The sequence below is a fragment of the Amycolatopsis acididurans genome, assembly GCF_012328925.1.
Lineage (GTDB): Bacteria > Actinomycetota > Actinomycetes > Mycobacteriales > Pseudonocardiaceae > Amycolatopsis_E > Amycolatopsis_E acididurans.
On record NZ_JAAXLS010000001.1, the window covers coordinates 504083 to 561423 of the forward strand.

Annotated in this window: 50 protein-coding genes and 1 pseudogene (2 of these 51 running past the window's edge); 37 read left to right on the plus strand and 14 right to left on the minus strand. The window is 71.2% G+C overall.

All coding sequences use genetic code 11. From position 1 onward, the window contains the following. The 9 genes from HFP15_RS02530 to HFP15_RS02570 all read left to right on the plus strand — a co-directional run. A protein-coding gene (locus HFP15_RS02530) for an ABC transporter permease (RefSeq protein WP_168510899.1) crosses the window boundary here: on the plus strand, positions 1-324 show its end. It extends 696 nt beyond the left edge of the window; 324 of the gene's 1020 nt are visible here — the last part of the coding sequence; the start codon falls outside the window, past its left edge; the stop codon is at positions 322-324. A gap of 39 nt (positions 325-363) precedes the next feature. After that, complete coding sequence (locus HFP15_RS02535) at positions 364-1476, plus strand: NDMA-dependent alcohol dehydrogenase (RefSeq protein ID WP_168510901.1); 1113 nt, start codon at positions 364-366, stop codon at positions 1474-1476. 39 nt (positions 1477-1515) lie between these two features. Next, complete coding sequence (locus HFP15_RS02540) at positions 1516-2979, plus strand: aldehyde dehydrogenase family protein (protein WP_376768842.1); 1464 nt, start codon at positions 1516-1518, stop codon at positions 2977-2979. Beyond that, complete coding sequence (locus HFP15_RS02545; RefSeq protein WP_246271255.1) at positions 2972-4090, plus strand: alkene reductase; 1119 nt, start codon at positions 2972-2974, stop codon at positions 4088-4090. The genes HFP15_RS02540 and HFP15_RS02545 overlap by 8 nt, the downstream gene beginning before the upstream one ends. Continuing rightward, positions 4087-4827, plus strand: coding sequence for an SDR family NAD(P)-dependent oxidoreductase (locus HFP15_RS02550; protein WP_168510905.1), 741 nt, complete (start codon positions 4087-4089; stop codon positions 4825-4827). Before HFP15_RS02545 ends, HFP15_RS02550 begins: the two co-directional genes overlap by 4 nt. Next, positions 4824-5570 (plus strand): SDR family NAD(P)-dependent oxidoreductase, encoded by a 747-nt coding sequence (locus HFP15_RS02555; protein WP_168510907.1) that lies wholly within the window; start codon positions 4824-4826, stop codon positions 5568-5570. The genes HFP15_RS02550 and HFP15_RS02555 overlap by 4 nt, the downstream gene beginning before the upstream one ends. A 147-nt stretch (positions 5571-5717) precedes the next feature. Further along, positions 5718-6611 carry an isocitrate lyase/PEP mutase family protein gene (locus HFP15_RS02560; RefSeq protein ID WP_168510909.1) on the plus strand — a complete coding sequence of 298 codons (894 nt, stop codon included), beginning with the start codon at positions 5718-5720 and terminating at the stop codon, positions 6609-6611. Beyond that, entirely contained in the window at positions 6608-8023 is a 1416-nt protein-coding gene (locus HFP15_RS02565; RefSeq protein WP_168510911.1) for a dihydroorotase, read from the plus strand. Before HFP15_RS02560 ends, HFP15_RS02565 begins: the two co-directional genes overlap by 4 nt. After that, positions 8020-8724: an isochorismatase family protein gene (locus tag HFP15_RS02570; protein WP_168510913.1), complete on the plus strand. Its 705-nt coding sequence runs from the start codon at positions 8020-8022 to the stop codon at positions 8722-8724. The genes HFP15_RS02565 and HFP15_RS02570 overlap by 4 nt, the downstream gene beginning before the upstream one ends. Positions 8725-8768: 44 nt before the next feature. Here the strand turns inward: HFP15_RS02570 and HFP15_RS02575 are convergent, their stop codons facing one another. Beyond that, on the minus strand, positions 8769-9449 hold the full coding sequence (locus tag HFP15_RS02575) for a GntR family transcriptional regulator (protein ID WP_168510915.1): 681 nt from the start codon (positions 9447-9449) through the stop codon (positions 8769-8771). Between the two features lie 223 nt (positions 9450-9672). Between HFP15_RS02575 and HFP15_RS02580 the strand changes: the two genes are divergently transcribed. The 5 genes from HFP15_RS02580 to HFP15_RS02600 are packed head-to-tail and all read left to right on the plus strand — an operon-like array spanning position 9673 to position 16470. After that, entirely contained in the window at positions 9673-11037 is a 1365-nt protein-coding gene (locus HFP15_RS02580; RefSeq protein ID WP_210716622.1) for an MFS transporter, read from the plus strand. Positions 11038-11051: 14 nt separating this feature from the next. Continuing rightward, positions 11052-12431: an FAD-dependent oxidoreductase gene (locus HFP15_RS02585; protein ID WP_210716623.1), complete on the plus strand. Its 1380-nt coding sequence runs from the start codon at positions 11052-11054 to the stop codon at positions 12429-12431. Positions 12432-12462: 31 nt separating this feature from the next. Beyond that, on the plus strand, positions 12463-13782 hold the full coding sequence (locus HFP15_RS02590) for an MFS transporter (RefSeq protein ID WP_168510917.1): 1320 nt from the start codon (positions 12463-12465) through the stop codon (positions 13780-13782). After that, positions 13775-15121 (plus strand): MmgE/PrpD family protein, encoded by a 1347-nt coding sequence (locus HFP15_RS02595; RefSeq protein WP_168510919.1) that lies wholly within the window; start codon positions 13775-13777, stop codon positions 15119-15121. The genes HFP15_RS02590 and HFP15_RS02595 overlap by 8 nt, the downstream gene beginning before the upstream one ends. Next, positions 15118-16470, plus strand: a complete 1353-nt coding sequence (locus HFP15_RS02600) for an MmgE/PrpD family protein (protein ID WP_168510921.1) — start codon at positions 15118-15120, stop codon at positions 16468-16470. Before HFP15_RS02595 ends, HFP15_RS02600 begins: the two co-directional genes overlap by 4 nt. On the opposite strand, the gene HFP15_RS02605 is transcribed toward HFP15_RS02600, so the two are convergent. The 4 genes from HFP15_RS02605 to HFP15_RS02620 are packed head-to-tail and all read right to left on the minus strand — an operon-like array spanning position 16467 to position 19984. Beyond that, complete coding sequence (locus HFP15_RS02605) at positions 16467-17672, minus strand: acetyl-CoA C-acetyltransferase (RefSeq protein ID WP_168510923.1); 1206 nt, start codon at positions 17670-17672, stop codon at positions 16467-16469. The genes HFP15_RS02600 and HFP15_RS02605 overlap by 4 nt on opposite strands. 28 nt (positions 17673-17700) lie before the next feature. Beyond that, entirely contained in the window at positions 17701-18351 is a 651-nt protein-coding gene (locus HFP15_RS02610; RefSeq protein WP_168510925.1) for a GntR family transcriptional regulator, read from the minus strand. Positions 18352-18392: 41 nt separating this feature from the next. Further along, complete coding sequence (locus tag HFP15_RS02615) at positions 18393-19112, minus strand: enoyl-CoA hydratase/isomerase family protein (RefSeq protein ID WP_168510927.1); 720 nt, start codon at positions 19110-19112, stop codon at positions 18393-18395. Then, positions 19109-19984: a 3-hydroxyacyl-CoA dehydrogenase family protein gene (locus HFP15_RS02620; protein WP_168510929.1), complete on the minus strand. Its 876-nt coding sequence runs from the start codon at positions 19982-19984 to the stop codon at positions 19109-19111. Before HFP15_RS02620 ends, HFP15_RS02615 begins: the two co-directional genes overlap by 4 nt. 109 nt (positions 19985-20093) lie before the next feature. On the opposite strand from HFP15_RS02620, the gene HFP15_RS02625 reads away from it, so the two are divergent. From HFP15_RS02625 to HFP15_RS02660, 8 genes are all read left to right on the plus strand, one after another. Further along, a complete protein-coding gene (locus HFP15_RS02625; RefSeq protein ID WP_168510931.1) occupies positions 20094-21428 on the plus strand; it encodes an MmgE/PrpD family protein in 1335 nt (444 codons plus the stop codon). After that, positions 21428-22582, plus strand: a complete 1155-nt coding sequence (locus tag HFP15_RS02630; RefSeq protein ID WP_168510933.1) for an acyl-CoA dehydrogenase family protein — start codon at positions 21428-21430, stop codon at positions 22580-22582. Before HFP15_RS02625 ends, HFP15_RS02630 begins: the two co-directional genes overlap by 1 nt. Next, entirely contained in the window at positions 22582-23910 is a 1329-nt protein-coding gene (locus tag HFP15_RS02635; protein ID WP_168510935.1) for an MmgE/PrpD family protein, read from the plus strand. Before HFP15_RS02630 ends, HFP15_RS02635 begins: the two co-directional genes overlap by 1 nt. Continuing rightward, positions 23907-25088: a CoA transferase gene (locus tag HFP15_RS02640; protein WP_168510937.1), complete on the plus strand. Its 1182-nt coding sequence runs from the start codon at positions 23907-23909 to the stop codon at positions 25086-25088. Before HFP15_RS02635 ends, HFP15_RS02640 begins: the two co-directional genes overlap by 4 nt. After that, entirely contained in the window at positions 25085-27148 is a 2064-nt protein-coding gene (locus tag HFP15_RS02645) for an acetate--CoA ligase family protein (protein WP_168510939.1), read from the plus strand. The genes HFP15_RS02640 and HFP15_RS02645 overlap by 4 nt, the downstream gene beginning before the upstream one ends. 43 nt (positions 27149-27191) lie before the next feature. Beyond that, positions 27192-28577, plus strand: coding sequence for an MFS transporter (locus HFP15_RS02650; RefSeq protein WP_168510941.1), 1386 nt, complete (start codon positions 27192-27194; stop codon positions 28575-28577). Continuing rightward, entirely contained in the window at positions 28578-29765 is a 1188-nt protein-coding gene (locus tag HFP15_RS02655) for an acyl-CoA dehydrogenase family protein (protein WP_168510943.1), read from the plus strand. 335 nt (positions 29766-30100) lie between these two features. Next, complete coding sequence (locus HFP15_RS02660; RefSeq protein ID WP_246271258.1) at positions 30101-30778, plus strand: CE1 family esterase; 678 nt, start codon at positions 30101-30103, stop codon at positions 30776-30778. A 39-nt stretch (positions 30779-30817) separates the two neighbouring features. Here HFP15_RS02660 and HFP15_RS02665 read toward each other — a convergent pair whose 3' ends face one another. After that, on the minus strand, positions 30818-33148 hold the full coding sequence (locus tag HFP15_RS02665) for an acetyl-CoA acetyltransferase (RefSeq protein ID WP_168510945.1): 2331 nt from the start codon (positions 33146-33148) through the stop codon (positions 30818-30820). Between the two features lie 436 nt (positions 33149-33584). Here HFP15_RS02665 and HFP15_RS02670 point away from each other — a divergent pair. Next, a pseudogene (locus HFP15_RS02670) lies at positions 33585-34361 on the plus strand (NAD(P)H-dependent amine dehydrogenase family protein); the annotation flags it as partial. Positions 34362-34403: 42 nt separating this feature from the next. Here the strand turns inward: HFP15_RS02670 and HFP15_RS02675 are convergent. Continuing rightward, positions 34404-35138: a glucose 1-dehydrogenase gene (locus HFP15_RS02675; protein WP_168511293.1), complete on the minus strand. Its 735-nt coding sequence runs from the start codon at positions 35136-35138 to the stop codon at positions 34404-34406. A gap of 113 nt (positions 35139-35251) precedes the next feature. Between HFP15_RS02675 and HFP15_RS02680 the strand changes: the two genes are divergently transcribed. After that, complete coding sequence (locus HFP15_RS02680) at positions 35252-35695, plus strand: potassium channel family protein (protein WP_168510947.1); 444 nt, start codon at positions 35252-35254, stop codon at positions 35693-35695. Between the two features lie 43 nt (positions 35696-35738). Here HFP15_RS02680 and HFP15_RS02685 read toward each other — a convergent pair whose 3' ends face one another. Continuing rightward, complete coding sequence (locus tag HFP15_RS02685; RefSeq protein ID WP_168510949.1) at positions 35739-36344, minus strand: DoxX family membrane protein; 606 nt, start codon at positions 36342-36344, stop codon at positions 35739-35741. A 168-nt stretch (positions 36345-36512) separates the two neighbouring features. On the opposite strand from HFP15_RS02685, the gene HFP15_RS02690 reads away from it, so the two are divergent. The 5 genes from HFP15_RS02690 to HFP15_RS02710 all read left to right on the plus strand — a co-directional run bounded on the left by HFP15_RS02690 (position 36513) and on the right by HFP15_RS02710 (position 44548). Next, a complete protein-coding gene (locus tag HFP15_RS02690; RefSeq protein WP_312871411.1) occupies positions 36513-37397 on the plus strand; it encodes a universal stress protein in 885 nt (294 codons plus the stop codon). A 129-nt stretch (positions 37398-37526) separates the two neighbouring features. Then, positions 37527-38423: a universal stress protein gene (locus HFP15_RS02695; protein WP_168510951.1), complete on the plus strand. Its 897-nt coding sequence runs from the start codon at positions 37527-37529 to the stop codon at positions 38421-38423. Then, complete coding sequence (locus HFP15_RS02700) at positions 38384-40798, plus strand: phosphoketolase family protein (protein ID WP_168510953.1); 2415 nt, start codon at positions 38384-38386, stop codon at positions 40796-40798. The genes HFP15_RS02695 and HFP15_RS02700 overlap by 40 nt, the downstream gene beginning before the upstream one ends. Further along, positions 40785-43421 carry a bifunctional acetate--CoA ligase family protein/GNAT family N-acetyltransferase gene (locus HFP15_RS02705; protein ID WP_168510955.1) on the plus strand — a complete coding sequence of 879 codons (2637 nt, stop codon included), beginning with the start codon at positions 40785-40787 and terminating at the stop codon, positions 43419-43421. Before HFP15_RS02700 ends, HFP15_RS02705 begins: the two co-directional genes overlap by 14 nt. Positions 43422-43429: 8 nt before the next feature. Further along, complete coding sequence (locus tag HFP15_RS02710) at positions 43430-44548, plus strand: acetate/propionate family kinase (protein WP_168510957.1); 1119 nt, start codon at positions 43430-43432, stop codon at positions 44546-44548. On the opposite strand, the gene HFP15_RS02715 is transcribed toward HFP15_RS02710, so the two are convergent. Together HFP15_RS02715 and ftsH are read right to left on the minus strand one after the other, a co-directional pair. Next, on the minus strand, positions 44505-44924 hold the full coding sequence (locus HFP15_RS02715; protein ID WP_168510959.1) for a CBS domain-containing protein: 420 nt from the start codon (positions 44922-44924) through the stop codon (positions 44505-44507). The genes HFP15_RS02710 and HFP15_RS02715 overlap by 44 nt on opposite strands. 79 nt (positions 44925-45003) lie before the next feature. Then, complete coding sequence (ftsH, locus tag HFP15_RS02720) at positions 45004-46887, minus strand: ATP-dependent zinc metalloprotease FtsH (protein ID WP_168510961.1); 1884 nt, start codon at positions 46885-46887, stop codon at positions 45004-45006. Between the two features lie 160 nt (positions 46888-47047). On the opposite strand from ftsH, the gene HFP15_RS02725 reads away from it, so the two are divergent. Further along, entirely contained in the window at positions 47048-47704 is a 657-nt protein-coding gene (locus HFP15_RS02725) for a CBS domain-containing protein (protein WP_246271259.1), read from the plus strand. 52 nt (positions 47705-47756) lie between these two features. On the opposite strand, the gene HFP15_RS02730 is transcribed toward HFP15_RS02725, so the two are convergent. The 3 genes from HFP15_RS02730 to HFP15_RS02740 form a co-directional block, all read right to left on the minus strand. Further along, positions 47757-49238, minus strand: coding sequence for a bifunctional aminoglycoside phosphotransferase/ATP-binding protein (locus HFP15_RS02730; protein ID WP_210716625.1), 1482 nt, complete (start codon positions 49236-49238; stop codon positions 47757-47759). A gap of 46 nt (positions 49239-49284) precedes the next feature. Next, entirely contained in the window at positions 49285-49911 is a 627-nt protein-coding gene (locus tag HFP15_RS02735) for a response regulator (RefSeq protein ID WP_168510963.1), read from the minus strand. Between the two features lie 111 nt (positions 49912-50022). Beyond that, entirely contained in the window at positions 50023-51021 is a 999-nt protein-coding gene (locus HFP15_RS02740) for a zinc-binding alcohol dehydrogenase family protein (protein ID WP_168511301.1), read from the minus strand. 117 nt (positions 51022-51138) lie between these two features. On the opposite strand from HFP15_RS02740, the gene HFP15_RS02745 reads away from it, so the two are divergent. From HFP15_RS02745 to HFP15_RS02760, 4 genes are read left to right on the plus strand one after another with little or no spacing between them, the layout of a single operon-like run. Then, complete coding sequence (locus HFP15_RS02745) at positions 51139-51906, plus strand: hypothetical protein (protein WP_210716626.1); 768 nt, start codon at positions 51139-51141, stop codon at positions 51904-51906. Continuing rightward, complete coding sequence (locus HFP15_RS02750; RefSeq protein WP_168510965.1) at positions 51903-52799, plus strand: universal stress protein; 897 nt, start codon at positions 51903-51905, stop codon at positions 52797-52799. Before HFP15_RS02745 ends, HFP15_RS02750 begins: the two co-directional genes overlap by 4 nt. A 30-nt stretch (positions 52800-52829) precedes the next feature. Then, entirely contained in the window at positions 52830-53558 is a 729-nt protein-coding gene (locus tag HFP15_RS02755) for a sigma 54 modulation/S30EA ribosomal C-terminal domain-containing protein (RefSeq protein WP_168510967.1), read from the plus strand. Positions 53559-53563: 5 nt separating this feature from the next. Next, positions 53564-54154: an Rv1733c family protein gene (locus HFP15_RS02760; RefSeq protein WP_168510969.1), complete on the plus strand. Its 591-nt coding sequence runs from the start codon at positions 53564-53566 to the stop codon at positions 54152-54154. A 23-nt stretch (positions 54155-54177) separates the two neighbouring features. Here the strand turns inward: HFP15_RS02760 and HFP15_RS02765 are convergent, their stop codons facing one another. Continuing rightward, positions 54178-55233, minus strand: coding sequence for an NAD(P)-dependent alcohol dehydrogenase (locus HFP15_RS02765; protein WP_168510971.1), 1056 nt, complete (start codon positions 55231-55233; stop codon positions 54178-54180). 154 nt (positions 55234-55387) lie between these two features. Here HFP15_RS02765 and HFP15_RS02770 point away from each other — a divergent pair, with 154 nt between their 5' ends. The 3 genes from HFP15_RS02770 to ppsA form a co-directional block, all read left to right on the plus strand. Further along, positions 55388-56053 (plus strand): CBS domain-containing protein, encoded by a 666-nt coding sequence (locus HFP15_RS02770; protein ID WP_168510973.1) that lies wholly within the window; start codon positions 55388-55390, stop codon positions 56051-56053. A gap of 112 nt (positions 56054-56165) precedes the next feature. Continuing rightward, on the plus strand, positions 56166-56576 hold the full coding sequence (locus HFP15_RS02775; protein WP_168510975.1) for an Hsp20/alpha crystallin family protein: 411 nt from the start codon (positions 56166-56168) through the stop codon (positions 56574-56576). An 84-nt stretch (positions 56577-56660) separates the two neighbouring features. Then, positions 56661-57341, plus strand: partial view of a phosphoenolpyruvate synthase gene (gene ppsA, locus HFP15_RS02780; RefSeq protein ID WP_168510977.1) — the 5' portion only. Its footprint extends 1581 nt past the window's final position; only the first 681 of its 2262 coding nucleotides appear in the window; its start codon is at positions 56661-56663; its stop codon lies beyond the right edge, outside the window.

Sequence of the window (57341 nt, forward strand, 5' to 3'; positions counted from 1 at the left end):
GGCACCGCGGGGCTCGCGGGAGTCGTCTACGCCGGGACAACGGCAAGCGCCGATCCGGTGTCGGGTGCCTCGTTCCTGCTGCCCGCGTTCGCCGCGGCGTTCCTCGGCTCGACCGTGCTGCGCATCGGCCGGTTCAACCCGTGGGGCACGTTGATCGCCGTCTACTTCCTGGTCACCGGCATCACCGGCCTGCAGCTGCTCGGCGCCCAGCAGTACGTGCAGCAGCTGTTCTACGGCGGCGCGCTGGTCGTCGCGGTGATCGCCGCGAAGCTCGTGCGCACCCGCGGCGAGCGCAAACGCCGCGCCGAAGCCGCCGACGCCTGACCGGTTTCACCAATCCCGCCAACGACAAGGAGCCAGCCCATGAAGGCACGCGGAGCCGTCATCCACCAGATCGGCGCGAAATGGGAGGTGTGCGATCTCGAGGTCGACGAACCCGGCGACAGCGAGGTGCTGATCAAGGTCATGGCCAGCGGCCTGTGCCACTCCGACGACCACTTCGTCACCGGCGATCTCGCCGTCGACCTGCCCATGGTCGGCGGGCACGAGGGCGCGGGCATCGTGGAGCGCGTCGGGTCGAAGGTGACCAGGGTCAAGCCCGGTGACCACGTCGCGACGCTGTTCATCCCGGCGTGTGGCACGTGCCGTTACTGCGCACAGGGCAAGCAGTACATCTGCGACAACGGCGCCGGGATGGAGCACGGCCGCGCCATGGACGGCACCGCCCGGTTCCACGCCGCCGACGGCAGCGACGTCGGTGGCGTGACCCGGCTGGGCACGTTCGCGAACTACCTGGTCTGTCACGAATCGCAGGCCGTGAAGGTGCCCGACGACATCCCGTTCGAACTGGCCTGCCTGGTGTCCTGCGGTGTGGCCACCGGCTACGGCGCTGCGGTCAACGGCGGGCCCGTCCACGCGGGCGACGTCGTGCTCGTCTGCGGGCTCGGCGGCGTCGGCGCGAACGCCGTGCAGGGCGCCCGGCACGCGGGTGCCGACCACGTGATCGTCGTGGATCCCGTGGCGTACAAGCAGGAACGGGCCGCCGACTTCGGCGCCACCGCGGCGTTCGGCTCGATCGGGCAGGCCCGGCCGCTCATCGACAGCCTCACCAACGGGCAGGGCGTGGACGTCGCGATCGTGACCGTCGGGCGCGTCGACGGCGACATCATCGGCGAGGCGTTCGCCGCCGTCGGCAAGGCCGGGCGGTGCGTGCTGGTGTCGGTCGGTTCCTCCGATCTGCACCTGGCCGTGAGCCCGCAGGACCTCACCAACTTCGCCAAGTCCATCAAGGGCGTCATGTACGGCGACTGCAACCCGACCGCGGACATTCCCCGCCTGCTGGCGATGTACCGCAACGGCAGCATCAAGCTCGATGAACTGGTGACGCGGCGGTACTCGTTGGACGACATCAACCAGGCGGTCGAGGACATGCACGCCGGCCGCAACATCCGCGGCGTCCTCGTGCACCGCCACTGACGAATTTCCCCTTCACTCCAAGGAGATCCCTTGACCGCCGTGAACGAACGGACCCGGCCCGTCGAGCACACCCGCCTGCACATCGGCGGGCAGTGGCTCGACGCGGCCGACGGGGCAGAGCTGCCCAGCGTCGACCCCGCGACCGGCGAGGTCTTCGCCAGCGTCGCGTGCGGTGGCGCCGCCGACGTCGACCGCGCCGTGGCCGCCGCGCGGGCGGCCTTCGAAAACGGTCCGTGGCCGAGGATGAAACCGAACGAACGCGCGGCCGCGTTGTGGCGGCTCGGTGATCTGCTGCTGGCCGACGCCGCCGAGATGGCCCGGATCGAGACCCTCGACCAGGGCAAGCCGTACGCGATCGCGCAGGCGGCCGACGTGCCCTCGGCCGCCGGTCTCTTCCACTACATGTCCGGGTACGCGACGAAGATCGAGGGCGAGACCATCCCGATCTCGGCGCCCGGCCAGTACCACACCTACACGCGCCGGGAACCACTCGGCGTGGTCGGCCTCATCGTGCCGTGGAACTTCCCGCTGGTGATCACCGCGTGGAAGGTCGCGCCCGCGCTCGCGGCGGGCAACACCGTGGTGCTCAAACCCGCCGAAGCCACCCCGCTGTCGGCGCTGCGCCTGGCCCGGCTCGCGCTGGAAGCCGGCATCCCGCCCGGTGTGCTCAACGTCGTCACCGGCCACGGCTCCACCGCGGGTGCGGCGCTGGCCGCGCATCCCGGCGTGGACAAGATCTCCTTCACCGGATCCACCGCCACCGGACGCAAGATCCTCGACGCGGCAGGGGGAAACCTCAAGCGCGTGACGCTGGAACTCGGCGGCAAGAGCGCCAACATCGTGTTCCCGGACGCCGATCTGGACAAAGCGATCGCGGGCTCGTCGGATGCGATCTTCTTCAACGCCGGGCAGGCGTGCGCGGCCGGGTCCCGGCTGTATGTCCACGACAGCGTGTACGACGAGTTCGTCGCCGGGCTGGTCGAGCGGGCCAAGCGGATCCGGGTGGGCGACGGCTTCGATCCGGCGACCGAGATCGGCCCGCTGGCCAGCCGTGAACATCTCGACCGGGTCAGCGCCTATCTCGACGCGGGCCGGGCCGAAGGCACGATCGTGACCGGCGGCAACCGGATCGGCGAGGCCGGCTACTTCGTCGAGCCCACGGTGATCGCCGACGCCGGCCCCGGCGCGCGGGTCACCCGCGAGGAGATCTTCGGCCCGGTCGTCGTCGCGAACCGGTTCACGAGCGAAGACGAGGTCGTGGCCGCGGCCAACGACACCCGCTACGGGCTCGCGGCCGGCGTCTGGACGGGCCGTGTCGGCACCGCCCACCGGGTGGCGAACCGGCTGCGGGCGGGCACCGTGTGGGTCAACACCTACGGCGTGTTCGACCCGAGCATGCCCTTCGGCGGGATGAAGGAATCGGGCTGGGGCCGGGAGATGGGGCACGAGGTGCTGCACGACTACACCGACGTCAAAACGGTCTGCGTGGACATCGATGGCTGAGGGCACGATGACCACGACGGCCACCGTCTTCGATCCGGTGCGGCTGGGACCGTTCGAACTGGCCAACCGGGTCGTGATGGCGCCGATGACCCGCAACCGCGCGGATCCCGCCGGTGTGCTGCCGGATTCGGCCGCCGTGTACTACGCGCAGCGGGCCTGCGCCGGGCTCATCGTCACCGAGGGCACCCAGCCCAGCGCGGCGGCCAAGGGCTATCCCGGCACCCCGGGTATGCACGACGACCGGCAGGAACAAGCGTGGCGGAAGGTGGCCGACGCGGTGCACGACGCGGGCGGCCGGATTTTCTGCCAGCTCATGCACACCGGCCGCATCGGCCACCAGAGCCTGATCCCCGCCGACGCCCGGATCGTGGCACCCAGCGCGATACCGGCCCAGCTCGAGGTGGCGCGCGCGGACGGGGTGATGGTGCCCGCCCCGGTGCCCGAAGCACTGACCCGCGAAGGCATCGCGGTGGTGGTGCGCGACTTCGCGCAGGCGGCGGTGCGTGCCGTCCGCGCCGGTCTCGACGGCGTCGAACTGCACGCCGCCAACGGCTATCTGCTGCACCAGTTCCTCTCCCCGGGCACGAACCAGCGCGAGGACGCCTACGGGGGTTCGCCGAGCGCACGCGCCCGGTTCGTCGTCGAGGTCACCGAGGCAGTCGCGGCGGAGATCGGTGCCGAACGGATCGGCATCCGCATCTCGCCCGGTGGGCAGTTCAACGACATGCGGGACAAGGAAAACGAGGACACCTACCTCGCGCTGGCCGACGCGCTGGCCCCGCTGCGCCCGGCCTACCTGCACACCCTGCGCCGGCGATCCTCGCCGCTGCATCAGGAACTGCGGCGCCGCTGGCCGACGGCGTACGTGCTCAACACCGGCTACCAAGGCGCCAGTGAACTGGCGGACGTCTCGCCGCTCGTCGCCTCGGGCGCGGCCGATCTGGTCAGCGTGGGCCGCCTGTTCATCTCCAATCCCGATCTCGTCCGCCGCTGGCGGCACGGCCTGCCGCGGGCCGCATGGGACGAGTCGACCTTTTACACCGGCGGCGACCGCGGGTACACCGACTACCCGGACCACCCCGGCACGAACGAGCAGAGGAGCCAATCGTGAGCACAGCGGGACCATTGACCGGGCAGGTCGTGGTGGTGACCGGCGCCGCCTCGGGCATCGGCGAGGCCACCGCCAAGGTGTTCCGCGCGCAGGGCGCGGCCGTGGTGGGCTGGGATCTGTCCGGCACACCCGAATCGGATCCGGTGGACCTCACCGACGTGGCCTCGGTCCGCGCCGCCGCGGACGCGGTGCTCGCGCGGCACGGCCGGGTGGACGCGCTGGTCAACTGCGCGGGAATCATCACCGAGAACCTTCCCGTCGAGGACACCGATCCGGCGGATTTCCGGCGCAACTTCGACGTCAACGTCGGCGGGATCGTCAACGCGAGCCAGGCGCTGCACGCGGCGCTGGCGCAGTCGCGTGGCGCCGTGGTGAACGTCGCGTCGCAGGCCGCACTGGTGTGCCTGCCGCACCAGTCGGCGTATTCGGCGTCCAAGGGCGCCGTCGCCGCACTGACCCGTTCGATGGCGATCGACTGGGCGGCGACCGGTATCCGGGTCAACGCCGTGTGCCCCGGCTTCACCCTCACCCCGATGGCGGTCAAGCAGATGACGCCGGAACTCGACGCCGCGGTGTCGCGCCGGGTGCCGCTGGGGCGGATGTTCCAGCCCGAGGAAATCGGCGCGGTGATCGCGTTCCTGGCCTCGCCCGCGGCTTCGGCGGTGACGGGCGTGGTCATGCCGGTCGACGGTGGCTGGACCGCGGGCGAGCCCGCGCTGCCCATGGGGGCGGCATGATCGCCTACGTGACCGGGGCCAGTTCGGGCATCGGCCGCGGGGCCGCGGTCCGGCTCGCCGCGGACGGCGCGAAGGTGGTGCTGCTGGGCCGGGATCAGTCCCGTTTGGACAAGGCGGCCGCGGAATGCGGACCGGACGCGGTCACCGCCGCGTTCGACGTCACCGACGCGTCGACAGTGGACACCGTGCTGCCGGAGCTGCTCGCCCGCACCGGCCCGCCCGGGGTCGTGGTGCACGCGGCGGGCCAGACGGTCGTCGGCTCGCTGGATTCGCTCACCGCCGAACAGTGGCACCGGCAGCTCGACGTCAACCTGACCGGCATCCACACCCTCAACCGGCACCTGTGGCCCGCGATGCTGCCCGCCGGGGGAGCGATCGTGCTGGTGGCCTCGACGGCATCGTTCGCGGCGTTCCCGCAGGACGCCGCCTACGTCGCGTCGAAGGGTGCGGTGCTCGCGCTGACCAAGGCCATGGCGCTGGACGGCGCGCCCGCCGGCATCCGGGTCAACGCCGTGTGCCCCGGTTTCATCCGCACCCCGAACCTGGAAGGCTACTTCGACGCGCAGGACGATCCGGCGGCCGCGGCCGCCGGTGCCGCGGCCGCCGCGCCGCTGGGCCGGATGGGCACCCCCGCCGACGTCGCCGCCGCGATCGCGTTCCTGGCCTCGCCCGACGCCCGGTTCATCACCGGGGCCTCACTGCTGGTGGACGGCGGCCTGATGGCCAAGGTGCCGACCGCCTGACCCCGGTCCATGACGGGAAATCCACACCATGACAGAATCGCCAACTGTTGACAGTTGTCAGTTTCCGAGACCGAATGACAGAGTGGGGGAGCGAAAGGTGAACGTCTCGCGATCATCCACGGTTCCGATCGACCTCGAGGAGGCCTCATGACCACCCCGGCGCGAACACTGCGTGCCCTTCTCGGCGCGCAGGCTCGTCCGCTGCTGCTGCCCGGCGCGGCGAACGCCCTGACCGCGCGGGTGGTGGAGGACGCGGGGTTCGACGCCGTCTACGTCACCGGCGCGGGCGTGACCAACACCTACCTGGGGATGCCCGATCACGGGCTGCTGAGCCTGGACGAGCTGAGCGCGCACGTCGAGGCGATCTGTGACGTCGTGGGCATCCCGGTGATCGTGGACGCCGACACCGGATTCGGCAACGCGCTCAACGTGCAACGCTCCATCCGCAGGCTGGAACGCGCCGGTGCGGCGGGGGTGCAGATCGAGGACCAGGTCAGCCCCAAGAAATGCGGGCACTTCAGCGGCAAGGAAGTGGTGTCGGCGCAGGAGATGACCGGCAAGATCCAAGCCGCCGTCGACGCCCGCCACGACGACGACCTGGTCATCGTCGCCCGCACCGACGCGCGTGCGATCGAAGGGCTGGACGCCGCGTGCGAACGTGCCGCCGCCTATCTCGACGCCGGCGCCGACGTGATTTTCGTGGAAGCGCCGGAAAGCGTCGAGGAGATGCGCGAGATCACCCGTCGCGTGCCTGGTCTGCACGTCGCGAACATGGTGGAGGGCGGGCGGACCCCGATCCTGTCGCGCCAGGAACTGGGCGAGCTGGGTTTCGCCGTGGCTCTCTACGCCAACGCGACCATGCGCGGCGCGGTGGTCGGTATGCGCGAGGTGCTCCATCATCTGGGCAAGCACGGGGACACCCGCGAGGCGGCGGATTTGATGATCAGCTGGGAGGATCGGCAGGCGCTCGTGCGCAAGCCGGAGTTCGACCGGCTCGAGGAGCGGTACGCGGCTACCGCGGAACGGAGGCGCATCCGGTGAGCAACGACGGCATTCACGAGCTGAGGCTTCGCGGTGGCCGCGTCTTCCAGCACGGCGCGGGCCTGCAGGAGCTGGACATCCTGGTCACCGGCGGGATGATCAGCGGCCTGGTGGCACCCGGCACGCCGGTCAGTGCCGCCGAGGAGGTCGACGTGACCGGCAAGGTCGTGCTGCCCGGCGGCATCGACCCGCACGTCCATCTGGGCAAGGACATCCGGGTTCCGCGCGACCCCGACGACGCGTCGTGCGAGACCGCGTCCGCGGTGGCGGGCGGCATCACGACGATGCTCGTGTACCTGATGAGCGCCGATCCCTACGAGGGGGTCTTCGCCGCCTCCGACGCGGCGATGGCGGGCAACTCCCACACCGACTACGGATTCCACTTCGTGCTCGGCACCGACGAGCAGGTCGCGCAGATTCCGGCCTATGTCCGCGAACTCGGCGTGCCCAGCTTCAAGTTCTTCATGAACTTCCGTGGCGACGAGGGCAAATACCTCGGCCTGCCCGGCAATGACGACGCCTACATGTACGGACTGCTCGGGACGGCCGCCGACGCCGGGGCCGTGGTCAACCCGCACCCGGAGAACATCGAGCTGGTGTGGAAACTGCGCGACCAGCCGCGCGACGAGTCGCTGCCGCCACTGGAGGCGTGGTACCGCAGCAGGCCGCCGGTCGTCGAGGCCGAGGCGGTGCAGCGGGTCGCCTACTTCGCCAGCGCCACCGGGGCGTCGGTGTACGCGGTGCACACGAGCAGCAAGGCCGCGCTCGACGCGATGCGGATGCAGCAGAGCGCCTATCCGAACCTGTTCACCGAGACCTGCACCCAGTACCTCACGCTGACCACCGATTCCGGCTGCGGCACCTATGGCAAGGTCAACCCGCCGGTGCGGCACCGCGAGGACGTCGAGGCGCTGTGGGAGGGCCTGCGCACCGGTGCGGTGGACACGGTCGGCTCCGACCACAACGCCCGGCACCGCACCGCGAAGGAGAAGGACATCTGGTCCGCCTCGGCGGGCTTCCCCGGCACCGGCCTCGTGCTGCCGACGACCGTGGGGGAGGGGCTGCGCCGGGGCATCGAGCTGGAACGGCTCGTCGACGCCACCAGCACGCGGGCCGCTCAGCTGTTCGGGCTCTTTCCCCGCAAGGGAACCATCCGCGTCGGCTCCGACGCCGACCTCGCCGTGGTGGACCTGAACGCCACCACCACGGTGCGCGCCGAAACGCAGTACTCGGCGGCCGAGTACTCGCCGTGGGAGGGCACGGAAATCCCGCTGCGGGTCGTGCACACGATCGTCCGCGGCCACTTCGCGCTCCGCGACGGAAAGCTGTCGACCACCCCGAGGGGCACGTATCTCGCGCGCAGCCGCGGCGGCGCGGCCGCGCTGGCCCACCAACAGAAGGAGTTCGCATGACCGAGCAGGCCTGGACGGTGGGCGGCGCGGGAGTCATCGACGAAACCACGCTGCGGCACTACGAACTCGCCGGTTTCGGCAAGCCCGTCGGGCTGGGCACGCGACCGGCGCTGCTGATCATCGACGTGCAGTACCGGACCGTGGGCACCACGCCCCTGCCGTTCGAGTCCGCCGTCGAGGAGTTCCCGACCAGTTGCGGAGAGGTCGGCTGGGCCGCGGTCGGGCAGATCGCGCGGCTGGTGGAGACCTTCCGCGCGAAGGGCTGGCCGATCCTGTACCCGCACGTGGCGCCGAAGAAGTCCTACGACGCGGGCAGGCTCGGCGCGAAAGTGCCCGGCATCATGGACATTCCGGCCAAGGGCTACGAATTCGTCGCCGAGGTCGCGCCCGCCGAGGGCGACGTGCTGGTGCCGAAACGGCATCCCAGCGCCTTTTTCGGCACCCCGCTCGTGAGCTACCTGGTGGAGACCGGAGCGGATTCCCTTGTGGTGACCGGATGTACGACGTCGGGATGCGTGCGCTCCAGTGTCGCGGACGCGTTTTCCTACAACTTCCGGGTCAGCGTGCCCGCCGACGCGGTATACGACCGCAGTCCGGTGGTGCACGAGGTCAATCTCTTCGACATGGCCCAGAAGTACGCAGATGTGACCACGACGGACTCGTTGCTCACCGCGCTGTCCGGGCTGCCTGCCCGCGGCTAGCCGGCATCGGCGGCGGCTTGCGGGTTGCGCAAGCCGCCGCCTTTTCAGTCGTTTTCGTTGCTGCGCAAGACCGTCAAGGCGTTGTTCAGCGAGCTCACCAGGTGCGCTTCGAGCAGCGCCGCGGCGTGGTCGCCGTCCCGGGAGGCCAGCGCCGCGACGATCGCGCGGTGCTCGTCCAGTGCCGTGCGGGCGCGCCGCGGCTGGTGCGCGGAGCGGGCGCGGGCGAGCTGGATCTTCCTGCCGACTTCGGTCAGCGCGGTCACCAGCGGCGGTTTCGCCGCGAGCCCCGCCAACCGGGCGTGGAAATCCTGATCGGCGGGATAGGCGCCGGTCGCGTCGCCGCCCATGCTGCTCTCGGTCTTGTCGAGCAGTTCGGTGAGCTCGTCGATGCGTTGCTGTTGCGCGTGCCGGGCCGCGAGCCGCACCGCGTGCGTTTCGAGTGCGGTCCGCAGTTCGTAGAAGTCGGTCAGCTCGGTCGGGGAGAAGGAACGGACATAGACGCCGCGATGTGTCACCGCCTCGACGAGCCCTTCGCTGGCCAGCCGCTGGATGGCTTCGCGCAGCGGACCGCGGCTGATTCCGAGCGCCTGCGACAGATGTACTTCGTTGAGGCGTTCCCCGGGTGCCAGTGTGCCGTCGAGGATCATGTCCCGCAGCACCTCGAGACTGCGGCTGGAGAAAGTCGCCAGTCTGCCGAGCTTGGCGGGACGGGTCTGCTCGCTCACCAGGTCTCCTTTACACGGTCGCTTCGCCGTGCCGTGCGGATCGGGGCCGCGTCGCAGACCGTTGAAGCTGCCAACTGTTGAAGGGTAACGAAGCTCTTGCCCACTGTAGCGGCCGGTCCCGCAATAGAAAACTGTTGACAGTTGTCACTTTCTGGCGCAGGGTAGGGCAACAGCCGGACGCCGGGGTTTGTCACCGGCGGGTCAGAACCAGGAGGTCGTCACGGTGGAGGCGAACGGACGGATCGCGCGCACTGCCGGAAGCGAACCGGCCCCGCCCGCCGAGGCCACGGTAAGAGACCAGGAAACCGTTGTCCCGCAGGCGATCGATCCGCGGGTCGTGCCAGCCGGACTGATCGGCTCGATCGTCGAGTACTACGACTTCGGGATCTATGGCTACCTGGCCACGATCCTGTCGGTGGTGTTCTTCGCCGGCGGCACCGATCCTACGGGCGCGTTGCTGGCCACGTTCGCGACTTTCGCGGCGGCGTTCGTGCTGCGGCCGCTGGGCGGGCTGATCTTCGGCCACCTCGGGGACCGGTTCGGCCGCTCCCGGATCCTCGCCGCCACGATCCTGTCGATGTGCGCGGCCACCGTGGCGATCGGTGTCCTGCCCACCTACAGCGCGATCGGCGTGGGTGCGGCGTTCCTGCTCGTGGCGGCGCGGTGCGTGCAGGGTGTCGCGTCCGGCGGTGAGGTCGGCGGGGCCGCGGCCTACGTCGCGGAGAAGTCCCCGCCGTCGCGGCGCGGGTTCCTGTGCTCGACCGTCCAGCTCGGCGCCCTCGCGGGCGCGCTGCTGGCCTCGATCGCGGTGACGATCCTGACCTCGGTGCTGACGCATGCCGAGCTGGTCAGCTGGGGCTGGCGGATCCCGTTCCTGCTCAGTCTTCCGCTGGGCCTGGTGGGCCTGTGGATCCGGTTCCGGCTGGAGGATTCCGTTGCCGACGACGAGCTTGCCTCGGGCGGCGGGCTCGCCTCGGCACCGGCCGCCGAACTCGTCCGCGCGCATCTGCCCGGTCTGCTGCGCACCCTCGGACTATCCACTTTGCTCTTCGCGGGCTACTACGTGGTCTACGTCTACGCCTCGACGCACCTGCAGCGCACCGGCGGCTTCACGGCCAGCGCCGCGTTCTGGTCCACCACCACGACTTTGATCGTGTCGTGCCTGGCGATGCCGTTGTTCGGCCACCTCGCCGACAAGTGGGGGCGCAAGCCGCTGCTGTTCGGTGCCGCGATCGCGTTCGGTGTGCTGGCGGTGCCCGGTTTCGCGCTGATGAACCACCACGTGTACGCGCTGGCCCTGCTCGCGCAGGTGGTGCTGGGCCTGCCCGAGTCCGCGCTGATGGGCGTCGTGTTCGCGACCTTCGCGGAGATGTTCCCCTCCCGCGTGCGCTACACCGGCATCGCGCTCGGGTTCAACCTCGCGAGCATGGCCGTCGGCGGCACGGCGCCGCTGATCTGCCTGTGGCTGCTCGACATCACCGGCAACGCCCTGGCGCCCGCCTGGTTCCTCGTGGCCACAGCCGTGATCAGCGCCGGCACCGCACTGACCCTGACCGAGACGCGCGGCACCGCGCTGCGCGCCGGCTGAGCAGAGAGGACACCGTGGCAGAGCCGAAACGACCCGAGGTGGACGTCGACGTCGTGGTGGTCGGGGCCGGTGGCGGCGGTCTCGCCGCCGCACTCGCGGCAACCGATGGCGGTGCCACCGCCGTGGTGCTGGAGAAGGAAGAGCGCCCCGGAGGAAACACCGCCGCCTCGACCGGCTCGGTGCCCGGTGGTGGCAGCCGCTGGCAGGCCGAGGCGGGCATCGAGGACTCGCCCGCGCGGCTCGCGGCGGATCTGCTGCGCCAGTCCGGGCCGCACGAGGCGGAGGATCTCGTGCGCGTCCTCGCGGAGGCGAGCGCCCCTCTCGTGGAGTGGCTGGTCGACACCCACCAGGTGGACCTGCGGCTGATCACCGACTACAAACACGTGGGGCACAGCGTGCCGCGGCTGCACGCGCCGCCTTCACGCAAAGGACACGCGCTCGTCGCCGACCTGCTGCGAGCCGCCAAGGCCGCCGACGTCGAGGTGCTCACGCACACGCCGGTCGAACGGCTGCTGGTCGAGAACGGCGCGGTCCGGGGCGTGGTCGTGTCCGGCAACCGTTCCGGCACCTACACGTTGCGCAGTCACGCGGTCGTGCTGGCGGCCAACGGCTTCGGCGCCGACCCGGAGATGATCGCCCGCTTCGCCCCACAGGCCTCGGGCCTGGAGTACCTCGGTGCGCACGGCAGCACGGGCGAGGCGGTGCGATGGCTGCTCGATCTCGGCGCGACGATGGCCAACGAGTCCGCGTTCCAGGGCTACGCGGCGGTGGCGAGCCCGCACGGCTCGATCACCTCGTGGACCACTGTCGAGCACGGCGGGATCCTCATCGACGGAAACGGAGCGCGCATCGGCGACGAATCGGTGGGCTACTCGGGGTTCGCGGCCGAGGTGTCGCGTGTGCCGGGGCCCGTGCACGTCGTCTTCGACACCAGAATCCGCGACTCGGTCGCCGCGCACGAGGAGGAGTTCGCCGATCTGCTCGCGGCGGGTGGTGTGAAGGAAGCGGCGGATGTGAACGCCCTCGCCGCGGCCATCGGGGTCGACGGCACGCAACTGGCCCGGACGCTGGAGATCGCGCGCGCCGCGGCCGAGGGGTCGGCACCGGATCCGGCGGGCCGCACCGAATGGGGCTGGGGGCCGCTGCGCCGGCCCTACGCCGCGGTGCGCGCGATTCCCGCGCTTTTCCATACGCAGGGCGGAGTTCGCGTGGACGAGCACGCCCGCGTCCTCGGGCCGGACGGCCCGGTGCCGGGCGTGTACGCCGCCGGGGGCGTCGCGGCCGGGGTCAGCGGCCGCGAGGGCGGTTCGGGCTATTCCTCCGGCAACGGGCTGCTCGCCGCGCTCGGCCTCGGCATGCTCGCCGGCCGCCACGCCGCCGCGGTCCTCGGCTGAACGAACCCGACCAAACAGCAGGAGTACATCGTTGTCCTCGTCACCTCCCGCGCGCACCGGGCAGTCGCGCCGGGCCGCGATCGGCAGCCTCGTCGGCACGACCCTCGAGTGGTACGACTTCTTCATCTACGGCACCACGGCGTCGCTGGTCTTCGGGAAGGTGTTCTTCCCGGCCCAGCACGGCGTCGTCGGCACGCTGGCGGCGTTCGCGACCTTCGCCGTCGGATTCGGCGCCCGGCCGCTCGGCAGCATCCTCTTCGGACACTACGGCGACCGGCTCGGCAGGCGCACGGTACTGATCCTCACCCTGCTGATCATGGGTGGCGCGACCGTCCTCATCGGATGCATCCCCTCCTACGGCACGATCGGCGTCTGGGCGCCGATCCTGCTCGTCGTGTGCCGGATCGCGCAGGGGGTGGCGCTCGGGGGCGAATGGGGCGGCGCGGCACTGCTGTCGGTGGAGAACGCACCGGCCCGCCGGCGCGGCCTGTTCGGTTCCTCGACACAGATCGGCTCACCCGCCGGCCTGCTGCTGGCCAGCCTCGTCATCGCGGCCGCCTCGGCGATCAGCGGTGACGCGTTCGACGTCTGGGGCTGGCGGATCCCGTTCCTGTGCAGCGTGATCATCGTCGCGGTCGGCCTGGCGATCCGGCGCGGCCTCGCCGAATCACGGGACTTCGCCGAAACAGCGCAGACCGAAGGCGTCGCGGCCATGCCCGTGGTGCGGGTGCTGCGTGAGGACTGGCGTTCGGTGCTGATCGGCGCCGGCCTCGGCGCGGCCAACAACGCGCTGTACTACACCGTGGCCACCTACACCCTGGCCTACGTCACCGGCACCCTCGGGGTGCCCAAGGGCGAGACGATCAACCATCTCACCATCGTGTCGGTGTGCTATCTCGTGTCGATCCCGCTGTTCGGCTGGCTGTCGGACAAGGTGGGGCTGCGGCGGCAGGTCGCGGTGGCGGCGCTGGCGGCCGCGGCTTTCGCCTTCCCCTACTTCGCCATGATCGGCACCGGGAAGTCATGGGTCATCCTGCTCGGCATGATCCTCGGACTCGCCGTGGTGCAGTCCGCCGCGTACGCGCCGCAGCCCGCTGTCTACAGTGAACTCTTCCCCGCCAGGACGCGCTACACCGGCGCGTCGCTGAGCTACGCCCTGCCGACCACGATCGTCGGTGGCACGGCGCCGTTTCTCGCCACCTGGCTCTACAGCCTGACCGGCAGCAACACCGCGATGGCGTGGTATGTGGTCGCGCTGTCCCTGCTCGCGGCCGGCTGTGCGGCACTCGCGCACCGCAAGCACACCGCCGCGACCCGCGTGCCCGCGCCCATGGAGGTCACGGATGCCTGAGATTCACGACCTGCTCGACTGGGCGGCGCGCCAGGAAACCGCCGCGCTGCCCGATGACGTTCTGCGCACCGCCCTGACCATCGTCTGCGACGATCTCGCGGCCATGATCGCCGCGCACGCCGAGCCCGAGGTCCGGGCCGTGTCGGAGCGCGCGGCCGGGCCGGGTGAGTCCACCGTGGTCGGGATATCCGGGAAACGCGCCGGACGCCGCGCCGCCGCACTCGCCAACGCGGTCGCCGCGAACTGGACCGAACTCGACGGCGGCTACCGCCCGGCGACCTGCCACGGTTCGCTGTACACACTGCCCGTCGCGCTCGCCGAAACCGAGGCGGAGGGTGCGACCCTGGGCGATCTGCTCGGCGCGCTGGTGGTCGGCTACGAAGTCGTCACACGCATCGCCCGCGCCTACCGGCCACCGCTGCCGCTGGTGCTGCATCCCCATGCGACACTCTCGCCGATCGGGGCGGCCGCGGCGATCGCGTCCGCGCGCCGGTTGCCCGCGGACCGGTTCGCGCAGACGGTGCTCGGCGCCGCGTCGATGTCGCTCACCGGCCCGTTCGGGCACGCGACCGAAGGCGCCACCGTGCGCAACGCGTGGGCCGGGGCCGGCGCGCAGCTCGGTTTCCTCGCCGCCGAGGTCGCCGACGCGGGCCTGACCGCGAGCCCGGCCGTGCTGGACGAGGTGTTCGGACGGGTCGGCGGCGCCACGGCCCGGCCGCACGAGCTGACCGCCGGGCTGGGGGAGCGGTACGCCGTGGAAGACGGCTACCAGAAGCCCTACGCGTGCTGCCAGTATCTGCATTCGAGCGTCGAAGCGGCGGCCACGATCGCGCGGGAGGCCGAGCCCGCGTCGATCGCGGAGATCGCCGTGCGCGCGCATCCGCTCGCCGCCGCGCTACGCAACGCCGCACCGGAAACCAGCCTCGCCGGGCGGTTCTCGTTGCCGCACGCGGTCGCGACCGTACTGTCCACACGCGACACCTCCGCCGCGGCTTTCGCTGCCCCGTCGCTGGCCGATCCTGCCGTCGCCCGGCTGCGGAGCCTCGTCACCATCGAGGAGTGGCAGGATCCGCCTCCTCCGCCGCATGACCGCCCGTCGCGGATGCGGGTGACGCTGGAGGACGGCCGGGTGCTGGAGGAGACCGTGCTGTCGGCCGCGGGCGGGCCGGACCGGCCGCTCTCGCGTGACCAGCTGCTGGCCAAGTACGCCGCGCTCACCGGCGAGTCGCGGCCCGGATTCGCCGGTCGCGTGCGGGCGCTGACCGATCCGGCGCGGGCGCTCGACCTCGGCCGGAAACTGGGCACGGTGCTGGACGAACTGCTGGCGGGCACTCGGTGACGGCCGCCGAACGGCTCGTCGACGGAGTCCGGGCGCTGCCGGAGACGGTGCCGGACGAGATCGACCGGATCGCGCGCCTGCATCTGCTGGACGCCGTCGGGGTCGCCGTCGTGGCCGCACGGCTCGGGCCCGCCCGCACGCTCGCGTCCGCGCGCCGCGCGGACGGGCCGTGCACGGTCCTGGGCACCGGGACGGGGGCGCAGGCGGCGGAGGCGGCGCTGGTCAACGGCACGCTCGTGCACTCGCTGGAGTACGACGACACGCACACCGGTTCCGTCATGCACGGCAGCAGCGTCCTGGCCCCGGCGGTGCTCGCCGCCGCCGAGGCCCGTGGCTGTTCCGGTGCCGGGGTGGTGCGGAGTTTCGTGGCGGGCTGGGAGGTGCTGGTCCGGCTCGGGCTGGCCGCGCCGAGTGGTTTCCAGCGCACGGGTTTCCAGGGAACGTCCGTGGCGGGCCCGATCGCCGGAGCGGTGGCGGTGGGCCTGCTGCACGGCTTCGATCGGGACGCGCTGCTCGACGCCGTGGGTGTCGCGGCCAGTTTCTCGGCGGGCAACTTCACCTTCCTGGCCCGCGGTGCCACGAGCAAGGCGGCGCAGGCGGGCATCGGCGCGCAGGCCGCGATCTCGGCGGTCGCGCTCGCCGGCGGCGGGATCACCGGCGCCCGCGACGTCTTCGAAGGTGAACGTGGCCTGTTCGGGCTGTACGCCAGGGATCCCGGCGCGGCGGACCGGCTGGCGGAGCTGTCCGGCGACCTCGGTTCCCGGTGGTACCTGGCCGACGCGGCGTTCAAGGCGCTGCCGTGCTGCCATTTCCTGCACCCGTTCGCCGAAGCGATCGCCGCCGTCGATGTTCCCGTGGAGTGGATCCGGCGGATCGTCTGCCGGGTACCGGAAGGCCAGGAACAGATCATCGCCGAGCCGTGGGCGCGCAAACAGGCGCCGGCGCGTGCCGACGAGGCGCGGTGGAGCCTGCCCTACGTGGTAGCCCTGCAGGCGGTGCGCGGCGCGGTGGCGCTGACCGATTTCGACGGCGAGCCTGATCCCGCCGTGCTGGCGATGGCGGCCCGGGTCGACCGGGAACCGTGGCCGGACTCGGGCTACCCGGCGGTGTTCCCCGCGGCGATCGAGGTGGAGCTGACGGACGGAACGAGCCGCACCGCGCACGTCGAGGACGTCGACGGCAGCGCTCGGCGCCCCTGGGACGCCGAGCGCGTGACGGGCAAGTTCCGCGACAACTGCCTGCGCGCGGGCATCGCCCCCGAGCAGGCCGTGAAGTTCAGCGACGCGCTGATCAGCGGGCCGGAGCCCGACTTCTCGCAACTGCGCTCGCTGGTCGGCGCGGATGGCTAGGACGCCAGCTCGAACAGCGCCGCGATGCCCTGGCCGCCGCCGATGCACATCGTCTCCAGGCCGTAGCGGGCGCCGCGGCGGGTCATCTCGCGGCTCAGTGTCGCCAGGATCCGGCCGCCGGTGGCGCCAACGGGGTGGCCGAGCGAGATGCCCGAACCGTGCACGTTCACGCGGTCCAGCTCGTCGCTGAGTTTCCATTCCCGCAGGCACGCCAGCACCTGCACGGCGAACGCCTCGTTGATCTCGATGAGATCCACGTCGGCGAGGTCCAGACCCGCGCGCCGCAACACGGTCGCCGTCGCGGGCACCGGGCCGATGCCCATCGTCTCCGGCGCCACCCCGGACACCGCCCACGTCACCAGCCGGACCAGGGGAGTCAGGCCCTGCGCCTTGGCCATCTCGGGCGTGCAGACGACGCACAGCGCGGCACCGTCGTTCTGCCCGCTGGAGTTGCCCGCGGTGACCGTCCCTTCCGGACCCAGCACCGGCGTGAGCTTCGCCAGCGCCTCCGCCGTCGTGTCCGGGCGCGGGTGCTCGTCGACCGTGACGGCCTGCTCGCCCCGGCGGGAGCGCACCGTCACCGGCACGATCTCCTCGTCGAACACACCCGCCGCCTGCGCCGCGGCGGCCCGCTGCTGTGACCGCAACGCGAACGCGTCCTGCTCTTCCCGGTCGATCCCGTACTCGCGCTGGAGGTTCTCGGCGGTTTCCAGCATCCCGCCGGCTACCGGATGGTTCCGGCCGCCCGCGGTCACCCGGCCGCGCGCGAGCGAATCGTGCAGCGTGACGCCGGAACCCTTGACACCCCAGCGCATTCCGGTGGCGTAGAACGGGGCGTCGCTCATGTTCTCGGCGCCTCCGGCGATCACGAGATCGCTGATTCCGGTCTGCACCTGCATCGCCGCCTGGAGTACCGCCTGCAGACCGGACCCGCAGCGCCGGTCGAGCTGAAGGCCACCGGTGCGCAGGCCCAGCCCGCCGTCCAGCGCGACGACCCGGCCGAGCGCGGGCGCCTCCGAGGTCGGATACGCCTGTCCCAGCACCACGTCGTCGACCGCGGCCGGGTCCAGGCCCGTGCGGTCCAGCAGGGCACGCAGCACCGTCGAGGCGAGATCGGCGGCGCTCACGCGGGCGAACACACCGCCGAACCGGCCGACCGGGGTGCGAAGGGGAGAGCAAATGAGGGCAGGGCGAAGCTGCATGGTCGTGCTCCTGTGGGGAAAAGAAGTGTCAGTAGGTGCCGGCGCGCAGCCGCCCGGCGTGCCGGACGTGCGCGGACATCAGCGCACCCGCGCGCTCGGCGTCGCCGGCGCGGATGGCGTCGAGAATCCCGGCATGGTCATCGTCCAAAGCGGACACATTCGGCGCGGTGTCCCAGATCGTGACGCTGGTGGGAAAACGCGACCACAGGGTCGAGATGTGGTCGAGCAGCATGGGCGCGCCACCCTGGTAGATCGTGTAGTGCAGCGCCTTGTTGAGTTTGGACAGTTCCGCGGCGGGCGCATCGTCGGCCTGCGCGGTACGCAGCGCCTGGTGCGCCGCTTCGATGGCCTCCAGCCGTTCCGGCGTCATGCGCTCGACCGCGATCTCCGTCGCGAGGCCTTCCACGGCGGCCCGCAGCCGGTACAGGTCCGTCGCCGTTTCCGGATCGACGTCCTTGACCGTCGCGCCGCGATGCGGGGAGTAGGTGATGGTGCCGTCGGCCTCGAGGATCCGCAGCGCTTCGCGCACGGGCGTCACACTGACCCCGTACCGCTGCGCGATCTGGACCTGCCGCAGCGCCTGCCCCGGCCGGAGCGTGCCGTCCGCCACGTCCTGCTTCAGCCGCGACACGACGTAGTCGGTGCGGCTCAGCGGCGGGGCCGGAATGTTGTCGGCCATCTCCGGAACCACCCTCCCCTTCGCATTTTGTAGATTACAGACTACCGACGAACCGCCCCGCTCAGTCGGCGGCGCGCCTCATCGCTCTCGAAGCACAGCGCCTGCAATGCGGCGTCGGCGGTCCTGCGGTGATCGCCCGGTGCGGACATCGCCTCCTTCGCGTAGCGGGCCGCGGTCATCGACGCCTTGCCGAGCTCGCCCAGCAGCCGCTCCAGCGCGGCGTCGAGATCGTCGGAGACCTCGTCGACGAGACCGATCGCGAGCGCTTCGGCCGCGCCGATCCGCTTACCGGTCAGGATCAGGCGTTTCGCGGCGGAAGCGCCGACGATTCTGGGCAGCCGCACCAGCCCGCCCGCGGACGGGATGATGCCGAGCCGGACCTCGGGCAGGCCCCAGGTGGCCGACTCCGAGGACAACCGGAAGTCACAGGCGAGCGCCAGTTCGCAGCCGCCGCCAAGGGCGTGCCCGCCGACCAGCGCGATGCTGGGCCACGGGTACTCCTCGATCGCGGTGAACAGGCGGTGGTTGACCCGCTGGAGCGCCTCCCGCCGGGTGCGCCGGGCGAGTTCGGTCAGGTCGGCACCGGAGACGAAGGTGCCGGGCACCGCGCTGCGGATCACCAGCGGCCGCTCGGCATCGGCGAACTCGTCCAGCGCCCGCTGAATACCCGCGCTCATCTCCAGGTCGAGCGCGTTGAGCTTCGCCGGGCGATCGAGCCAGATCGTGGCGGCATGCCCGGACAACTCGGTGCGCACGGTCATCGCAGATCCCCCGAACCCGGCACGCGCTTGCCGTTCTCGTCGTAGCGGTACACGCCATGCCCGGTCTTGCGGCCGAGCCTGCCCGCCTGCACAAGGCTGACCAGCAGGGGATCGGGCCGGAAGCGGTCGCCAAGCGACTCGTGCAGGCCGCGCAGCACCGACAGCCGGGTGTCCAGACCCACCAGGTCGATCAGTTCGAACGGGCCCATCGGGTGGTTGAGGCCGTGCTTGAGCGCGGTGTCGATCTCCTCGGCGCCGGCGACTCCTTCGGAGAGCATGTGGAAGGCCTCGTTGCCGATGAGCACGTTGACCCGGCTGGTGACGAAACCCGGCCGGTCCGACACGCGGACCACGACCTTGCCCGCGGACTCGCACAGCTCACGCGCCAAGGTCTCGGTCGCGGGCGCGGTCTGCAGGCCGCACACCATCTCGACCAGGTCCATCCGGTGCACGGGGTTGAAGAAGTGCAGCCCGATGACCCGCTCCGGGCCGGGCACACCGGCGGCGATGGCGGTGATCGGCAGCGCCGAGGTGTTGCTCGCCAGCACGGTGTCCCGGCCGGTCACCGCCGCGACATCGGTCAGCATCCGGTGCTTGAGGTCCAGGTCCTCCGGTACGGCCTCGATGACCAGGCCCGCGCCGGTGAAGGCGCTCACCTCGCCCGCCGGTTCGATGCGTTCGAGCAGGTCGAGGCCGGGGCCGCCGCCCTTACGTGCCGCGCGTTCCAGGCCGGCGCGGATCGTGGCGTGCCCGCGCTCCGCGGTCGCCTGGTCGACGTCGCACAGGACCACCGCGTGCCCGGCCGCGGCGAAGACCTGCGCGATGCCGCGGCCCATGATCCCCGCGCCGAGCACGCCCACTGTGGAGCTCATTGCGTCCTCCAATCTTCGTTGACCAGATCATCGTATTGCATAGACGGCATTTTATAAATTGTGTACTGTCACCTCCCGGTGATCCCGCGAGGAAGCAGGAGGGAACCGCATGGGCGAGCCGGGCCGCGACTGGGTGGCGGCGCTGAGCATGGCAGGAGAGGCCGATCTGTCCGATCGTGAGCGCACGGCGCTCGCGGTCCTGATCGCCGACGCACTGGGCATAGCGGGTGCGGGCCGCACCGCACCCGGGGTGGCGGACGCGTTGTCCTGCTGGGAAAACGACCTGGGTACCGGAGCGGTCCGGCTGCCGTGGACGAGGGCGAGCCTGCCCGCGCCCGCCGCGGCCGCGGCACTGGCGGCGCTCATCCACGCCTGGGACTTCGATGACACCCACGATTCGGCGGTGGTGCACACGAGCTGTGTCGCACTGCCGTCGGCGCTGGCAGTGGCGCTGGCGCACGGCCGCTCCGGCGCCGACGCCGCCGCCGGGGTGGTTGCCGGGGTGCAGGTGCTCGCCCGCGTCGCCGCCGCGATCGGCGGGCAGCGCGGAATGATCCGCACCGCCGCGCTGGGCGCACTCGGCGCGGCCGCTGCGGCGGCCCGCACGCTGGGTCTGGACGAGGAACGTTTCACCAGCGCACTCGGGCTCGCGCTGCCCGCGACGGGTTCGGCGATGACCCGGCAGGTGGTCGCCGAGGGTTCACCGGCCAAACGGCTGCAGCCCTCGCTCGCCGTGCAGGCCGGGGTGTCGGCCGCGCTGCTGGCCAACCGCGGAGTGCGCGGTCCGATGAGCTGGCTCGACGGGGACTACGGGATCCTGGCGCTGCGCGAGGACGGCGACAGTGCCGCCGCGTTCGCCGGAATCCGGGCGCCCGGCTGGGAAATCGCTCAGCTTTCGCTCAAGCCCTATCCCGCCTGCCGCTACACTCACGCCGCGATCGACGCCGTGCTCGGCGCCCGCGCCGAGGGCCTGGACACCGCCGTCGTGCACGTGCCTGCCGGGCAGGCCTACGCGCTGGTGGCGCGGCCGTTCCAGTGGCGCGGGCAGCCGGTCGCCGACGTACAGTTCTCGATTCCCTGGCTGGTCGCCGCCGCGCTGCGCGAGGGCCGGGTCGACCTGAGCAGCCTGCGTGAGCCAGTGCTGACCGATCCGGAGATCGAGCGGCTCGCCGCGCGGATCCACGTCGAGCAGGACCTTCCCGCCCAGGTCGGCATGGCGCCCGCCGAAGTCGACCTGCGCTACGTCGACGGCACCACGATGCGCCGGCACGCGGAGATGCCGGGCTCACCGGCGCATCCGCTGACCATCGAGCAGGTCGAGGCCAAGATCGCCGCCTGCGTACCGGATCCCGCGGCGGTTTCGAAGCTCGCCACCGGACTCGCCGGGCTCGGCGCCGGCGAGCTTCGCGCCGCACTGTCCACGATCGACACACAGGAGAGTTGATGGATTTCTCGCTCACCCCCGAACAGCAAGCCCTGCGCGACTCGGTGACGACGCTGGCCCGGCGCGAGTTCGCCGGCCGCGCCTTCACCCGCGACAGCTTCGCCTGGGACAGCCTCAAAACCCTGGCCGACAACGGGTTCACCGGCCTGACCATCCCCGAGGCCGACGGCGGCCAGGGTGCCTCGCTACTGGAGGCGGTGCTGGTCATGCAGGCCGTGACGAAGGTCTGCCCGCACAGCGGCGACGCCGTGCAGGCCAGCAACTTCGGTGCCATCCGGCAGATCGCGAACTTCGGCACGCCCCGGGTCAAGCAGGAGGTGCTCGCCAAGCTGCTGCGCGGCGAGGGCCTGGTCAGCGCCGGCATGAGCGAACCCGAAGCCGGGTCGGCGCTGACGGACATGCGCACCACGGCCCGCTACGACGGCGATTCGGTCGTCCTCAATGGACAGAAGTGCTGGAACTCGCACGGCCCGGAGATCACCCATTCCGTGGTGTGGTGCCGGTTCGGCCCGAAGACCCGCGACATCGGCGCGGTCGTCGTCCCCGTCGACGCGCCCGGCTTCAGCCGCGGCAGGCCCGAGCGGTACATGTCCGGCGAAGCGCACTGCACGCTCAACTTCGACGAGTGCCGCGTGCCCCGCGACTACGTGCTGGCCGATTCCGGGGCGGTCAAGAAGATGCTGTCGATCTTCGGCGTGGAGCGGCTCGGCAACGCCTCCCGCGCGCTGGCCCTGGCCGAGACGGCGTTCGAGCGGGCGGTCGAGCATGTCAAGCAGCGCAAGCAGTTCGGCAGGCCGCTGATGGAGTTCCAGGGCCTGCAGTGGAAGTTCGCGGACATGCGGATCAAGCTCGACTCGGCGAAGATGCTGATCTACCGCGCGGTGGCGGGCGCCGAGGGCGAGACGCCGGACCCGGTCGAGGCCGCGATCGCCAAGGCACACACCAACGAGGTCGCCTTCGCCGTCGCCAACGACGCACTGCAGGCCTTCGGCGCGTCCGGCTACTCGACCGATCTGCCGATGGAGTACTTCGTGCGCCGCATCCGCGGCTGGATGATCGCGGGCGGCTCGGTGGAGATCCTGCGCAACACGATCGCGCAGGACGTCTTCGGCGAGCGGTTCAGCCAGCGCCGCCCGGTCGCGGAGGTGCGCTGATGCTGACCGCCGCGGTCACGGAGTTCGCCGCGCGGCTGCGCGAGGAGCCGCTGCCCCCGGAGGTGGTCGCGCACGTCAAGCGGCTGCTGCTGGACTACCTCGGCGGTGTCGTCGCCGCGTCCCGCTATCCGACCGCCAAGCTGGTCGCCGGATACGCGGCCGTGGCCCACGCGGGTGGCGACGCCACCGCGGTCGGCTTCGGGCCGCTGACGGCCGAGGGTGCGGCGCTGGTCAACGGCACCGCCGCGCACAGCCTGGAGGTCGACGACGGCTACACACCGGGCAGCGTGCATCCCAGCGCGGTGGCCTTTCCGGCGGTGATCGCGGCGGCCGAGCGGCACGGCGCCTCGCCGGAGCGGCTGCTCGCCGGAGCCGCGGTCGCGCTCGAACTGACCTGCCGCCTGGCCGCGTCCGGTCATCCGGCCACCTGGCGCAACGGGTTCCACAACACCCCGCTCGCGGGCGTCGTCGCGGGAGCCGCGGGAGTGTCGACCGTGCTGGGCCTGGACGCGAGGGTGACCGAGCACGCGCTGGGCATCGCCGCGTCGCACGCCGGCGGCCTGTTCGCCTTCCTCGGCCAGGACGCCGAGGTCAAACGCCTGCACGCGGGCAAGGCCGCACGGGACGCGGTCGCCAGCGCCGAGCTGGCGGCACGCGGGCTCACCGGCCCTGCCGGCGTCCTCGAAGGCACGAAGGGCTACTTCGAAGCGTTCGCACACGGCGACTACGACCCGGACGTGCTCACCGGTGGGCTCGGCACGCAGTGGGCGATGCTGCGCACCTACGTCAAGCCCTATCCGTGCTGCCGCCACCTGCATGGGCCGATCGACGCCGCGCTGCGCCTGCGGGAGCACGGCCTCGACGGGATCACGCGCATCACCGTCGGCACCTACACCGTCGCCTCCCACCACAACGCGTCCACAGTGGACAGCTTCCTCGCCGCGCAGATGAGCATCCCGTACGCCCTCGCGGTCGCGCTGCTGTGCGGCGAGGTCGGACTGGCCGAATTCGGCGATGAGACCCGCGCCCGGCCCGACGTGCGCGCGCTGGCCGCGAAGGTCGAGGTGAACGCCGACCCGGCGGCCGACGCCGTGTACCCGAAGGAGCGCCCGTCACTGGTCACGGTGTTCGCGGAAGGCCGGGAGCCGGCCGCCCTGCGCGTGGCCCAGCCGTACGGCGAACCGGACAACCCGGTCTCCGACGAGGCGCTCGAAGCGAAGTTCCGGCGGCTGTGCACGTCGGTGCTCGGCGAGGCCGGGGCCGGTGCGGCGATCGAGGCGATCCGTGAGCTGAAGGACCTGTCGTTCCTGCCCAGGCTGGGCATATGAAACCGTTGCGGGGACAGCGAATCGTCGAGGTAGCGACCTACGTCGCCGCCCCGTCGGGCGCGCTCGCGCTGGCCCGGCTCGGCGCCGACGTGGTGCGGGTCGACCCACTCGGCGGCGCCAGCGATCACCACCGCTGGCCGGTGGCGCCCAACGGCGGCAGCCTCTACTGGACCGGGCTCAACAAGGGCAAGCGCTCGGTCATCGTCGACCTGCGCTCGCCACGGGGGCAGGAACTCGTGACCGCCCTCGTCGCCGAACGCGGCACGCTGCTGGACAACACCGTCGGCTGGGACTGGCTCGCGCACGACCGGCTCACCGCGCGGCGGCCCGATCTCGTGCACGTCCGCGTGCAGGGCCGTCCCGACGGGGCCCCGGCGCTGGACTACACGGCCAACGCCGCGGCAGGCGTGCCGTCGGTGACCGGGCCGGCGGGGGAGGACGGGCCGGTGAACCACCAGCTTCCCGCGTGGGACCTGCTCACCGGCGCGCATGCCGCCAACGCCGTGCTGGCCGGGCTGCTGCACCGGGCCACGACCGGTGAGGGCGTTTACGCCGAGATCGCACTGTCCGATGTGGCCCTCGGCGCGGTCGCCGACCTTGGCTGGCTCGGTGAGGCACAGCTGAAGAACGTGGACCGGCCCAAACAGGGCAACCACATCTACGGCAGCTTCGGCACCGCGCTGCGCACGGCCGACGGCGAGTACGTGATGGTCGTCGCGATGACCGGCCGCCAGTGGCGGGCGCTGCGGGAGGCGACCGGCACGACCGAGGCGATGGCGCGGCTGGCCACCACTTCCGGGCTCGACCTCGACGTCGAGGAGAACCGGTACCGCCTGCGGGAGGAGATCGCCGCGGAACTGGCGCGCTGGTTCGCCGAACGTGACCTGGAGACGGTCGCGAAGACGTTCGACGGCACCCGCGTGCTGTGGCAGCCCTACCGGTCGCTGAGCGGTCTCGCCCGCGAACCCGGGGAGGCGCTGCTCGGCGAGATCGACCAGCCGGGTATCGGGCCGGTGCTCGCCGCCCGCGGTGCCGTGCGCTGGCCGGGCTCCACAGTGGAGGAGATCGTGCCCGCGCCGGTGCTCGGTGCCCACACCCACGAGGTGCTCGCGGGCGAACTCGGGCTGTCACACAAGGAAATCGGAGCACTCGTGGACGAAGGGGTCATCCAGCGATGACGGAACGAAACGCGCCGGCGGCGCTCATGTGGCCCGGGAGCGTCGCGCTCGTCGGCGCCTCCGACGATCCCGCCAAGACGAACTCGCGGCCGTTGCGGTACCTGCGTGCCGCGGGATTTCAGGGACGCGTCTACCCGGTGAACCCGCGCCGCGACACCGTGGGTGGGGAACGGTGCTGGCCGTCGCTGGCCGAGCTGCCCGAGGTGCCCGACCACGTGTACGTGATGACGAGCACGGAAGCGGCCATCGAGACGGTCGCGGAGTGCGGCAGGCTCGGCGTCCCAGTCGCGACCGTGCTCGCGAGTGGTTTCGGTGAGGAAGGCGAGGAAGGCCGGGAGCGGGAGGCGCGGCTGCGCGCCGCCGCGGGGTCCACCCGGATTCTGGGTCCGAGTAGCCTCGGCGCGATCAATCCGCGCAGCGGGATGCTGCTGACCGCCAACGCGGCCTTCGCCGAAGCCGACCTGGCACCGGGCCGGGTTTTCGTCGCGTCCCATTCGGGCAGCGTGATCGGCGCACTGGTCTCGCGCGGCAAGGAACGCGGAATCTCGTTCGCGGGACTGGTGTCCACCGGCGGCGAGGCGGATCTCAGCCTCGGCGAGATCTGCCTGTCCACCGTGGACGACGACGGGATCGGTTCCTACGCGCTGTTCATGGAATCGCTGCAGCACAGCGACCAGCTCGCCCGGTTCGCGAGCGCGGCCGCCGAGCGTGGCAAACCGGTCGTGGTGTACAAGCTCGGCCGTTCGGCGCAGGGCGCGCAGCTGTCGGTGTCGCACACCGGGGCGCTGGCCGGTTCCGACGAGGAGGCCGACGCGTTCTTCCGGGCCGCCGCGATCAGCCGGGTCGACAACCTGGAGGCGCTGATCGAGGCCCCCGCGCTGCTGGAACGCGTCGCACCGGGCAAGGGTGCCGCGGACTTCCGCGTCGGGGTGCTCACCACCACCGGCGGCGGTGCGGCGCTCATCGTCGACCAGCTCGGCCTGCGCGGGGTCCACGTCCGTGCCCCATCGGCACCGCTGCGGAAGCGGATCCAGGACCTGGGCGCGCCCATCACCGACAGCATCGTGATGGACCTGACCCTGGCCGGCGCCAAGCACGAGATCGTCAGCGGCACACTGGACGCGTTGCAGCGCAGCGGCGAGTTCGACGTGGTCGTGATGGTCGTCGGCTCCTCGGCGCGGTTCCATCCCGAACTCGCGGTGCGCGCCGTCATCGAGCGCGCGGACGGGCCGACCCCGCTCGCCGCGTTCGCGGTGCCCGACGCGCCGAAGGCACTGGCTGCGCTCGGGGAGGCCGGGGTCCCCGCGTTCCGCACCCCGGAGTCCATTGTGGAGGCCATCACCGCGGCTGCGACCCGCCCGGCGTCGGCGCGGATCGGTCCCGGCACCCGGCCGGGCACCGACGGCGAGCGGCGGGTGCTGGACGAGCTGGACTCCTACCGGCTGCTGGACAAGGTCGGCATCGCGGCACAGCCGGCGGTGGAGGTCGTGACGGCGGAGGCCGCGCAGGGCCGGGTGCCGGACGGGATCCGCTACCCGGTCGCCGTCAAGGTGCTGTCCGCGGCGATCGCGCACAAGACCGACGCCGGTGGCGTCGTGCTCGGCGTGGCCGGGGACGAGCAGCTGGTCGCGGCGGCCCGCGAGATCGAAGAACGGGTCGGGCCCGCCGCGGATCGCCTGCTGGTCACCGAGATGGCACCGTCCGGAGTGGACGCCCTGGTCGGCTACCGGGTCAGTCCCGAGGCCGGACCGTTGATCATGGTCGCGGCCGGCGGGGTCATGGCCGAGCTGTACCGCGATTCGAGTCTCCGGCTCGCGCCGGTCGACCTGGTCACCGCGCACGAGATGATCCGCGAGGTCAAGGGCCTGGCACCGGTCGTCGGCTACCGCGGCAGTCAGGGCGATGCCGACGCGCTCGCCAGGGCGATCGTCGCACTGTCCACTTTGGCCGAATCCGCGCCGTCGGTACTGGAGGCGGAGGTCAACCCACTGCGGGTCTATGGCCGGGGCGAGGGCGCGACCGCGCTCGACGCGCTGGTCTGCGTCACCGAAAACAACTGAAAAAGCCACACCCTGTCTCACCGTCGAGCGGAGGTTTGTTCCCATGTCCGATGTGCAGCGTGCTCCATCCGTCGTAGGACGTTATCTGGACCAGGCGCGCGTGCGCCGCCCGCATCTCAAGCAGCTCGCGCTGCTCGGAGGCGGCGGTTTCTTCGATGCCTTCGACATCTACCTGTCGGGTTCGGTTCTGGCGGCGATGCTCGCCGCGAAGTTCTCCACCGTGGGCGAGAACGCCACGTTCCTGTCCGCGACGTCGTTCGGCCTGCTGGTCGGGACCCTGATCGCCGGGTATCTCGGCGACCGGTTCGGCCGGCGGTCCACGTATCTGTACGCGCTGGCGCTCTACAGCGCGGCGACACTGGTCACCAGTTTCGCACCCAGCCACGGGCTGATCGTCGCACTGCGGGTGGCGACCGGGCTCGGCCTCGGCGCGGTCCTGATCACCGGATACGGCACCTGGAACGAGTTCGTGCCCAGCCGGCGGCGCGCGTCCTGGGCTGGCGTGCTCGCGATGATCGTGAACCTGGCGCTGCCCGCGTCCGCGATCGCCGGGCTGCTGGTGATTCCGTCGCTCGGGTGGCGCGCGATGTTCATCGTGTGCGGTGTGCCCGCGGTACTGATCTGGCTGCTGCAGATGAAGTTCCTCGACGAATCACCGCGCTGGCTCGAATCGCGCGGCCGCCACGAGGAGGCCTACCGGATCGCCCGGCGGTACAACCCGGACATGCCCGAACAGCCGGAGTCCTTCCCGGCCCCGGCGGGCAAGACCGAGCGGCCGGACTTTCGCGCCCTGTTCCGCAAACCGCTGGGCCGCATCACCGCCGCCTGCATCCTGATCGCGGTGTGCAACCAGATCGCGTTCTACACGTTCCAGTCGTGGGTGCCGACCTATCTCGTAGGGCAGGGCCTGTCGGTGCAGAAGAGCCTCGGTATCACAGTGCTGATGCAACTGGGCGCGGTGCCGGGCTGCCTGATCGGCGGGCTCGTCGGCGACCGGCTCGGCCGCAAGTGGGTCAACGCCGCCCTGTTCGTGCTGATGGGCGGGGTCGGCATGTGGTACGGCTACTCGTCCTCGACCGCTGAGCTGATCGTGGCCGGCATCATCTGGGTGTTCCTGGCGAGCTTCGCGATCTCGGTGCAGATCGCCAGCTACATTCCCGAACTGTTCCCGACCGAGCTTCGCCTGCAGGGCTCGTCGCTGGCCAACGCGTTCGCGCGGGGCAGCGTGATCGTCACGCCGTTCCTGGTCAGCTCCATCTACGGAAGCGTCGGCGTGCAGGGGGTGTTCCTGGGTGTGCTGGGCGTCTGCCTCGTCGGGGCGATCGCGGTGATCGTGCTGGCACCGGAGACGCGGCAGCGCAGCCTCGAGGATATCGCCGAGGGCACCGTCGGCCACGTAGCGGCGGAAGAGTTGGAAAGGAAGGCGTGAATGCCGCGGACTCTGGGTTTGACCGAGGTGCAGGCCGAGATCTTGTCCACCGTGCGTTCGTTTGTGGACAAGGAGATCATTCCGCATGCCCAGGAGTTGGAGCATTCCGACTCGTATCCGGCGCAGATCGTCGAGGGTATGAAGGAGATGGGCCTGTTCGGGATCACGATCCCGGAGGAGTATGGCGGTCTTGGTGAGTCGCTGCTGACGTATGCGCTGGTGGTGGAGGAGATCGCGCGCGGCTGGATGTCGGTGTCTGGTGTGATCAACACGCATTTCATCGTGGCGCACATGATTTCCCGGCATGGGACGCCGGAGCAGAAGCGGTACTACCTGCCCAGGATGGCGACCGGGGAGATCCGGGGTTCGTTCTCGATGTCGGAGCCCGATCTGGGTTCGGATGTGGCGGCGATCAAGACCCGCGCCAAGCGTGACGGTGACGACTACGTCATCGATGGCGCGAAGATGTGGTTGACCAACGGGGGCACGTCGAATCTGATCGCGTTACTGGTCAAGACCGATGAGGGTGCGGAGAAGGCGCATCAGAATCTGACGACGTTCCTGGTGGAGAAGCCCGAGGGTTATGGCGAGGTGCTGCCGGGGCTGACGATCCCGGGCAAGATCGACAAGATGGGGTACAAGGGCGTGGACACCACCGAGGCGGTGTTCGACGGGTTCCGTATCGGGGCGGACAAGGTGCTGGGTGCGGCCCCGGGGCGGGGGTTCGCGTTCATGATGGATGGTATCGAGGTCGGCCGGGTGAACGTGTCGGCGCGGGCGTGCGGGATCGCGATCCGGGCGTTCGAGTTGGCGATCGAGTACGCCCAGCAGCGTAAGACGTTCGGCAAGGCCATCGCGGAGCATCAGGCGATCGCGTTCAAGCTGGCGGAGATGGCCACCAAGGTCGAGGCGGCGCATTTGATGATGGTCAACGCGGCCCGGTTGAAGGACACCGGGGACCGTAACGACGTCGCGGCGGGGATGGCCAAGCTGATCGCCAGCGAGTACTGCGCCGAGGTCACCCAGGAGGCGTTCCGTATCCACGGCGGCTACGGCTACTCCAAGGAGTACGAGATCGAACGCCTGATGCGGGAGGCCCCGTTCCTGCTCATCGGCGAAGGCACCAGCGAAATCCAGAAAACGATCATCAGCCGCGGCCTGCTACGCGAGTACCGGTCGAAAGGGTGAGACGTCGTTGACTTTATGAACGAAACGTCCGGCCTCGCGGCGGGCGGTGTGATCATGGTCGCGCTGCCCGTCGATCGAGGAGGATCGGATGTCTGGACGTTTCCGCCGCGGGGCCGTCGCGCTCGCCGTGGCACTGGGTTTGCCGGTGCTGGTCACGGCACCGGCCGCCGCCGCGCCGGGGGTGATCGACCATCCGGTGCCGACGACGGGATGCGGGCGGGCGGCACCCGCCGCCGGCACGACGACGGTCGCGCACGTGAGTTCGGGCGGGGTGGACCGCGAGTACCGGATCCACGTCCCGGCGGGCTACCAGCCCGCACCGGGCCTACCCGCTGGTGCTGTCCTTCCACGGGCACGGGCGCACGGCCGAATACCAGGAACAGCTGTCCGAGTTCTCCGGTTCGGACGTGATCGCGGTGTATCCGCAGGGGCTGACCGGAACCGATGGCAAATCGGCGTGGACCGGGGCGCCCTACTCGGCCCCGGCGGACGACGTGCTGTTCACCAGCGACCTGCTCACATCGCTGCAAAGCCGGCTGTGCGTGGATCCGGCGCGGATCTACGCGGCCGGCAAGTCCAACGGCGGCGGTTTCGTCGGTGTGCTGGCCTGCCGGATGGCCGGGCGCATCGCGGCGTTCGCCCCGGTTTCCGGCGCCTTCTACCCGCAGGCCGGCGCCTGCCATCCCGCGGGCACGGTGGCGCTGCTGGACTTCCACGGTACCGCCGACACCACGATCCCCTACGACGGCAACCCGGCCAAGGGTCTACCGTCCATTCCGGACTGGCTGGCGGCCTGGGCCGAACGTGACCACTGCGCCGGCCGGCCGGTGTCGTACTCACCGGTGCGGGGCGTGGTGGTGCAGCGGTGGCCGGGCTGCGCGCTCGTGCACTACCGCGTGGAGGGCGCCGGGCACGTCTGGCCGAGCACGCGGCCGAACAACGATTCCGCCACCCCGACGGTGATCGACGCGACGCCGGTCATCCTGCAGTTCTTCCGCGCGCACCGGCTCTAGCGAGACTGTTCATGCGGCCGCTGTCGCCGGAACACTGATTCACCGGTTGCGCCACTGCGGCTTCCGGTTCCGCGCCAGGGCGTTCACGCCCTCGAACGCGTCGTCGGTGGTCATCAGGTCGTCCAGTGCGGGTGCTGACTCGGGATCCGGTTCGGTCATCAGGCGCAGTGAGATCCGGATCGCGGTGGGGGAGGCCTGGAGTAGGTCGTCGGCGAGTTGCCGGGCGGTCTCCAGCGCGCGGCCGGGCGCGGCGGTCCTGTTGACCAGCCCGTGCGCGTGGGCCTCGGCGGCGGAAAGGCGGCGGCCCGCCAGGAGTACCTCGTTGGCGAGGTTCGGCGGCAGGGTACGAGGCAGCCGGGCCAGTCCGCCCGTGGGGACGAGACCGGCGCGTACCTCCGGATACCCGAATCGCGCGGTTTCGGCCGCGACGAGGAAGTGGCAGGCCAGCGCGATGTCGAACCCGGCGCCCAGCGCGTCGCCCTCGACCGCGGCGATGACCGGCTTCGGCAGCTCGCCCCGGCTGGTCAGGCCCGCGTAGCCGGTCACCGGCAGCCAGTCCGGTCTGAACCCGGCGACCTGCCCCAGCTCGTGGCCCGCGGCGAACGCCCGCTCGCCCGCGCCGGTCACGATCGCCACCCACAGCCCCGGATCGGCGAAATAGGCGTCGAAGATCTCGTCGAGTTCGGCGTTGGCTTCCGGGCGCAGGCTTTCGTTCGCGCCCGGCCTCGTGATCGTGACGTCGAGCCGGTGCCCGTCGCGGTGCACGCGCACATGGTCGTACTCGGCGCGCAAAGCCGGGCGCTTCCGCACGAGCCGCTTGTGGCGCACGGCGACGCGGTTGCCCGAGCCGGAGGAGCGGACGTGGACCCGTTCGCCGACCGGCTCGCCCTCGGTGAGCAGGTCGAGCGTTTCGTCATCACCTCGTTCGGTGCGGGCGACGAACCGCCGGCCGTCGGCCTCCAGCCGCCCGATGACCAGACCCGTGCGTGTCCCGTCCGCACCGCGCGTGACGGTGTAGGTCTCGATGGTGGCCCAGCCGCCGGGATGGCGCGCCTGGTCCACGGCGGGCCACGAATCGATCTCGCGCTGGAGTTCGGCATCGGAGCCCGGACGCCACTCGACGGGCGTCGTGGAGTAGACCCCCGCGGAGTACTTGCTCAGGCAGCCACCGTTCGCGCCCACGAAACCGAACGCCCCGGGAGCGGCCCGCATCCGCCGCACCGTCTCGGCGATGGCGTGCATGGAGTAGTTGTTGCCGGGGCCGCCGAAGAACGGCAGCCCACCGGTCACCGTCAGCCCACGGGGATCGTCCGGGTCGAGGCCCAGGCCTTCGGAGACGATGAAAACGGGGCTGGGGAAGCAGCTGTACAGGTCGAACGTCGCCACGTCGGGCAGGCCGATGCCGGCGACCTTCAGTGCGTGCTCGGCAGCCATCACCGCGGCCGGGCCACGGCTGAGATCCTGGCGCTCCATCAGCCCGCGCTCGCGCAGGTCCGCGTGCCCGTGCAGGAAGACCCACTTCTGCTCGGGCACGCCGAGACGCCGCGCGAGCGCCACCGACATGATGAGCACACTCGCGCCCTGGTTGACCTTCTCCCTCGCCATGACGTAGCGGGTGTACGGGTCGACGACCAAGCGGTTGGTGGCGGTCGGGGTGACCAGTTCGGCCGCGGTGCGCTCGACCGGGGTGGCGGCGTACGGATTGGCCGCGGCGACCCTGGTGAACGGCGCGAACAGCTCGCCCATCGCCTGCGCGTACTCCTCGCGGGTCTGCTTGAGCCGCGCCCTCCTGGCGTTGTCGAACAACGCGTACTGCGCCGGCGGTTCGGCCAGCCCGTGCGCGACCAGCTGACGGGTCGACATGCCGTCGATCCCGTAGCCGCGATCCTCCAGGTCGCCCTCGACGTGTTCGGTGAAATCCGGTTCGTCCTCGGCACCGGCGAATTTCCGGGCGGTGGACATGGCCTCCGATCCGAACAGCAGCACGGCCTCGTGCCTGCCGTCGGCGATGGCCCCCGCGAACTCCGTGACGAGATGTTGCGGGCCCTGACCGCCCACGACCTCCAGGACGGCACGCGCCGGCGCCGCGCCGATCCGCCGGGCGACCGAGCGCGGGTAGTTGTCGGACCTGCCCAGCGGCGCCGTGGCGATCGGGCTGGAGATCTCGAACTGGCGGACGCCCGCCATGGTGTCGATCGCCGCGACGACGGCCTGCTCGCCGGCACCGGTGTCGCCGATCGCGGCACGCGCCGCCCGCGCGGCGATGTCCACCGCCGACAGCCGCTGGTATCCCGGCTCGTCGAGGCGTTCGGCGAACTGGCCCACCCCGACGATCACGGGTGTGCGCGGATCGAGACCGGTGTGGGGCATGGGTGTTCTCCGAGGTCAGCACGGTAACCGGGCGTCGTCAACGGTACCGCCCGCCTCCGGCGGCGCGGACTGGAACGAGTTCTAGATCACCCGGCGCCCTGCGCTGGACCAGTGTCCAGTCGATAGTCCACTATAGGGTGCCGGGAAGATCCCGTCCGAGGAGGTCGAGGGCCACCACATGGGTATCCGAGTAGCGCATATGGGCACGGGCAACGTCGGCAGGCTTGCCCTCGCCGGCATCCTGACGCACCCCGGCTACGAGCTGACCGGGGTGTGGGTGTCGAACGAGGCCAAGGCCGGCACGGACGCCGGTGTGCTCGCCGGGCTGGACGAACGCACCGGCGTCACCGCGACCGGCGATCTCGAGGCGTTGCTGGCCACCCGGCCCGACTGCGTCGTCTACTGCGCCATGGGCGATGTGCGGACCGCGGAGGCGATGCGGGACTGCCGCCGCATTCTGGAGTCGGGCGCCAACGTGGTCGGCTCGGCTCCGGTGATTCTGCAGTACCCGTGGCGACTGCTGCCGCAGGAGCACATCGACCGCCTCGAATCCGCGGCGCGCCGGGGGAATTCCAGCATCTTCATCACCGGCGTCGATCCCGGATTCGCCAACGATCTCATTCCGCTCGCGTTCGCCGGCACCTGCCGGCGGATCGAGCTGATCCGCTGTACGGAGATCGCGGACTACGCCACCTACGACGGCGCCACGGTCATGTTCGACGTGATGGGGTTCGGCAAGCCGCTCGAGGAGGTGCCGATGCTGTACCGGCCCGGTGTGCTGAGCCTGGCCTGGGGCACGACGATCCGTCAGCTCGCGGCGGGGCTGGGCGTCGAGGTGGACGACATCACCGAGTCCTGCGAGCGCGAACCGGCACCGGAGACCTTCGACGTGGCCGCCGGGCGGATTCCCCAGGGTGGCACGGCGGCCGTGCGGTTCGAGATCACCGGCATGGTGGGCGGGCGCCCCGCGATCGTCGTGGAGCACGTCACGCGGCTGCGGGAGGACCTGCGGCCGGACTGGGCGCGGCCCGCGCAGCCCGGCGGTTCCTACCGGGTGGAGATCGTCGGCGAGCCCTCGTATGCCGTGGACATCTGCCCCAGCAGCCGCGAGGGCGACCACAACCACGCGGCGATCGTCGCGGCCGCGGGCCGGATCGTGAACGCGATCCCGGACGTCGTGGCGGCCGCGCCCGGGATACGGACGACGCTCGATCTTCCGCTCGTCACGGGCAAGGGACGTTTCGTGGCGCGGTGGTCACTTGTGCGGAACGTCGGCCACGAGACCACCGTCCATGACGAACTCGCTGCCGGTCGCGTACGACGATTCGTCGCTGGCCAGGAAAAGCACGAAGGTCGACACCTCGATGGGATCGGCGGCCCTGCCGAGCGGCGCCTTCACCATGTCGTCGGGAATGTTGGCGGTCATCGGGGTGCGGATCAGGCCCGGATGGATGGAGTTCACCCGGATGTTGTGCGGCGCGAGTTCCAGCGCGACCGATTTCGCGAGCCCGCGCACGGCCCATTTCGTGGCCACGTAACCGTGTACCCAGGGACTGCCGCGCAAACCTTCCACGGAGGACACGTTCATGATCGACCCGCCGCCCGCGGCGATCATCGCGTCGGCCACGGCCTGGATCCCCAGGAACGTTCCGGTCAGGTTGACGTCGATGATCTTCTGCCACCGTGCGAGGTCGAACTTCTGGATCGTGCTGCCGTTGACGATTCCGGCGTTGTTCACCAGCACGTCGAGCTTGCCGAACTCGCCGGTCGCGAGCTCGACGGCCTGGGCCCACTGGTCCGGTCGCGTGACGTCGAGGTGGATGTAGCGGGCCGCGTCGCCCAGTTCGGCGGCGAGTTTCTCGCCTTCGTCGTCGAGGATGTCGCCGATGACGACCCTGGCGCCCTCGGCCACGAGCAGACGGGCGTGCGAGGCGCCCATGCCCCGCGCGCCTCCGGTGATGACGGCGACCTTGCCTTCAACGCGTCCCATGGCAGGCGACTCTACGGCAAAGTAGAACGTGTTTCAATATCGCGCCCGGGGTCCTCAATGGACAGCAGGACGCCGCCGTGACGACGGGCCGCGGGTGACCGAGAATTCACGGTATGACGAACCTGAATGCCAGGCCGTTGTCCACCGTGGCGCGCCTCGCCGGGCTGGTCACGATGGCCGCGACGGGGATCGTGCTCGGGGGCGGCACGGTGGTGTGGCTGGTGGAGCGGAACCTGCCCGCGGCGAACATCCATTCGTGGGGCGACTCGGTGTGGTGGGCGCTGACGACCATGACCACGGTCGGTTACGGCGATCACGTGCCCACGACCGTGCTCGGGAAGCTCGTCGGTGGCGCGGTCATGGTCGCCGGTGTCGCGATCATCGGTGCCGTGGCCGCGACGGTGGCCCTCTACATCGCCCGCCGCGTGGCGCTCGCCGAGGAAGCCGTCTTGGAGGCCGAGGCCGAGACGGTGGAACGCGAACTCCTGCGGCGGCTGGACCGGATCGAGTCCCGGCTGGCCGGGATCGAAGCGCGGTTGCCCCGCGGAGACGACTGAGCGCGCCACGAGAAGCCGTGGCGCGCTCGAAGCCGGGGAACCGCTAGAGCAGCCAGCGGTTGTCGCGCACGAGTTCCGCCCAGCGGCGGCCCAGACCCCAGGTGTTGCCCGCGTACGCGGCGGCGAGCACGATCAGCACGACCGCGTACACGAAGTGATAGTCGATGATCGGATTGGTGGAATGCGTCGCCTGCCCGGCCTCGTTGACCTTCGCCAGCGGCCATTCGGCGATCCACATCAGCGCCAGCATCGCGGTTCCGGCGATCGCCGAGATGCGCAGGCCCACGCCGAACAGCACGGCCAGGCCGATGGCCAGCAGGCCGATCATGAACAGCCAGTCGGCCCAGGGCTGCCCGGCCCAGGAGCGCAGGGTGCTCGCCAGCGGGCCGACGTTGACGGTGCTCAGGTAATTCCGGGTGGGGGAGCCGCCGTTGATCCAGGCGTTCTGGCTGGTCGTGGAGTAACCCCAGCCGAACGTCTTGTCGAAGAAGGCCCACAGGAACACCAGGCCGGTGACGATGCGCAGGAACGCCATGGCCTGCGCGGCGATCGGGGTCATCACGGCGCCGTGTACCGGCGCGGTCTCCGCGGCGCGTTGCCGCGGAATTTGCATGGCAGAAGTAAGCTTCGGCTCATCGTGCACGGACATCGCGGTCTCCTTGACTGAGTTTTTCCGCTAGCGCGCCGAGTCTGTGGCGGGCCGAGCGAAACCGTCTGGGGGACAAGGTCCTTTCGCCAGGGGCCGAACGCCAGCCGTATCCCGGGCCCGCGCTTCCTACTGTCGGTGGAGACAGAGCCGATTGAGGAGTTGAGCGCAGTGTCGGGGTATTCCGCGGGACCGATCGTGGTGGGCGTCGACGGGTCGGACTCGGCGTCGCATGCGGCGCGGTGGGCGGCCGCGGAAGCCGCCGGCCGCGGCCGGGAACTGGTGCTGGTCCACGCCGTGGAGGAGGTTTCGCTGTCGCTGCGCATCGAACGGTTGCGCGACGCGGCGCGGCTGCGGGGGAAGCGGGTGCTGCAGGCGGCTCAGGAGTCGGTGCGTGAGGTGGCGCCCGGGCTTACGCCGCGCCTGCTGCTCAGCGAGCAGGGCGCCCCGGCGGCGCTGCTGGAGCACGCGGGGTCCGCGAGCCTGATCGTGACGGGCGCGCGGGGATTGGGCCCGCAGGGCCGGTTCATGACGGGCTCGGTGCCCTTCGCCGTCGCGACGCACGCGTCGTGCCCGGTGGCGGTGATCCGCGGGCACACCGGCGAGGCCGCGCCGCCGGCGGAGGGACCGGTCGTGCTCGGCGTCGATGCCGGCCCCTCCAGCGAGGAGGCGATCGCGATCGCGTTCGAGGAAGCGGCGTGGCGCGGCGCTCCGCTGCTCGCGGTGCGCTGCTGGAACGACACCTTCCTCGTCGCGGTGTACGAGGAGATGCGCTGGACCCTGGACCGGTCCGCGCTCGAGGCCGCGGAACGGGAGATGCTGGCGCAGTCGCTGGCGGGCTGGGAACAGAAGTATCCGAACGTGGCCGTCGAGCAGCGGGTCGTGCGCGGACGGCCGGCCGAGGAGCTGGTCGCGGCCGGGGACGGGGCGCGGATGCTCGTCGTGGGCAGCCGCGGTCTCGGCGGAGTGGCCGGGATGTTCCTGGGTTCGACCAGCCAGCGTGTGGTCTCCGCCGCGCACTGCCCGGTGCTGGTCGCCCGGCACCGCGCCGGGTGAGGGACCGAAGTCCTCACCTTGGGGGACGGTTGGCCGCTGCCCGCTGGGCAAGGCCTTCCTAACGTCGGTTCCGGGGAAAGCGGGCGTAATCGAGCACGGCGTCGCGGTGGCCGGGCAGGGAGCGAAACGATGAGTGAGACGACGGACGCGATCGTGGTCGGCGTGGACGGCTCGGGCACGGCCGCGGAGGCCGTGCGCTGGGCCGCCGCCATGGCGGGTTCGCGCAACCTGCGGCTGCATCTGCTGTTCGGGCTCAACCCGGCGCTGAGCACCTACGGCGGCGGTCTGCCCACGCTGGGGACCCTGATCGACGAGCTGGACAAGTACGCCCAGGACGAGCTCGCCGCCGCGGTGAGGATCGCGCGCGAGGTGGACCCGTCGCTCACGGTGAGCACGTCCCGGCCGAACATCGCCCCGGTACAGGCCCTGCTCGAGGTCTCGAAGACGGCCCGGACGATCGTGCTCGGCTCGCTGGGCCGCGGCGGATTCCGCGGCATGATGGCGGGCTCGACGGCGGTCGCGGTCGCCGCGCACGCGCAGTGCCCGGTGATCGTCGTGCGCCCTCGGCGCGACGCGCCGGTGCCCGCCGAGAGCCCCGTGGTGGCCGGTGTGGACGGTAGCGAGCTGAGCGAACGCGCGCTGGGGCTGGCTTTCGAGGAGGCGTCCTGGCGCAACGTGCCCCTGGTCGCCGTGCATTCGTGGAGCGACGCGGAGTACGTGACGGCGCTGCCGATGAGTTTCGCGCTGCTGCAGCAGGAACCCGCCGCGCAGGAACAAAGCCGGGTGCTCGCCGAGAGCCTGGCGGGCTGGCAGGACAAATACCCGGACGTGCGCGTGGAACGCGTGGTGGCACGGGACCGGCCGCGGCACCAGCTGCTCGAATGGTCGGCCAAGGCGCAGCTCGTCGTGGTCGGCAGCCGCGGGCGCGGCGGCTTCACGGGCCTGCTGCTCGGCTCCACCAGCCAGGCGTTGATCCACCACGCCGAATGCCCGGTGATGATCGTCCGCCCGGAGCGCGAGGCGTGACCGGCCCGCTGACCGCGGCCGAACTGTCCCAGGTGGACGCGTTGTGGCGGGCGGCGAACTACCTGACGGTGGGGCAGATCTACCTGCTGGACAACCCGTTGCTGACCGAGCCGTTGCGGGCCGAGCACGTCAAACCGCGGCTGCTCGGCCACTGGGGCACCTCGCCGGGGCTCAATTTCCTGTACGCGCACTTCAATCGCGCGATCGTGACGCACGATCTGAACGCGATGTTCGTGACCGGGCCCGGCCACGGCGGGCCCGCGCTGTTCGCCAACACCTGGCTGGAGGGCAGTTATCCCGAGGTGGCGCCGGAGGTCTCGCAGGACGCCGAGGGGATGCGGGAACTGTTCCGGCAGTTCTCCTTCCCCGGCGGCGTGCCCAGCCATGTGGCGCCGCAGGTGCCCGGTTCGATCCACGAGGGTGGCGAACTGGGCTACTCGCTGGCACACGCCTTCGGGGCCGCGTTCGACAATCCGGACCTGCTCGTGGCGTGCGTGGTCGGCGACGGGGAGGCGGAGACGGGGCCGCTGGCGACCAGCTGGCACGCGACGAAGTTCCTCGACCCCGGCCGCGACGGCGTGGTACTGCCGATCCTGCACCTCAACGGGTACAAGATCGCCAACCCGACGATACTGGCGCGGCTGCCGCACGAGGAGCTGGACGAGCTGCTGCGCGGCTACGGCTACGCGCCGCACTACGTCGAAGGTCACGAGCCCGCCGTTATGCACCAGGCCATGGCCGCGGTGCTGGACGAGGTGCTCGGCGAGATCGGGCGCATCAAGGAAGCTGGCTCCGGTGAGCGGCCACGCTGGCCGATGATCGTGCTGCGCAGCCCGAAAGGCTGGACCGGGCCGTCCGAAGTGGACGGTCTGCCGGTGGAGGGAACCTGGCGCGCGCATCAGGTTCCGCTGCCCGCCGTCCGCGAGCACCCACACCACCTGCGGTCGCTGGAACAGTGGCTGCGCTCCTACCGGCCCGAGGAACTGTTCGACGCCGACGGACGTCCGAAGGCCGCGGTGACGGCGCTCATGCCCAAGGCGGAACGCAGGATGGGCGCCAACCCGCACGCCAACGGCGGGCTGCTGCTGCGGCCCCTGCGACTGCCCGCCCTGCCCGCGGTGCCGGTGGCGTCCCCGGGCGCGACGGAGACCGAGCCGACCCGCGTGCTCGGCCAGTACCTGCGGGCCGTTTTCGAGGACAACGCCGAGCAACGCAACTTCCGGCTGTTCGGCCCGGACGAGACCGCGTCCAACCGGCTGGACGCGGTGTACGAGGCGACCGGAAAGCAGTGGCAGGCCGCGATCGAACCGGTCGACGAGCACCTGTCCAGGGACGGCCGCGTGCTGGAGGTGCTCTCGGAGCATCTGTGCCAGGGCTGGCTGGAGGGCTATCTGCTCACCGGCCGGCATGGCCTGTTCTCCTGCTACGAGGCCTTCGTGCACATCGTCGACTCGATGGTCAACCAGCACATCAAATGGCTGCGCGTGCACCGGCAACTGCCGTGGCGGCGGCCCGTCGCGTCGCTGAACTACCTGCTGACCTCACACGTGTGGCGGCAGGACCACAACGGATTCTCCCATCAGGATCCCGGTTTCATCGACCACGTGGCGAACAAGAGCAGCGAGGTGGTGCGTGTCTACCTCCCGCCGGACACGAACACGCTGCTCGCCGTCGCCGAGCACTGCCTGCGCAGCCGTGACTACGTCAACGTGATCGTCGCGGGCAAGAACGAGGCGCCGAACTGGCTCGGCGAAGAGGAAGCCGGACTGCACTGCGCCCGCGGCGCCGGCATCTGGGAATGGGCCAGCTCCCACACCGACCGCGAGCCGGATGTGGTGCTCGCCTGCGCGGGCGACGCGCCGACGATGGAGATCCTCGCGGCGGTGGCCCTGCTGCGGGAGCACCTTCCCGATCTCGCGGTGCGGGTGGTCAACGTGGTCGATCTGATGCGGCTGCAACCGGACACCGAGCACCCGCACGGGATGAGCGACCGCGAGTTCGACGCGCTGTTCACCCAGGACCGGCCGGTGATCTTCGCCTACCACGGCTATCCGTGGCTGATCCACCGCCTGTGCTACCGCCGCGCCAACCACGCCGAGCTGCACGTGCGCGGGTACAAGGAGCACGGCACCACCACGACACCGTTCGACATGCTGGTGCTCAACGACATGGACCGCTACCAGCTCGTCATCGACGTGATCGACCGGGTACCCGGGCTGGTGCGCACGGCGGGCGGCGTGCGGCAGGAAATGGCCGAGATGCGCGCGCGGCACCAGCGGTGGATCCGCGAGCACGGCGAGGACCTGCCCGAGGTTCGCGAGTGGACGTGGCCCGGCGCGGGCGCCCGGGCGGGAGGAAGCCATGGCGCGCACTGAAAGCGGCTTCACCGCGGTACTGGCCGACGGCGAGGTCGTGCTGGTGCGCCCGCTGCGGCCGCAGGACACCGCCGCGGTACTGGCGCTGCACCGGGGACTCGACGAGCACGACCGGTACCTGCGCTTCTTCGGCATCCCCGGCAACCTCGACGAGCTGAGCGCGCGCATCGCGGCCGAACCCGGGCCGCGGCACTGCGCCGTCGGCGCGTTCCGGCAGCGGGATCTGGTCGGGGTGGCGCATTACGAGGCCGGCGCGGAACCGACCGAGGCCGAGGTCGCGCTCACCGTGGACAGCCGCGCGCAGGCACACGGCGTCGGCACCCTGCTGCTGGAGCATCTCGTCTCCCTCGCCCGCGCGCACGGCATCCGCCGGTTCACCGGCGAGGTGCTCGCCGAGAACGCGCGCATGGTGCGGGTTTTCAGTGATCTCGGGCTGCCGTACCGGATGACGCCGGGTGGCCCGGAACGCCAGTTCGTGCTCGATCTCGCACCGGGGGAGAGCTACTGGACCGCGCTCGCGGAACGGGAACGGCTCGCCGACGTGGCCAGCCTGGAATCGGCGCTGCGGCCACGTTCGGTCGTGGTGATCGGGGCGAGCCGGCGAAGCGGGTCGGTCGGGCACGCGGTGCTGGCCAACCTGCTCGACGGCGGTTTCCCCGGCAAGCTGTTCGCGGTGAACCCGCACGCCACGGCGATCTCCGGCGTGCCCTGCGCGCCGTCGGTGGCCGAACTGCCCGAGTGTCCCGACCTCGCCGTCGTCTGCGTTCCCGCCGCGGCCGTGCCGGACGCGGTCGAGCAGTGCGGGAAGCTCGGTGTGCGGGCGGTCGTGGTGATCTCGGCCGGGCTGACCGGCACCGAGCTGGGCGAGCGGGTGGTGACGGCGGCCCGGACCTACGGCATGCGGCTGGTGGGACCGAACTGCATCGGGGTGGCCAACCCGGGGTCGCGGCTGAACGCGACGTTCGTGCCCGGTGCCGTTCCCGCGGGCCCCGTCGGCGTGGTCAGCCAGTCCGGCGGGTTCGCGATCGCGCTGCTGGAATCCCTGCGGCAGCTGGGGATCGGGCTGTCCAGTTTGGTCTCCACGGGCGACAAGTACGACGTCAGCGGCAACGATCTGCTCATGTGGTGGCAGCGCGACACCGGCACCGGGATCGCGGTGCTCTACCTGGAGTCCTTCGGTAATCCGCGCAAATTCGGGCGGCTGGCCCGCATGCTCGCACGGGAGAAACCGGTGCTGGCGATCCGCACCGGGGACACCGAGATCGCCCGGCGGGCGGCCGCGTCGCACACCGCCGCGGCCGCGACCCCGGCGGTGACCAGGGACGCGCTCTACGAGCAGGCCGGGGTGATCGCCGTCGACACGATCAGCGAACTGGTCGAAACCGTGGCCGCGCTGTCCTGGCAGCCGCTGCCCGCGGGCAACCGGGTCGCGGTGATCAGCAACGCGGGCGGCGCCGGCGTGCTCGCCGCGGACGCGTGTGCCCGGCACGGTCTGGTGCTGCCCGACATCGGGGAGGAGACCAGGGCCGCGCTGCGCGCATTGCTGCCCGATCAGGCGTCGGTGCGCAATCCGATCGACACCACGGCGGCCGTGGACGCGGCGCTGTTCGGTTCCTGTCTGGACTTGCTGCTCGCCGATCCGGCGGTCGACGCGGTGCTCGCCGCGACCGTGCCCACGGCACTGGGCGACCCGATGGCCGCCGTGGCGCAACGGGTACGGGCCTGCGCCAAGCCGGTGCTGGCCGTACGGCTCGGGCAGCTCGCACACGTCGAGCCGCTCGCCGACGAGCACGGACCCGCGACCGCGAGCTACAGCGACCCCGCGGACGCCGCGGCGGCGCTCGGGCACGTGGCCCGCTACGCGCGGTGGCGTGCGACACCGGAGGGCGTCGCACCGGAGCTGTCCGATGTGGACCCCGCCCGCGCGGTGTCGCTGATCCGCTCCTATCTCGCACAAGGGCGCCGGTGGCTGGCGCCGCTCGAGGTCGTGGACGTGCTGGGCTGCTTCGGCATTCCGCTCGCCGAGACCCGCTACGCCGAGGACGAGGACGCCGCCGCGACCGTGTTCCGCGAGCTGAACCGGCCGCTGGCGATGAAGGCCGACGTGGAAGGCCTGCTGCACAAGAGCGCCGCGGGTGGCGTGGTGCTCGACGTCGGCGACGAGACCGCCGCGCGTGACGTCGTGCGCGACTGGCGGCGCAAGTTCGGCGCGGGCTGGCGCGGCGCGGTGCTGCAGCCGATGGCCGCCCGTGGCCGGGAACTGCTCGTGGGCATCCATGCCGACGAGACGTTCGGGCCGCTGGTCGTGTTCGGACTCGGCGGCACCGACACCGATCTGGTGGCCGACCGGACCGCCCGGCTCGCACCACTGACCACCGCCGACGCCGACCGCCTGCTGGAGGGCCTGCGCTCGTCGGCGAAACTGTTCGACGGCCTCGACCGGGACGCGGTCCGGGATGTCGTGCTGCGCATCAGCCGGCTCGCGGAACTGCTGCCCGAGGTCGCCGAACTGGACCTGAATCCATTGCTGAGCACCGGATCCGGGGCCGTCGTGCTCGACGCCCGGATCCGGATCGAGCCCCGCACCGGCGCGGATCCGTTCCTGCGCCGGCTGCGGACCTGAGGACGACCATGCGCGTGCTGACGCTGAACCCCGGTTCCTCCAGCATGAAGGCGGCGTTGATCGAGGACGGGACGACGGTGGGCGTCCAGACCTGGGACGCCGCCGACGCCGTGGCCGACGACCGCGCGGTGCGGGCGGCGGTCCGGCGCTGGGGACGGCCCGACGCGGCCGCCGTCCGGTTCGTCCACGGAGGTTCCCGGCCGGGTCCCGCGCTGGTCGACGACAGGCTGCTGCGGCAACTGGAACGCCTCGGTTCGCTCGCGCCACTGCATCAGCCGCTGTCGGCCGGAATCGCCCGGCTGGTCCGTGTCACACTGCCCGACCTGCCCGTCGTGGCCTGCTTCGACACCTCATTCCACAGTGGACTTCCCGAGGCGGCGTCGAAGTACCCGCTGCCGAAGGCCTGGACGGCGCAGAACCGGTTACGCCGCTACGGGTTCCACGGCCTGTCGTGCCAGTACGCCACGCGGCGCTGTGCGGAGCTGCTGGCCGACGACGGCCTGCGCATACTGTGCTGCCACATCGGTTCCGGTGTTTCGGTGACGGCGATCCGCGCCGGTGCCAGCGCCGACACCTCGATGGGTTTCACTCCGCTGGAGGGTGCCGCGATGGCGACACGCTCGGGTTCGGTGGATCCGGGACTGCTGCTGTACCTGCTGGGCACCGGGGACATGGACCTACCGCGCCTGACCGACGCGCTCTACCACCGTTCGGGGCTGGCCGGCATGACCGGTACCAGCGGGGATTTCCGGGAGATCCTGGCCGCCCGGGCATCGGGCGACCGCGACGCGGGCGCCGCCGTGGAGGTGTACCTGCACCGGCTGCGGCGCGAGATCGGGGCGGCGGCGATGAGCCTGGACCGGCTGGACGCGGTCGTGTTCACCGGCGGGGTGGCCGAGCACCAGCCCTGGCTGCTGGCCGAACTGACCGACGGGCTTTCCGTGCTGGGACTGGAAATCGACGCGGGCCGGCTGCGCAACGCCGGCGACCGGGTCATCAGCCCGGACGGCGCAGCGGTCACCCTGCTCAGCATCACGGCCAGGGAGGACCTCGAACTCGCCCGGGCGGCGACGGCGCTCGTGCTCAGCGGCCGGGCACCAGGTGCACGAGAAGGTCGCGCCAGCTGATGATCCCGACCACCCGGCCGTCGGCATCGGTGACCGGCAGGCACCGCTGGCGCGCGTCGACCATGGTCGCGGCCACTTCGGACAGGTCCGCGTCGGGCGTGACCGTTCCGGGGTTGTCCCGCATCACCTCGCACACCGAACGCGCGTGCAGCCCGGCCGTCGCCCCGCCCTCGGGAGTGGCTTCCCCCCGGGCACCGGCGACGAACCGGGCGCGGCCGAGATCGGCCTCGGTCACCACGCCGCGCAGATGACCCCCGGCCGTGAGGACGGGCAGGGTCGTGAAACCACGCTCCATCATCAGGGCCGCGGCTTCCTCGATGCTCGCGTCGCCGGTGACTCCGTAGACGGGCTTGGTCATGATCTCCGCTGCTCGCATGATCCGAGCATCCCCCGCCGGCGCGCGCCGGGCACAGGGCAGAACGGGCTCGACGGGCGAGGACGAAATGCCCTTCGCGTCAGCGTGCCGTGGTGAGCGCATCTTCGTCCCGCAGTGTCTCGAGCACGACCGTGCCGTCCACGGTTTCGTGTTCCATCAGTCGCGTGGTCAGCCGGTCCAGCGCGCCACGGTGGTCGGTCAGCAGGCTCACCGCACGGTTCTCCGCTTCCCGCAACAGCCGCGCGATCTCCTGGTCGACGATCCGCTGCGTCTCCTCCGAGTACCGGTGCAGCGCACCCGTCGGCGCGCCGGGCAGATAGGCCGCCTCGCCGGCCGGGTAGCCGATCGGGCCGAGCGCCGGGGACAGGCCGAACTCGGTGACCATCTTGGCCGCCAGTTCGGTCGCCCCCGACAGGTCGTTCGCCGCGCCGGTGGAGCCCTCGCCGAACACGACGAGTTCGGCGGCCCTGCCGCCCAGGCGCACGGCGAGCATGTCGCTCAGATGCGCCTCGCTGTAGAGGTGCCGCTCGGCTTCCGGCAGCTGCTCGGTCGCGCCCAGCGCCATACCGGCGGGCAGGATGGTGACCTTCTCGACCGGGTCGGCGTGCTCGCACAGCGCCGCCACGAGCGCGTGGCCCGATTCGTGCACCGCGACCGAATGCCGTTCCTCGGGCAGCAGCGCATTCGACGTGTCGCGGCGGCCGAGCATCAGCCGGTCCCGCGCGGCGCTGAGATCGGCGACGGTGATGAGCGTGCGTTCGTCGCGCACGGCGTTGATGGCGGCCTCGTTGACCAGGTTGGCCAGATCGGCGCCGGAGAAACCCGGGGTGCCGCGGGCGAGCCGGTCCAGTTCCACGTCGGGCGCGAGATGCTTGTTCGCCACGTGCACGGCCAGGATCGCCGCACGTTCGGCCTGGTTGGGCAGCGGAACGGTGACCTGCCGGTCGAACCGGCCGGGCCGCAGCAGCGCCGCGTCCAGGGTCTCCGGCCGGTTCGTGGCCGCCAGCACCACGATTCCGCTGCCCTGGTCGAAGCCGTCCATTTCGGACAGCAGCTGGTTCAGGGTCTGCTCGCGTTCGTCGTGCCCGCCGATGTTGCCCGCCCCGCGGCGGCTGCCGACCGCGTCGATCTCGTCGATGAAGATGATCGACGGTGCGCGGTCGCGGGCCTCGGTGAACAGGTCACGGACCCGGGACGCGCCGACGCCGACGAACATCTCCACGAACGCCGAACCCGTCATCGACAGGAACGGCACGCTGGCCTCCCCGGCGACCGCCCTGGCGAGCAGCGTCTTCCCGGTGCCCGGCGGGCCGACCATGATGACCCCGCGGGGGCCCTTGGCGCCCGCGGCGGCGTACCGCTCGGGATTGCGCAGGAAGTCGACGACCTCGCTGACTTCCTGTTTGACCCCTTCGTATCCGGCCACGTCGGCGAACCGGGTGGTGGGCCGCTCGGCCTCGATGATCTTCGCCTTGGAGCGGCCGAACCCCGCGAGCCCGCCGGCCAGCGAGCTGCTGCCGCGCCCGGCGAGCGCGAAGAACGCGATGATCAGCACGACCGGCGCCAGCATCAGGATGGTGAGCAGCCAGTTGGTGCCCGAGGAGCTGACCTTGCCGGTGATCTGGACGTTGTGCGCCTGCAGCTTCTGCGGAAGCTGGGTGTCGCCGAGCGCGGTCGGCAGCTGGCTGCTGAAGTTCGAGCCGTCGGCCAGCGTGCCCGTCAGTGTGCCCTTGTCGTCGATCTCCACGGTCTTGACCTGGCCGGCGTCGACCTTCGTGAGCAGATCGGTGTAGGAGACGGTCGCGGTCGTGCTCGAGCCGCTGAGAATACTCGGCAGGAACAGCAGCACCATGGCCAGCAACAGGCCGATCGGGAGCAGCCACACCCGCCAGCCCGGGGGTTTGGGCGGTTCCGGTTTCCGTACCGGGTCCGGGGGCGGGCCTGACTTCGCCGTACGCGACATGGTCCTCGTCCTACCTCTCAGGTCCTTTCTGACTGCCCCCAGCAAACCCTGTCCGGACCGGGACCGGGAGCGGCGAAGGTCCCTCGCCGTGATGGCCGAAGTCTCTGCTGCCGCTGCTGCGCGCGTTCCTAGCGTCGGAGGCATCGACTTGGAGGTAACAATGCGAACTCTCACCGTCGGCGCCGTCATGACCAAGGACGTGGCCGTGGTATCTCCCGGCACCGAGTTCAAGGACATCGCGGAACTGCTGGCGCGGCGGCGCATCAGCGCGGTCGCGGTGGTCGACGGTGAGACGCTGGTCGGCGTCGTGTCGGAAGCCGACCTGCTGCCCAAGGAGCAGTACGCCGGGGAGCCGGCCCACCACTCCCGCTTCGGCATCCACCGTGACGGTCGGCAGCGCCGCAAGGCGGCCGCCGTGCTGGCGCGCGACCTGATGACCGCGCCGGCGCGCACCGTGGGCGTGGCGGAGTCGTTGTCGGCCGTGGCCCGGCAGCTGACCGGCACCGGACTGCGCCGGCTCTTCGTGGTGGACGGGGACAAACTGGTCGGGGTCATCGCGCGGCGGGACCTGGTCGGCGTGTTTCTCCGCGCGGACGCCGAGATCAAGTCGGAGATCGAACGCGACGTGTTCGGCAAGGCGCTGCTGGCCGACCCCGCCTGCTACAGCGTGACCGTCCGCAACGGTGAGGTGATGCTGCTCGGCCGCGTCGAGCGCCGCAGCCTCGTCACCGCCGCGGGTGAGCTGGCCGCGCTGGTGCCCGGCGTGGTCGGTGTGTGCAACCGCCTCGGCTATGTCTGGGACGACAAGCGCGAGTGAGGACGACGACCACAGCGGGCCGGTGCCGGACGGGCACCGGCCCGCTGTCGTGTCACTGGAGATAGGCCAGCGCCTGTGTGAGCGAATCGTGTTCGGTGCCCGCGGTGAAGACCGTGTGCGCGTCGGGCCACGGGTGCACGTCGGTGGCCATCCGCAGCGCGATCACCGGGGTCGCGTCCGAAATGGACCCGGTCCGGGCGGCCAGCCGGGCGGCCGTGGTGGCCTCCGGCGCCCAGCACCGCAGCGGGATGAGCCTGCTGTGGGTGCGGACGCCGACTTCGCCGGCCGCGGCGCGGCGGTCGGCGGAGCGCCACGAGGCGTCCAGCACGACCGTCTCACCGAGCTCCAGCAGGTTCCCGGCCCGGTGCTGGATCTCGGCGTAGGTGCGTTCGGTGTGCGCCGGATCGTAGAGACCCTGCTCGTAGCCCGCGGCCGCGCTCTGCTCCGCGGGCATCCCGGCGAGTTCCTTGCGGATCCGGTCGCTGCGCAGGACCGTCGCGCCGATCCGGTCGGCGATCGCACCGGCCAAAGTGGACTTTCCCGAGGCGGGCAGCCCGCCGACGAGGATCAGCTTCACCTCGCCCAGCCGCAGATGCCGCACCGCGATGCGCGCGTAGTCCCGCGCCAGCGCGGCGGCGGAGGTCTCGCCCTGCTCGTAGCGCAGGCAGGCCACCTTGACCCGCACGAACGCGCGGTAGGCGAGGTAGTGGTGCCGCAGCCCGGCGGGTGCGGGATCTCCGGAGAACTCCATGTACCGGTCGAGCAACAGCTCCCCGAGCTCCGGCGCGCCGAGGCGTTCCAGGTCCATGGCGAGGAAGGCCACGTCGTCGAGGCCGTCGACCGCGCGCAGGGTGTCGTCGAACTCCAGGCAGTCGAGGATCTGCGGTCCGTGGTCGAGGCAGAAGATGTCGTCGGCCAGCAGGTCACCGTGCCCGTCCACGATCCGGCCGGTGTTGATCCGGTGCGTGAACAGGGCTTCCCGCCCGGCGAGGAACTCCTCGGCGTGCTGTTCGATCTCGGCCGCGACATCCGCGTCGAGGACGGTGCCGTGGAACGGGCGCACCTGCGCGAAACTGGCCCGCCAGCGCTCACGCACCGCGTCGCGGGTGGCCTGCGCGGAAATGGCCGGGCCGCGTTCGGCCCGCTGGTGGAAGCGGGCCATCACGCGCGCCAGGTTGCGGATGACGTCGTCGAGCGGCTCGCCCTGGCGGACCAGCGTGGAAAGGCGCCGCTCCTCCGGCATCCTGCGCATCACGACGAGGTGGTCGCAGATCTCGCCGTCCGGGCCGGTCACGTCGGCGACACCGAGATAGGCGTCCGGGGCGAGCCGCCGGTTGAGCGCGACCTCCTTGTGGCAGACCTGTTCCCTGACCTCGCGCCGGGTGAAGTCCAGGAACCCGAAGTCCACGGGCTTCTTGAGCTTGTAGGCGTAGTCGCCGACCAGGAACACGGCACCGATATGGGTTTCGTGCACGGCGCTCCACGGCTCCGCGGCCGTCGGCAGGAGGGCGGAGGTCAGCTGACGTTGGTTCATGAGGCCCAGCCTGGTTTTCCTTCGCCGACTGTCACAGAGCCGTAGGTCATCGCATTTTGGTCGCCAGCACCGCGGCCTGCGCGCGGCGTTCGAGACCGAGCTTGGCCAGCAGGCGGGACACGTAGTTCTTCACCGTCTTCTCCGCGAAGAACATGCGCTCGGCGATCTGCCGGTTCGTCAGGCCCTCGCCGATGAGCTGCAGCAGCGTGCGTTCCCGCTCGGTCAGATGCGCCAGCGGTCCCTCGTCCGCCGCGTCGGCACGCAGCTTGGCCATCAGCGTGGCGGCGGCGCGGTTGTCCAGCAACGACCGGCCGGAACCGACCTCGCGCACGGCGGCGAGAAGGCTGAGCCCCTGGATGTCCTTGATGACGTAACCGCTCGCACCGGCGAGGATGGCGTTGAACATGGCCTCTTCGTCGGTGTAGGAGGTCAGCATCAGCACGTTCGTCTCGGGCACCCTCGACCGCAGATCGCGGCACAGTTCGACGCCGTTGCCGTCGGGAAGACGGACGTCCAGCAGCGCCACGTCGGGGCGCAACGCGGGGATGCGCGCCAGTGCCTGCGCGGCCGTGCCCGCCTCGCCGACCACGGTCAAGTCCTGGTCGGCCTCCAGCAGGTCTCGCACGCCACGGCGGACGAGTTCGTGGTCGTCCACCAGGAACACGCTGATCAAACCGGCCGCCTTCCTCGGGGAAACAGTCGATTCCGACCCTAGGCACGGCGGTAGGCACAGCGCGGGCGGCTTTGGTCCCCGATGCCCGGGACCAAAGTCATTTCTCGCTGGTCAGGGCGTCAGTACGGCGGCTCCGTGTACGCGGTCGGCGGCGAGGTCGTCCAGCGCCTTGTCGGCCTCGGCGAGCGGATACGCGGTGGTGACCACGCGCAGGTGGTGCTCGCCGGCGAAGGCGAGAAAGTCCCGTGCGTCCTCTCGCGTGTTGGCGGTGACGCTGCGGACCTGCCGTTCGCCGAACAGGTGCTCCTGGTAGTTCAGGACCGGGATGTCGGTGAGGTGGATACCCGCGATCGCGAGGGTGCCGCCACGGTCGAGCGCGGCGAGCGCGGGCAGCACGAGTTCGCCCGCCGGGGCGAACAGGATCGCCGAATCCAGCGGTTCCGGCGGTGCGTCGGCGGCGTGCCCGGCGGAGGCCGCGCCGAGTTCGAGCGCGAGCTCGCGTGCCTCGGCGCTGCGTGTGAGCACGTGTACGGTCGCGCCCTGCGCGAGTGCGACCTGGGCCGCGAGGTGCGCGCTCGCGCCGAAGCCGTAGATGCCAAGGCGCCCGTGCGCGGGCAGCCACGCCCGGCGCAGCGCCCGGTAGCCGATGATGCCCGCGCACAGCAGCGGTGCCAGTTCGGCGTCGCGGTAGCCGCCGGGAAGCCGGTGGGCGTAAGCGGCGGGGACGGTCGTGTACTCGGCATAGCCGCCGTCGGCGTCCCATCCGGTGTAGGTCGAGTGCGGGCACAGGTTCTCCGCGCCCGCGCGGCAGTACCGGCAGGTGCCGCATGTGCCGCGCAGCCAGGCGATACCGACCCGGTCACCCTCGGCGAAACCCGTCACGCCCGGCCCGAGTCCGGCCACCTCGCCCACGACCTCGTGTCCCGGCACGACATTCGGCCGGTGCACGGGCAGATCCCCTTCCAGGACATGCAGATCGGTCCGGCACACCCCGCACGCCGACACCCGGACGAGCAACTCGCCCCGGCCGGGTACCGGCACGGGTTCGGAACGCAGCTCGAACTTGCGCGCCGAGGGCGTCCCGGGCCGCACGACCCGCCACAGCCGCATTTCCGTCATCACCCCAGCGTCGGCGCAGCCACGGGGACGGCAAAGAGCCGAAAGACCCCGCCGGACGAGGACAGCAGGCCCCTACGGTGCGGGCCGCGCTCGGTCAGGGTGGCAGGAATGAAGCACGACATCAGCTGGTCGAACGCCGAGGTCGGCGTACTGGCGCGCGCCACGGGCCGAGCACCCGCACTGCAGGGCAGCCGGCCCTGGGTCGCCGAGATCCGGCCCGAGGGAGCCGAACTGTACGAGCGCTTCGACGGCCATGCGTCCCGGCACGACCCCTCGGGCCGCCGACGAATGATCTCGTGCGGTGCCGCGCTGGCCGATCTCGACCTCGCGGCGCACGTGCTCGGCTGGGCGACCCGCGTCTCGCTGTTCCCCGAGCCGGAGCGGCCCGACCTGGTGGCCCGCGTCGTGGCGACCGGCCGCGCGGAAGCCACGGACGACGAGGTCGCCCTGTACTCGGCGATCTTCCGGCGCCGCAGTGGCCGGAGGTCGTTCGGGCCGGGCCCGGTCACCGAGCGGGAAATCGAGGCCGTGGTGAACGCCGGAACAACGCCGGCAACGCGAATCACGCCCGCTCGCACCGGCCATTCGGCGCGCGAGTGCCTGCTGATCGTGCTGACCCCGGATGACACGCGACGTGACCAGGTGCTCGCCGGGCAGGCGCTCCAGCGCATGTGGCTCACCGCCGTCAGCGCCGGACTGGCCGCCGGCGCGCTGACCGAACCGCCGCGGTCCGGCCTGACCGGCGAGGTCGCGGGCTGCCCGCAGGTGATCCTGCGCGTCGGCCACCCCGGCATCGACGAAGGTCCTTCGGCCCCGGCCGCGAGGACGGGAGGCCCTCACCTGCGGCGTTCGGGCAGGGCAGCGTGGCGGCCATGAACGACACCGCGGCACACCACTCCATCCTCGTCGGCGTCGACGGCTCCGCCTCGGCGCTGCGGGCGGCACGCTGGGCCGCGCAGGAGGCAGCACGCCGGAACATGCCGGTGCACCTGTTCCACGCGTGCGTGCTGCCGCCGCTGGGCCCGCACACCGCGGCGGTCACCGAGGCCGGCATCGTCGAGGCGCTCATCGAGCAGGGGCACCAGTGGCTGCGTGAGGCCCGGCGCGAGGCATGGGACGCCGCGCCCGGTGTCCAGGTCCAGACCGACTTGCGGGTCGGGGCGGCCGCGCAGGAACTCATCAACGAGTCGGCACGCGCGCGGCTGGTCGTACTGGGGTCGCGCGGGCTCGGTGGCTTCGCGGGCATGCTCGTCGGTTCGGTGGCCGTGGGGGTGGCGGCGCACGGTGACTGCCCGGTCATCGTCGTGCGGGGGCGCCTGCCCGAGGACGAACCGCCCACCGGGGGACCGATCGTCGTCGGCGTGGACGGCTCCGCGATCAGCGACGACGCCGTGGAGTTCGCGTTCGAGGAAGCCGGCCTGCGGGCGGTACCGCTGATCGCCGTGCACACCTGGCTCGACATCTCCGTCGCCGAGACCTGGTCGACCCCGCCGTTCGACGTCGACCTGGACGCGATCGAAGCCGACGAGCGCAGGCTGCTGGCCGAGCGGATGGCCGGCTGGCGCGAGAAGTACCCGGATGTCGAACTGCGGCAGGAGGTCGTGCGCGACCGTCCGCTTCGCGGCCTGCTCGCCCAGGCCGAGGGTGCCCAGCTGATCGTGGTCGGCTCGCGGGGCCGCGGCGCGTTCACCGGCATGGGGCTGGGCTCGACGAGCCAGGCACTGCTGCACCACAGCGAGTGCCCGGTGGCCGTCGTCCGCCCCCGATGACCACATTGGACAGTTCAGAAAGGTAACCCCGTGAACAACAACGGAATCGCTGCCGCCGACATCGAGATCACCGTCCGCGGCCACCTTCCCGGTGCCGCCGACTACGTCCGGCGCCGCCTGCACGAGGCGCTCACGCACGCCCCGGCACCGGTGCTCGCCGCGAAGGTGACCCTGACCCGGCACGAGGATCCGGCCGCGAGCGACCGGATCTCGGTCTCGGCGAACATCGACCTCAACGGGCGCATGATCCACGTCGGCATCGACACCCGGACGGTGGCCGAAGCGGCCGACGATCTGCACGACACCGTGCGGCGCACGGTGCGGCGGGCTTTCCGCTACCGCTCCGCGCGGCGCGTGCGGCCCGGGCACCAGGCCGTGCCGGTGCGCGATCGCGAGGTCGTCGAGCACCGCAGCATCAGCCTCGCCGTCATCCCGGCGACGGCGGCCGCCGAGGAGCTGGACGCGCTGGACGAGGCGTTCCACCTGTTCCGGGACGCCGACACCGGTCAGGACTGCGTCGTGTACCGCACCGGCACGGGCAACCGGCTCGCGCGGCTGCACGCCGTACCCGGGCAGGTTTCCGATCCCGCGGTGGACGCACACGACGCGCCGCGCCTGTCGCTCGCCGAAGCCCAGGAACGGCTGGAGATCGAGGAAATCCCGTTCCTGTTCTTCGCCGACAGCGAGACCGAGCGGGGCGCGGTGTTGTACCGGCGTCATGACGGACAGTTCGGGTTGCTCGCCACGGCGGTCGGGTGAGACCGGTGAACCTGCGGGCGAAGTGGCTTGTGCGGCAGGTGCGCTGGCTGGTGTCCTGGCGCAATCCCCTTGCCACGAAATGGGATCTGCTCGATGTCACCGCGATCGTCGTCGCGGCGCTGCTGGCGCTGCTCGCGGTTCCGGCGGCGCTGTGGGGCGGCGAGCAGGCGTATCAGGCCGCGTCCGCGGCGGCCGTGCGGGAACAGGCCGCACGCACCCCGGCCATGGCGGTGCTGCTGACCGCCGCGCCGGGCACGGTGAGCACGCGTGTCTCGAACACGCGGGTGGCGACCGAAGCGGTCTGGCAGCTGCCGGACGGCAGTACGCGCACCGGGCGGATCGACACCGATCCCGGCACCAGCGCAGGCACGCGCGTACCGATCTGGGTCGACCGCGCGGGCGTGCCGGTGCCGGCACCGATGACGGCCAGGGACGCGCAGGGCGTCGGCCTCGGCGTCGGCATCCTGCTCTGGCTCGGCTGCGCCTCGGCGCTGGCCGCGCTGGCGTGGGGCCTGCGGTGGCTGGTCAACCGCGGGCGCGGCGCGGACATCGACCGCGAATGGCGCGACGCGGGCCAGAACCTCAACCGGTTCTGAACAACTCCGCGCCGCGGCCGGGGTCACGAACGGTTCGGCACGACGACGGCGCGACCGGTGAGCTCGCCGGACTCCAGCCGGCGATAGGCCTCGGTCGCCTCGTCGAGACCGAACGTGGTGACGCTCGCGCGCAGTTGCCCGCGCGCGGCGAGGTCGAGGACCTCGATCAGTTCCGGCCTGCTGCCCCAGTAGGTCGTCTGCACCGACACCTCGTAGGGCACGGTGAAGAACCCCATGCCCAGCGTGCCACCGCCGAGACCGATGATTGTCAGATCGCCGAGCGAACGCGCGCTTTCCGCGCCGAGCGCGAGCGTGGAGTCCGAGCCGACGCAGTCGAACACCGCGTCCGCGCCGCGCCCGCCGGTCAGCTCCCGGATGCGCGGGCCCGTCCCGGATCCGGTGGGCAGCGCATGATCGGCGCCGGATTCACGAGCCAGCGCGAGCGCGTCCTCGCGGGTGTCGACCGCGATGATCCGCGTCGCGGTGGTGGCGCGCAGGATCTGCACGGCGAGATGGCCCAGCCCGCCGACGCCGATGACGACGGCCGTGGTGCCGGGTGGAAGTTTGGGCCAGGAGCGGCGGATCGCGTGATACGGCGTGAGTGCCGCGTCGGTCAGCGGTGCCGCGGTGACCGGGTCGAGGCCTTCGGGCAGCGGGACGAGGTGCCGCGTGCTGGGCACGAGCATGAACTCGGCCATGCCACCGTCGAGACCGAGTCCTCCGCCGCCTCCGGGAACCGGGGCCTTGTCGGGATTCTCGCAGTAGGTCTCGATGCCGAGCAGGCAGCGCGTGCAGGTGCCGCAGCCCCACGGACCGTAGACGGCCACGGCCTGGCCGACCTCGAGCCCGCTTGCGCCGGGGCCGAGTTCGTGCACCCAGCCGGCGTTCTCGTGGCCGAGCGTGAACGGCGGTCCCCACGGCAGCAGGCCCGGCCCGAACTCGTGCATCAGGTGCAGGTCGGAGTGGCAGGCACCGGCGGCGCCGATGCGCACGACGGCCTCGCCCGGGCCCGGCCGGGGTTGCGGCACTTCGGTGAGCACCGGTTCGGTCTTCCACTCTCGCAGGCGCAGCGCTTTCATCGCGGTCCTTTCGACGTCGGATAGCGGCGATGCTCGGGCCACCGGCCCGGCCAGGTCAGGGACCGAGGCCATCGTGCTGAGGGCCTTAAGTCAGTAGTTCGCCACCGGGGCAGTCCGGTGTGTTGTGTGCCAACGAAAAGGAAAGGTGAGCCCGATGCGCGAACTCGTGGTGGCGGACCTGATGACGCATCCGGTCGTCACGGTTTCGCCCGCGACACCGTTCAAGAATCTGGTAGCCATCCTGGCCGAGTACCGGATCGGATCGGTCCCCGTGCTCGACGAGGGAGACCGTCTCGTCGGGGTCGTCTCCGAAACCGACCTGCTGGCCAAGGAAGAACAGCGCGGCAACGTCACGCCGCCGCCGTTGCTGTCCTCACGCGGCCGATGGCGGCGGTGGAACCGCAGCCGCGGCACCACCGCACGCGACGTGATGACCACGAAGGTGGAATTCATCGGGCGGGACCAACCGATCACGGTCGCCGTGCGGCGGCTGCTGCACGACGGGTCGCGGCGGCTGTACGTCGTCGACCACGCGGGCAGGCTGGCCGGGGTGCTGGCGAAACGGGATCTGCTGCACGTGTTCCTGCGCTCCGACGAGGATCTGCGGCAGGCGATCGACGAGGAAGTGCTGCGCCGCTGCCTGTGGGCGGACCCCGCGGTGGCCAAAGCGGAGGTCCACGACGGCGAGGTGACGCTGACCGGATCGGTCGAGCTGCGCAGCGAGGCCCGTCGCGCGGTGGCACTGACCGAGGCCATTCCCGGCGTCGTCGCGGTCTACGACCAGCTGAGTTTCCACACCGACGACACCGCGCCGGTGTGAACGCGAGGCGCAGGGTCCTTGGTCACCGGCATTGAGGGACTACGGCCGCGTCGCAGGCCCGTTCGTCGCGGTTCGCTGGAGTTGTTGGTGGAATCCACGAAAGGAGAATCGGATGTCGTCATTGCTGCCGAGGTCGCGGACGTCGTTTCCGGTGCTCACGGATTGGCTGGAGAACGCCTGGCCGTTCGCCGAGCACAACCTGATGCGCATCGAGGAGACCGCGGAAGAGGGCAAGTACACGGTGCGTGCCGAGCTGCCCGGCGTCGACCCGGCCAAGGACGTGCACGTGACCGCGGAGGGCGGTCTGCTGACGATCACCGCGGAGCGCGAGGCCAGGACCGAGGAGAAGGGCCACAGCGAGTTCCGGTACGGCTCGTTCCGGCGCACGATCACCCTGCCGACCGGCGCGGACCCGTCGAAGATCACCGCGAAGTACACGGACGGGATCCTCGAGGTCGTCGTGCCCTTCGAGACCGACGGAGCCGGGAAGCACGTCGAGATCGAAGTGACCCAGAAGAAGTAGGAACAGCAGGGATGCGGGCGCGCTGCGGCGCCCGCATCCCTTTCCGACGGCCGGGAAACCCAACGAACGAACAGGAGGCCCGCGATGGCGATCGTCGCGGAACTGTCCGGAATCCGTACCAGTGACGAGGTGTCGGCGGGCGGAAAGGCGGCGAACCTGGGCGAGCTGACCGCTGCCGGGTTTCCCGTACCGCCAGGCTTCGCCGTACTCCGGGAGGGGTATTGGGCCGCGATGGACTTCAGCGGTGTGCGCGAGAAACTCGCGCGCCTGCACGCGGAGACCGTCGCGAGCGCCGACGACCACGACCGGCTGACCGCGAACTGCCGCGATATGCAGAAACTCGTCCTAGAGGCCCAGCTGCCGCCGGAACTGCGCGAGAGCGTGCTCGCCGCCTACGCGAAACTGGGCGCGGACGTTCCCGTCGCGGTGCGCTCGTCGGCCACCGGCGAGGACAGCGCGGACGCCTCCTTCGCCGGGATGAACGCCAGCTTCACGAACACCGTCGGCGACACCGCCGTGCTCCGGCGCCTGGTGGACTGCTGGGCGTCCGCGTTCTCCCCGCGCGTGGTGGCCTACCGCGCCGAGCGCGGCTTCACCGGCGAGCCCGCGATCGCCGTGGTGATCCAGCAAATGGTGCGCGCCGAGCGTGCCGGGGTGATCTTCACCGCCGACCCGAGGACCGGCGACCGCGACCGGCTCGTCGTCGAGGCCGTGTTCGGGCAGGGGGAAACCCTCGTCAGCGGAGCGATCGAGCCCGACTCCTAT

Coding starts and splice junctions, on each gene's coding strand:
- HFP15_RS02535 (WP_168510901.1), top strand. CDS start 364: ATGAAGGCACGCGGAGCCGTCATCCACCAGATCGGCGCGAAATGGGAG.
- HFP15_RS02545 (WP_246271255.1), top strand. CDS start 2,972: ATGGCTGAGGGCACGATGACCACGACGGCCACCGTCTTCGATCCGGTG.
- HFP15_RS02555 (WP_168510907.1), top strand. CDS start 4,824: ATGATCGCCTACGTGACCGGGGCCAGTTCGGGCATCGGCCGCGGGGCC.
- HFP15_RS02560 (WP_168510909.1), top strand. CDS start 5,718: ATGACCACCCCGGCGCGAACACTGCGTGCCCTTCTCGGCGCGCAGGCT.
- HFP15_RS02570 (WP_168510913.1), top strand. CDS start 8,020: ATGACCGAGCAGGCCTGGACGGTGGGCGGCGCGGGAGTCATCGACGAA.
- HFP15_RS02595 (WP_168510919.1), top strand. CDS start 13,775: ATGCCTGAGATTCACGACCTGCTCGACTGGGCGGCGCGCCAGGAAACC.
- HFP15_RS02605 (WP_168510923.1), bottom strand. CDS start 17,672: ATGCAGCTTCGCCCTGCCCTCATTTGCTCTCCCCTTCGCACCCCGGTC.
- HFP15_RS02610 (WP_168510925.1), bottom strand. CDS start 18,351: ATGGCCGACAACATTCCGGCCCCGCCGCTGAGCCGCACCGACTACGTC.
- HFP15_RS02615 (WP_168510927.1), bottom strand. CDS start 19,112: ATGACCGTGCGCACCGAGTTGTCCGGGCATGCCGCCACGATCTGGCTC.
- HFP15_RS02620 (WP_168510929.1), bottom strand. CDS start 19,984: ATGAGCTCCACAGTGGGCGTGCTCGGCGCGGGGATCATGGGCCGCGGC.
- HFP15_RS02625 (WP_168510931.1), top strand. CDS start 20,094: ATGGGCGAGCCGGGCCGCGACTGGGTGGCGGCGCTGAGCATGGCAGGA.
- HFP15_RS02630 (WP_168510933.1), top strand. CDS start 21,428: ATGGATTTCTCGCTCACCCCCGAACAGCAAGCCCTGCGCGACTCGGTG.
- HFP15_RS02635 (WP_168510935.1), top strand. CDS start 22,582: ATGCTGACCGCCGCGGTCACGGAGTTCGCCGCGCGGCTGCGCGAGGAG.
- HFP15_RS02640 (WP_168510937.1), top strand. CDS start 23,907: ATGAAACCGTTGCGGGGACAGCGAATCGTCGAGGTAGCGACCTACGTC.
- HFP15_RS02645 (WP_168510939.1), top strand. CDS start 25,085: ATGACGGAACGAAACGCGCCGGCGGCGCTCATGTGGCCCGGGAGCGTC.
- HFP15_RS02650 (WP_168510941.1), top strand. CDS start 27,192: ATGTCCGATGTGCAGCGTGCTCCATCCGTCGTAGGACGTTATCTGGAC.
- HFP15_RS02655 (WP_168510943.1), top strand. CDS start 28,578: ATGCCGCGGACTCTGGGTTTGACCGAGGTGCAGGCCGAGATCTTGTCC.
- HFP15_RS02665 (WP_168510945.1), bottom strand. CDS start 33,148: ATGCCCCACACCGGTCTCGATCCGCGCACACCCGTGATCGTCGGGGTG.
- HFP15_RS02675 (WP_168511293.1), bottom strand. CDS start 35,138: ATGGGACGCGTTGAAGGCAAGGTCGCCGTCATCACCGGAGGCGCGCGG.
- HFP15_RS02680 (WP_168510947.1), top strand. CDS start 35,252: ATGACGAACCTGAATGCCAGGCCGTTGTCCACCGTGGCGCGCCTCGCC.
- HFP15_RS02685 (WP_168510949.1), bottom strand. CDS start 36,344: ATGTCCGTGCACGATGAGCCGAAGCTTACTTCTGCCATGCAAATTCCG.
- HFP15_RS02695 (WP_168510951.1), top strand. CDS start 37,527: ATGAGTGAGACGACGGACGCGATCGTGGTCGGCGTGGACGGCTCGGGC.
- HFP15_RS02700 (WP_168510953.1), top strand. CDS start 38,384: ATGCCCGGTGATGATCGTCCGCCCGGAGCGCGAGGCGTGACCGGCCCG.
- HFP15_RS02705 (WP_168510955.1), top strand. CDS start 40,785: ATGGCGCGCACTGAAAGCGGCTTCACCGCGGTACTGGCCGACGGCGAG.
- HFP15_RS02710 (WP_168510957.1), top strand. CDS start 43,430: ATGCGCGTGCTGACGCTGAACCCCGGTTCCTCCAGCATGAAGGCGGCG.
- HFP15_RS02715 (WP_168510959.1), bottom strand. CDS start 44,924: ATGCGAGCAGCGGAGATCATGACCAAGCCCGTCTACGGAGTCACCGGC.
- ftsH (WP_168510961.1), bottom strand. CDS start 46,887: ATGTCGCGTACGGCGAAGTCAGGCCCGCCCCCGGACCCGGTACGGAAA.
- HFP15_RS02725 (WP_246271259.1), top strand. CDS start 47,048: ATGCGAACTCTCACCGTCGGCGCCGTCATGACCAAGGACGTGGCCGTG.
- HFP15_RS02730 (WP_210716625.1), bottom strand. CDS start 49,238: ATGAACCAACGTCAGCTGACCTCCGCCCTCCTGCCGACGGCCGCGGAG.
- HFP15_RS02740 (WP_168511301.1), bottom strand. CDS start 51,021: ATGCGGCTGTGGCGGGTCGTGCGGCCCGGGACGCCCTCGGCGCGCAAG.
- HFP15_RS02745 (WP_210716626.1), top strand. CDS start 51,139: ATGAAGCACGACATCAGCTGGTCGAACGCCGAGGTCGGCGTACTGGCG.
- HFP15_RS02750 (WP_168510965.1), top strand. CDS start 51,903: ATGAACGACACCGCGGCACACCACTCCATCCTCGTCGGCGTCGACGGC.
- HFP15_RS02765 (WP_168510971.1), bottom strand. CDS start 55,233: ATGAAAGCGCTGCGCCTGCGAGAGTGGAAGACCGAACCGGTGCTCACC.
- HFP15_RS02770 (WP_168510973.1), top strand. CDS start 55,388: ATGCGCGAACTCGTGGTGGCGGACCTGATGACGCATCCGGTCGTCACG.
- HFP15_RS02775 (WP_168510975.1), top strand. CDS start 56,166: ATGTCGTCATTGCTGCCGAGGTCGCGGACGTCGTTTCCGGTGCTCACG.